The following is a 56,452-nucleotide window of genomic DNA, read 5'->3' on the forward strand; positions in this document are numbered from 1 at the left end:
GCCGCGAGGCCAGCCCGAACCTCTATGAGGTTCCGGCCGAAGCCTTCATGGCCGACCACGCGCTGAGCGAAGAGGTCTTCGGGCCGCTTGGCCTCGTGGTGCGGGTGGCCAGTGCCGAGGACATGCCCGCGCTGGCCGCGCAGTTCGAGGGCCAGCTGACCGCAACCCTGCACATGGACGCGGGCGACGCCCCCCTCGCCCGTCGCCTGCTGCCGGTGCTGGAGCGCAAGGCCGGCCGTGTGCTCGCCAACGGCTTCCCCACCGGGGTGGAGGTCTGCGACGCCATGGTCCACGGCGGACCCTACCCCGCATCCACCAACTTCGGCGCAACCTCCGTCGGAACCATGTCCATCCGACGCTTCCTGCGACCCGTCAGCTATCAGAATATCCCGGAAAACATCCTGCCGGCGGACATCGCATGATGACAGACAATTGCCGCGCTGACCCGTGTCAGCGTATCTAGGATAGCAAGCAAAGAGGGGCGCATGGCAATCACATCCAGCACCGAGGCAGCCGCGCCGCAGGGCCAGACACTTGTGGTTCAGGTGCGCGACGCAATCCGCGCCCAGATCGTCGCCGGGCAATTCAAGCCCGGCGATCGCTTGCCGTCAGAGGCGCGGCTGACCCAGGACTTCGGCGTCAGCCGGACGGTGGTGCGCGAGGCCATAGCCGCCCTACGATCGGATGGGCTGGTCGAGCCGCGTCAGGGGGCCGGGGTCTTCGTGCTGACCCCGCCGAGTGAGGAGGCATTGCCGTTCCGCAACCTCGATCTTGCGCGCGTCTCGTCGCTGATCGAAATGCTGGAGCTGCGCACGGCGGTCGAAGGCGATGCGGCGGGACTTGCTGCGCTGCGCCGCTCACCCGCGCAAGAAGAAAAGATCATCGAGGCTTTTGAGCGGTTCTGTGATCTGGCGCGTCGCGGCGAGCCGACCTCAGAGGCCGATTTCGCCTTTCACACGGTGATTGCCGAGGCAACCAACAACCCTCGATTCAGCGAGTTTCTGCGGATGATCGGCCAGTCGCTGATCCCGCGCCGCGCCGTCAGCGACGAAGGCGATCCACGGATCACCCCTGAATACTCCGCGCGTCTGATCGCCGAACATGAGGCCGTGGTGATTGCAATCCAGAACGGCGACGAGGCTGGCGCGCGCGAGGCAATGCGCGCGCATCTGAAAAACAGCCAGGCCCGTTACCGCCAGTTCCTGCGCGAACAGCGGCGCTGAGCGTTCAGAGACCGCGCGCCGTCATCGCGGCACGCAGACGGTCGAGCGCAGCCGGGTCCCATCCTTCGGGCGAGAGCAGGGCGAGCCAGCCCTCAAGATAGTCCTCGCCTGCATAGACATGGCCATGGCCCATCGGCGCGGTCGTTGCAGTCATTAGATCGAACCCGACCTGCAGGAAGCTGACGACAGGTATCCATCGAAGTTCCTTGATCACATCGGGGCCGCGCGGCGCCTTCATCCAGTCGGGCTCTCGCCACAGGATCGAGGGGGAAAAGAAGGTGATCGCGTCCGAGGCATATTGCAGGTAGACAATCCGCATCGGCCCCCAGGGCTTTCCGGCATCAGGCATGTCTGTCTGATTGAGAAAGCGCACCACAGAACCGTCACGGAACCGCGGCAGCCATTCCGGCGTGCCATCCACACGGCCCGCAGTGATCTGGCGCCAACTGCGGCTTCCAAAGGGCGGGCCGACCCAATAGGCCCCGTGGTAAGGCGCCGAGATCAGGTCATAGAAATCTGCCGAGAGATCGGAGTTGAGCGACCCGAGGCTGAGCCCGAACAGATAGAGCCGCGGCCGGGTTTCGGCAGGCAGGTCGCGCCAGTAGCCATGAATCGCCGCGAATGTTGCCCGTGCAGTTTCCGCGCCATATTCCGGCACTGCGATCAGCGACAGCCAGCTTGGAAGATACGAGTATTGCACCGAGATCGTCGCAACATCGCCACGCGTCAGCACCTCAAGCGGCATCATCGATGACGGATCGATCCATCCCGTGCCTGTGGGCGTTGCTATGACCAGGGTCGAACGATCAAACGCGCCGACACGAATCGCCTCCTGCAGGGCCAGCTGGGCGCGGTCTTCCGCCTCCTCGGCCGATCCAAGGCCGACGTAGACGCGCAGCGGCTCCATCGCCTGTACTCCGGCAATCTCGGCGATACCGGCGGCGTTCAGTGGATCTGCAACACGCGACCGCCCCTGAGCACCAATTCCTTCCCAGGCAACCATCGAACCGGGTCCGCCGGTCTTCATCGGATCGGTCGGGGCTGCATCCTGAACCGGCATCGCCTGATCAAGCCGCAGATAGCTGGCATCAAAGGCCACGAAAGCGCGTTTGATGATCACGTCGTTGCCGATGAAGTTAAAAAGCAGAACCGCCAGAAGGATGCCCAGCACAAGGGCCAGCCGTTCCGGCATGATTGGCGACAGGCGTCGCGCGATCACCAGCGCAGCCTTGCGGAAGGCCCGGCCAATGGCAATCAAGAGGCTCGCCACCACGATCGAGACCGAAGCGATGGTGAACGGGCGCACGGATTCCACAGGGGGCAACCCCATCGCCGTGTGCAGCGCGTTCTGCCAGTCGGTCGCCTTGCCGAGTGTCAGGACAATCGCGATCACAGCAGCCAGAAACACGCCCCGGAACAGCCAGCGCCGCGCGTCCTCGGACGCCACGGGAAGATGCAGGATCTGCCAGATCATCGACAGCAGCACACCAACCCCATAGCCGATGGCGAAGCTGAACCCCGCAAGCGCCCCCTGAACCAGGCCGGCCCTTGGCACAAGGCTTGGTGTCAGCGCCCCGATGAAGCAGAGCGCGCCCAGCAAAAGCCCCGTCGTCGAGACGAGCGTAAAGGGCGAAATGGCAAATCGGGTCAGATTGAAGACTTTGTTCATCATGTCGCGACCCTGCCAAAGCGCCGGGGCGCTGTCCATATCGGAATAGCCCCCCTTAGCGCTGCACCCGTCGCAAAGCGCGCGTATGCCCCACAAAGCGGTCATGCAGGTCAGAGACCTGTGTCATGCGCGCCTCGACCCCCGCGCCCAGCTCGTGGAACACTGCGTTCACCAGAAGGCAGGACAGGCTGGCAAAGGCAGAGGTCGCATCCCAGAACTGGCCGAGGTCCACCTGAACGGCAAAGGCCTCGGTCGCCACCCCCGGCGCCCAATCGCACCAAGGATCTGTGATCATCGTCACGGGAACCGCTGCTGCCTGCGCAGCCTCGGCCAGGTGCCGAGTGATGCGGGAATAGCGCCGCGAGTCATAGAGAACGAGGCAGGCCTGATCGGGTCCGGCCAGCAAGGGATCGGCAAAGGCACCATCTGCCAGATCGACCAGTTGCACGCCGGGGCGCAGATACTGCAGCATGTCGGCCAGATACCGGGCATGGCCGCGTTCCGTCTGGAAACCAGCGACAAAAACCCGTGGGCAATGTGCGATCCGATGGGCGGCGCGGGCAAATTCGGGCGTCGCGGCAAGCTGGTGGTTGGCCGCGATGGCCGCAAGCTCATTCTGCAGGGCGTCCGAAGGCGGTCCGTTCGGCGTGACATCTCGATCCGCAAAATCGCGCAACTGCTGGCCGATCCGCCATGCGCGGTCCCCCATTTCGCCCCGAAGGGCTGCCTTCAGCCCCTTGAAGTGGGGGTATCCAATCGCGCGGCAATATCGACCGACCGTGGCCTCGGACACGCCGATGCGGCGGGCGACCGACGCTGCAGTCTCAAACGGAAGGGCCTCAAGATGATTCAGGAAATGCGCGGCGACAGCCGCCTCGGCGGGGGTCGCGCCGACAAGGCTGTCGTTCAGGCGTTGCCGCAGGTCGCCTGGGTGCTGCCTCTGGCTGGGCATATGCCTGCTCCGTGTCAGTTTATGATAGTTTTCTGTCAAAATTGACAGGCCTGCAAGTTTTATTGTAGCGCTATGTCAAACGGAGCACCCCATGACACGAAGCCCCCTGCGCATCGACAGTGCCGAGCTGCGGCTGGTCCGCCTGCCGCTTGTCACGCCCTTCACGATCTCGACGGGCACCATGTACGACAAGGTCTTTCCCCTTCTGACGCTGCGCAGCGATGGGATCGAGGGCTATGCCGAAGGCGTCATGGACCCGCTGCCCGACTATCTGGGCGAGACCACCGCCGCCGCCATGACGCTTTTGACCGAGACGCTGCTTCCGGGCGTCGTCGGGCGCAGCTTTGCCAATCCGCAGGCGCTGCAAGCCGAGCTGTCGCGCTGGCGTGGGCATCGCATGACACTGGCCACGCTGGAGATGGCTTTCTGGGATCTCTGGTCCAAGTCGCTGGACCTGCCGCTGATGAGCGTTCTGGGCGGCGATGCAGCAGCGGTAGAGGTTGGCGTCTCGCTTGGCATCGCCCCGGTCGAAGAAACACTGAAACGGGTTGATGCGCATCTGGCGCTTGGCTATCGGCGCATCAAGCTGAAGGTGAAGCCGGGCCATGACATTGGGCTGCTGCGCGAGGTCCGCGCGGCGTTCCCCGAGGCCCATCTGACGGTCGATGCCAACTGCTGCTACACCCTTGCCGATACTGATCTGTTGCGGCGGATGGACGATTTCGCGCTCGACTACATCGAGCAGCCGCTGGCCTGGGATGATATTCACGACCACGCGACGCTACAGGGGCGCATCCGCACGCCGCTTTGCCTCGATGAAAGCATCCAGACCCCGGCCGATGCCCGCAAGGCCCTGCAAAGCGACGCCTGCCGGGTCATGAACATCAAGGTTGGCCGATCGGGCGGATTTGCGGAATCGCTGCGCATCCACGATCTCTGCGCGGCGTTCGACGTGCCGGTCTGGTGCGGCGGCATGCTGGAATCAGGCATCGGGCGGGCGCACAACATCCATCTTTCCACCCTGCCAAATTTTCGCAAGCCGGGGGATGTGTCCTCGGCCAGCCGCTATTTCCACCGCGACATCATCGAACAGAAACTGGAAACCGACGGCGGCATGATGCCGGTGCCGCAGCATGGCGCAGGCATCGGCGTGACGCTGGACCGCGGCTTCCTCGATAGTGTCACTATCGACCGGCGCGAGGTGCGGGCATGACCATTGCGATCCGCGATCTGCAAGGAATGGACGAGTTTCGCGCGGCGGAGCAATTGCAGATCGATGTCTGGGGCGCCGATGAAATGCCCGATCCGGCCGATCTGATGATGGTGATCCAGCATGAGGGCGGGCTGATCGCCGGAGCGTTCGAGGGTGACCGACTGCTGGGCTATGTCTTCGCCTTTCCAACGCGTGACAACGGCGTGCAGCATTCGCACCGTCTGGCCGTCCGGACCGAGGCGCGAGGCATGCAACTTGGCACAAAGTTGAAGTGGTATCAGCACGATTGGTGCGCCGCGCGCGGCATCCGCCATGTGCGCTGGACCTACGACCCTGCGCGGCGGGCCAACGCAACGCTGAATATCGCAAAGCTGGGTGCCGAGGCTTCGACCTACCTGACCGACTATTACGGCGCACTTCCCGGTATCAATGCCGGCACGGCAACCGACCGGGTGATGGCTGATTGGTGGATCGGGTCGGATCGGGTTCGGGCCGCGCGCGAAGGGCGCACCAGCCTGACGCAGGATCAACTCGCCTCGGCCCACCGCGTGGCGATCCCAGAGGATTTCGAGCGTCTTTTGCAGATCGACCCGCCTGCGGCACAATCGGCCCGCATGGCGATGCGCACGGCCCTGACATCCGCCTTTGACCAAGGGCTGTTCATCGCGGGAATGGATCGGGCGACAGGCGACTATCTGCTTCTGCCGCGCTGATCACCACCGCTTCAGCGCGGCCTCGTCCTCATCCTTGGCGGCAACCCATGCGCTGCCGTCGGCGGCGAGCTCCTTCTTCCAGAACGGCGCGCGGGATTTCAGATAGTCCATCAGGAATTCGGCCGCCGCGAAGGCATCACCCCTGTGCGGCGCGGCGGTCGCCACCATCATGATCTGGTCCTGCGGACCCAGCCGTCCGTAGCGATGGATGACCAGCGCATCCTCGAGTGACCAGCGCGTCACCGCCTCATCGACCATGGCGGCAATCGCGCGCTCGGTCATGCCGGGGTAGTGCTCGATCTCCATCGCCTGCAAGGCACCGCCATTGTCGCGCACAAGCCCCGTGAAGGTGACCATGGCGCCCGCGCGGCGCAACCCGGCGGCAAAGGCTGTGGATTCGGCGCCCAGATCAAACGGCTCTGCCTGAACCCGCACGGCCATGTCAGCCTCCGGTCATCGGCGGAAAGAAGGCAACCTCGCGCACCCCGGCCAAGGGCGCCGAGAATTCGGCAAGGTCCTGATCCAGGGCTACGCGCAGGCTTTTCAGATCGGCAAATGCCAGGGCATACCGCTCTTCCCGTGCGGAAAGCTCGGCCACCAGATCGGCGACGGTTACTGCAGTCGTCTCTACCCGCTCACGGCCAAGGCCAATGCGCTCACGCACCCAGGCAAAATAGAGGACATCCAGCACCATCAGCGATCTTTCAGATAGGGCAACGATTTGCGGAAGTATTCCCAGCCGGTGATCAACGTCAGGATCGCGGCGAACCAGATCATCACCAGCCCGATATTGGTGGCAAAGGTTGCACAATCGCGCTTGCCACAGGTGCGGATCGGATCGGCGATCCCTGCGGCAACGGCATCGGCATATTGCTCGGGCGTCATGCCGCGCATGTAGATGCCTTCGACGTACTCAAGGCCGGTGCCAAGGAACAGAACTGCGATTGCCACCATCTGCGCAGTGGTTTTCCATTTTGCCAGACGCGTCACCTTCAACTCCCCGGCAGAGGCACCAAGGAACTCGCGCAGGCCCGAGACAAAGACCTCGCGGAAGAAGATGGCGGTCGCGGGCAGGATCAGCCAAGGGTTCATCCCGGAATACCCGGTGATCACCATAATGGCGATCAGCACCATGGCCTTGTCGGCAATGGGATCGAGCATGGCGCCGAACTTTGACTCCTGCTTCCACAACCGCGCGAGGTAGCCGTCGAACCAGTCGGTGATCGCGGCACCGACAAACAGCGACAGCGCGAACCAGTCAGCCCAGGGGCGCGAAAAGTAGAGAAACATCACCGCGACACCGGGGGCGGCAAGCAGGCGGATGACGGTCAGGATGTTCGGGATGTTCCAAGTCATTGCGAAGTCGTAGCGGATGCATCGCCCGGTGGGAAGGGGTCAGCGGGGAATGCGCGCAATCCAACGCTTCCCTACCCAGGCGACGGGAATGCCGCCCTCAAATCCGGGCGGCGGTGGATGCGCAAGACCCTGTGGCGCAGACGCGGTGCAGCGTCGCGGTCAAGCCGCCGCCGGGCGGCGGATCTGTGGCGCGGCGTCAAGAACCAACTGCCGCAATCCCGCACCGCCGGCATCGATCATTTCGAACAACTGGCGGCGCATGCGCGGTTCCCAGAAGTCGTTGATATGGCCTGCAAGCCCGGCAACACCTTCATCATGCGGCTTCGATTCCATGAAGCGGGCAATCTGGTTGGCCATGGTGATCAGCTTGTCATGCGACATGGGCGGCGTCCTCAGGCGTGATACGGTGGGGGTGGCTGAAGATCTCGAACCCGTCGGGGCGGGCAAGGGCAACAAGTGTCAGGCCTGCGGCCTGGGCCAGATCGACCGCAGCAGTCGTCGGCGCAGACACAGCAATCAGGATCGGGAAGCCTGCGGCGCAGGCCTTCTGAACCATATCGATGGAGGTGCGGCAGGTCAGGATCACCGCGCCATCGCGCTCAGGCGCCACGGCGCCGATCAGCTTGTCGAGCGCATTGTGCCGCCCCACATCCTCCCGCGCGAGGCGGATGCCTTCGGGCGTCCAGAAGGCGGCGCAGTGCGCGGCGCGGGTTTCGTCATGCAGCGGCTGGTGCCGTTCCAGCTCGGCCATTGCCGCCATGATCTGCGCGGCGGTCATCGAGAGGTTTGATGGCGGCACAGGGTGGGGGTGGCGCATCGCTTCTTCAAGACTTTCCAGCCCGCACAGCCCGCAGCCGACCGGACCCGCCATGCTGCGCCGACGCCGGCTCTGTCGTTCTGCGGCGGCGGGCGTCAGCCAGATCTGCAGATCGATCCCCTGCGGCGTCTCGACCGGCTCGATCCGCTCGATCTCGTCAAGGGATGCAATGCCCTCGGTCAAGGTGAAACCGCGCGCGAAATCGATCAGATCGGCAGGTGTCGCCATCATCACAGCATGGGTCGATCCGTTGTAGGACAGCGCAACCGCAACCTCCGAGGGCAGCACCCGGCTGCCCTCGCGCAGTGCGCCAGCCTTGAAGGCAAGGCGCGAGGTGGCGCGCGCGGCCTGCATCACTCGGCCGCCGCAATCCGGCGTGACTGTGCAGCCTGTGCCTCGTAGGCCTCTTGCCAGTCGGACGGACCGTTCGAAGGGCTGATCTGCACCGCCGTAACCTTGTACTCCGGGCAGTTGGTCGCCCAGTCCGAGAAATCGGTCGTCACCACATTGGCCTGCGTCGATGGGTGGTGGAAGGTCGTATAGACCACACCGGGCGAGACGCGGTCGGTGATCGTCACGCGCAGCGTCGTCTCACCGGCACGAGACGCCAGCCGCACCCAGTCACCGTCCCGAATGCCGCGCGTCTCGGCATCATGTGGATGAACTTCGAGGATGTCCTCGGGGTGCCAGACGACGTTCTGGGTGCGCCGTGTCTGCGCGCCCACGTTGTACTGGCTGAGGATGCGGCCCGTCGTCAGCAACAAGGGGAAGCGCGGGCCGGTCTTTTCGTCGGTCGCCACATATTCGGTGCGGATGAACTTGCCGCGCCCGCGGACGAAGCCGTCAATGTGCATCATGGGCGTGCCCTCGGGCGCTTTTTCGTTGCAGGGCCACTGGATCGAGCCCAATTCCTCCAGCCGATCATAGCTGACCCCGGCAAAGCTGGGGGTCGTCAGGGCGATCTCGTCCATGATCTGGCTGGGGTGGGTGTAGGTCCAGCCCGCACCTCCCATTTCCTTCAGCATGGCATTGGCGAACATCTGGGTCACTTCCCAGTCCTCGAACCCCTGCTTCGGCGCCATGACCTTCCGCACCATGTTGATGCGGCGCTCGGCATTGGTGAAGGTGCCGTTCTTTTCCAGGAAGGAGGAGCCGGGGAAGAAGACATGGGCATAGTTCGCGGTTTCGTTCAGGAAGAGGTCGTGAACGATCACGCACTCCATCGCCGCAAGTCCGGCGGCCACGTGTTTGGTGTCGGGGTCGGATTGCAGAATGTCTTCGCCCTGACAGTAGAGGCCCTTGAAGCTGCCTTCGACCGCCGCGTCCAGCATGTTGGGAATGCGCAGACCCGGCTCGGGGTCAATCTTCACACCCCATGCCTGTTCATAGATGGCCCGCACGCCCGCGTCCTTCACATGCCGATAGCCGGGCAGCTCATGCGGGAACGAGCCCATGTCGCACGACCCCTGCACATTGTTCTGACCGCGCAGCGGGTTCACGCCCACGCCGGGCCGGCCGATGTTGCCGGTCAGCATGGCAAGGTTGGCGATTCCGATCACGGTGGTTGAGCCTTGGGAATGTTCGGTTACGCCGAGACCATAGTAGATCGCGGCATTGCCGCCGGTGGCATAGAGCCGGGCGGCGCCACGGACTTCGGCGGCAGGAACGCCGGTCAGAAGCTCGATCGCCTCGGGGCTGTGGCGCGGGTCTGCAACGAATTCCATGTAGTCCTGAAACTCGTCCCAGTCGCAGCGGCTGCGGATGAACTCTTCGTTGTAGAGCTTCTCGGTGACGATCACATGGGCCAGTGCCGTGACAATCGCCACGTTTGTGCCGGGCTTCAGCGCAAGGTGATGCGCCGCCTTGTAATGCGCGCCTTCGACCATCTCGGTCCGGCGCGGGTCAACCACGATCAGCTTGGCACCTTGGCGCAGGCGCTTTTTCAGCCGGCTTGCAAAGACCGGATGGCCAGAGACCGGGTTCGCCCCGATCACCAGTGCCACGTCGCAATCCTCAACCGAGTCGAAGTCTTGCGTGCCCGCGCTGGTACCGAAGGTCTGGCCCAGTCCGTAGCCGGTGGGCGAATGGCAGACACGCGCGCAGGTGTCGGTGTTGTTGTTCATGAACACCGCCCGCGTCAGCTTTTGCACGAGGTAGGTTTCCTCGTTCGTGCAACGGCTGGAGGTGATGACACCAATCGACTGCCGCCCGTATTTGTCTTGCACCGCCTTCATGCGGCGGGCCGCAAATTCCATCGCCTCGGCCCAGCTGACCTCTTGCCACGGATCGTTGATGGACTCGCGGATCATCGGCTTCAGGATCCGGTCGCGGTGGCTGGCATATCCATAGGCGAAACGGCCTTTGACACAGCTGTGCCCGCGATTGGCCTTGCCGTGCTTGTAGGGGGTCATCCGCACCAGCTCGTCCCCGCGCATCTCGGCCTTGAACTGGCACCCCACGCCGCAATAGGCACAGGTCGTGACGATCGACTTGTCGGGGGTGCCGATATCGATCACGGACTTCTCGATCAGCGTGGCGGTCGGGCAGGCCTGCACGCAGGCCCCGCAGGACACGCAATCCGAGGTAAGGAAGGTGTCATTGGCGCCACCGGCCTTGACCCTGCTGTCCCAGCCCCTGCCCTCGATCGTCAGTGCGAAGGTGCCCTGCACTTCCTCGCAGGCCCGGACGCAGCGGTTGCAGACAATGCACTTTGACGGATCGTAGCTGAAATAGGGGTTGGAATCGTCCTTGGGCAGCCATTGCGGATTGGCCTCTCCGCTGGTGTTCTTGGCTTGGAAATGCGTCTCCACCGCCTCATAGCGCACATCGCGCAGACCGACGGCGCCCGCCATGTCCTGCAACTCGCAATCGCCGTTGGCCGCGCAGGTCAGGCAATCCAGCGGGTGGTCGCTGATGTAGAGCTCCATCACGCCGCGACGCAGCTGCTTCAGCCTGCCGGTCTGGGTATGCACCTTGATCCCGGCCGCAACCGGCGTCGTGCAGGATGCGGGCGTGCCATTGCGGCCCTCGATCTCCACCAGACACAGGCGGCATGACCCGAACGCATCCAGGCTGTCGGTCGCGCAGAGCTTTGGCACATTGATGCCGATCTGGGCGGCGGCGCGCATGATGCTGGTGCCTTCGGGCACTGTGACATCAAACCCGTCGATGTTCAAAGTGACCATCTGTTTCGATTTGGATGCAGGCGTGCCGTAATCCGCGTCGGGAAGGATAAAGTCTTTCATTCCGCTGCCTCCTTCTGGGTGGCGGTGAAATCATCAGGGAAATGGGTCAGCGCGGACATCACCGGATAGGGGGTGAACCCGCCTAACGCACAGAGCGATCCGGCCTTCATCGTCTCGCAGAGGTCCGTCAGCAGCGGAATGGCCGCTGCATCGCCCCGGGCGATCCGATCAATGGTTTCAACGCCCCGCACCGCCCCGATGCGGCAAGGCGTGCATTTGCCGCAGGATTCGATGGCGCAGAACTCCATCGCGAACCGCGCCAGACGCAGCATGTCGGCACTGTCGTCAAAGACCACGAGCCCGGCATGGCCGATCAGGGCGTTCTGGCCCGCATATTCCTCGTATCCGAACGGTGTATCGAATTGATGCGGCGCAAGATAGGCGCCGAGTGGCCCGCCGACCTGCACCGCCTTGACCGGTCGGCCAGATGCCGTGCCGCCGCCGATCTCTTGCACGATCTCACGCAGCGTAAGGCCAAAGGCGATCTCGTAAAGCCCGCCGTGCTTCACGTTCCCCGCGATCTGCAGCGGGATCGTTCCGCGAGAACGACCTAGGCCAAAGCCCGCATAGAACTCGGGGCCTCGCTCAAGGATCACTGGCACGGTGGCCAGCGAGATCACGTTGTTGACCACCGTGGGGCAGCCCATGAAGCCTTCCAGCGCGGGCAGCGGCGGCTTGGCGCGCACCACGCCGCGTTTGCCCTCAAGGCTATTGAGCAGCGCGGTCTCCTCGCCGCAGACATAGGCACCGGCGCCCACGCGCAACTCCAACTCGAACCTCCGGCCCGATCCGAGGACGGATGCGCCCAGCACCCCTTCTGCCCGCGCAATGCGGATTGCCTCGGCAAGGACCACGTTGGCGTCGGGATATTCGGAGCGCGAATAGATGAAGCCCTGCGTTGCCCCAACCGCGAGGCCGGCAATCACCATTCCCTCGATGAGGGTGAAGGGGTCGCCCTCCATAAGCATCCGGTCGGCAAAGGTGCCACTGTCGCCCTCATCGGCGTTGGCCACGATGTATTTCCGCGTACCCGGTGCCTGACGGACGGTGTCCCACTTGATGCCGGTCGGAAAGCCTGCCCCACCCCGCCCGCGCAGGCCTGACGTCTTCACCATCTCGACGATGGCCTGCCCAGAGAGGCCCACCGCCCGCTCAAGCCCCTTGAGCCCGCCATGCGCGCGGTAGTCTGCAAGGCTCAGCGGATCGATCACACCGACGCGGGCAAAGGTCAGCCGGGTCTGCGACTTGAGCCACGGCAGCTCTTCGGTCAGCCCAAGCGCCTTGGGACCACCGTCGAAAACCTGCGCCACGTCTGCGGGCGTCATCGGGCCAAAGGCCATGCGGCCCTCCGACCCCTCGACCTCAACCAGCGGCTCAAGCCAGACCATCCCGCGCGAGCCATTGCGGATCACGGTCAGATCAATACCGCGACGTGTGGCTTCAGCCTCCAGGGCGACAACAACATCCTCGGCGCCAAGCGCCTTTGCCGCAGCATCACGGGGAACCCAGACCTTCATCAGCGTACCTCTGCGATCAGGGCATCAACCCGCGCCTCATCGACGCGTCCAACCACACGGCCGTCCACCATCGCGGCGGGCGCACAGGCGCAAAGACCAAGGCAGAACACCGGCTCCAACGTGACGCGGCCATCGGGCGTGGTTTCGTGCCAGTCGACACCCAGACTTGCCTGCGCATGGGCGGCAACCCGGTCGGCGCCCATCGACTGGCAGGCCTCGGCGCGGCAGAGTTTGAGCACATGCTTGCCCGCCGGTGCAGCGCGAAAATCATGGTAGAAGGTCATCACCCCATGCACCTCGGCCCGCGTCATGCAGAGCGCCTCGGCGATCTGGGGAAGTGCGGCCTGCGGCACATGGCCGAACGCGGCCTGCACCTCATGGAGGATCGGCAAAAGCGGCCCTTCCATCCCCTGATGCGCGGTGACGATCTCGGCGACCCGCGCCGAAATGGCGGCTTCATCCAGCATGGCTGACCCTCCAGTAAATCTGGCCGTTGGCTGCTGCCGGTTCTACGTGGTTTGATAGACGTATCAATGCCAATATACCGTCAAACGATAGAAAAATCCTATCAAACCTCTGCGACGCGACGGGCAGTATCAAAGAGGGCAGCAATCAGCGGCGTTGGCGGCTCGCGCTGCGCGGCGATCAGACCCACCAGATGCTCGGCCTCGGGCTGGACGATGGGAATCGCGCAAAGCTGTCCCCCGCGGGCAAAAAGGTCAGCCAGCTTCTTGGGCAGGACAGAGGCCCATTCGCCCCCCATCACATGCGTCAGAAGCGCGATGGTGGAGTTAGATTCGACCATCGGCATCGCAGCCACCCCCGCCTGCGCAAGGTGCTGGTTCACGATACGGCGGTTCTGCATATCGGCGGTCAGAAGGCACAGCCTGAGCCCGGCCAGATCGCCCCATGTGACCTGATCTCGCCCCGCAAGGGCCGAGCCGGTGGTGCAGAGCAGCCGGTAAAATTCGGAGTAAAGCGGCACCTTGGCCATGCGGCCCAGCGGTTCGTTGTCCAGATAGGTGATCCCCGCATCCAGATCGAGCCGCTCGATCCCCGTCAGGATCTCGGCCGAGGTGCGTGACAGGATGGTGACGCGCACATTCGGGTGGCGCCGGGTGAAGGGTGTGGTCAGATCGGCCACCATCGGCAGCGCAGTAGGGATCACCCCGATGCGAAGATTGCCCGCCAGTCCCTTGTGGCTGGCGCGCATCTCATCGCGCAGGGCACGCGCATCACCGACGATCCGGCGCGCGCGGTCAAGCACGCGCTGACCTTCGGGCGTCAGTCCCTGAAAGCGCGATCCGCGCCAGACAAGCTGCACGCCCAACTCGCCCTCAAGCTGCTTGATGGCCGAGGAGAGTGTGGGCTGCGTCACGCCGCAGACCTCGGCCGCCCGGCCAAAGTGCCCCTCATTTGCAAGGGCGATGAACATTTCCAGCTTGTCGATCATGGGTCGATCCTTGCCCAAGCGCGCATCCCGCGCCAGAGCAAAGACGCGCGCAGAAAACAAACCTTGTCGGGTCGGGGCCGCGCCTCTACATCCTTTCGCATGAACCTGCGCATCCCATTCCTGAACAAGCCACCCGTCGTGCCGGTCATCCGGCTGCAGGGGGCAATCACCACCGGCGGCCGACTTGGCAGCGGGTTGAACGACGCAACACTTGCCCCGATCATCGACAAGGCGTTCCGCATGAAGCCGGCTGCGGTCGCTCTGGCGATCAACTCGCCCGGCGGATCGCCGGTGCAATCCAGCCTGATCGCTGCCCGCATCCGGCGGCTGGCTGCGGAAAAGGGTGTGCATGTCCATGCCTTTGTCGAGGATGTCGCGGCCTCGGGCGGCTACTGGCTGGCCTGCGCCGCCGATGACATCTGGGTGGATGACAGCTCCATCCTCGGGTCGATTGGCGTGATTTTCGCAAGCTTCGGCTTCCCCGAGTTCCTTGCCCGTCACGGGATCGAACGCCGGGTCATCACCGCAGGCAAGTCGAAATCGCTGGCCGATCCTTTCCAGCCCGCCAAGCCCGAAGACGAGGCCCGGCTGCGCGCCCTGCAAGAGCCGATCCATCAGGCCTTTATCGCGCATGTCAAAGCGCGGCGCGGCGCGCGGCTTGACCAGTCGGCCGATCTTTTCAATGCCGATGTCTGGGTCGGGCAGCAGGCCGTGGATCTGGGCCTTGCCGATGGCGTGGCGCATATGGTGCCCAAGCTGAAATCGCTTTACGGCGACAAGACGCGCTTTGTGCCGATGGGCCAGAAGCGCGGACTGATCGCCCGTCTGACGGGCCGCGCGATGGCTAGCGCTGTGGCCGAGGTCGAGGACCGCGCGGCATTTGCGCGCTTCGGGCTCTAGCCCATGGTCAAGATCATCACGCTCTTCCTGCTCGTCATGGCGGTCATGGCAATCTTCTTCCGCAATCGCATCCCCCACAACCTGTCGCGGAATCAGAAATGCAGGTCGTGCGGACGGCCCAGGATTGGCAAAGGTCCCTGCCCTTGCGGTGCTGACGGAAAGGGCAAAGCATGAACGGCAATCGCGCCCTTGTGACCGGCGCCGGCGCGCGCCTTGGGCAGGCCATGGCGGTCTATCTGGCCGAGCGGGGGTATGATGTTGCGGTGCATTACGCAACCTCGGCCGAAGGTGCTGCAGACACCGTCGCACAGATCGCAGCAAAGGGCCGCCGGGGCGTGGCCCTGCAGGCCGATCTGCTGGTCGAGGCCGAGACGCAGACCCTTGTCGATCGCGCGGCTAAGGCGCTTGGCGGGCCGCTGTCGGTGCTGGTGAACAGCGCCTCGATCTTTGAATATGACACGATCCAGTCGGCGACGCGCGAGAGCTGGGACCGGCATATGGAAAGCAACCTGCGTGCACCATTCGTGCTGACCCAAGCCTTCGCCCGACAGGCTCCACCCCTTGATCATGATACGGCAGGCGAGCCCATCGCGACCGGGCTTGTCGTCAACCTGATCGACCAGCGCGTCCACAAGCTTACGCCCGAGTTCATGACCTATACGCTGGCCAAGATGGGGTTGTGGGCGCTTACGCGCACGTCGGCACAGGCGCTGGCGCCGCGCATCCGGGTGAACGCCATCGGCCCGGGCCCCACGCTGCAGGGTGCAAGACAAACCGTCGATCACTTCGCCCGACAGCGCGCAGCAACGATACTGGAGCGCGGAGCCAATCCGCAGGATATTACCGCCGCCCTTGGGTATTTCCTGGGTGCGCCGGCTGTGACAGGGCAAATCCTGTGCATCGACGGCGGCCAGCATCTGGGCTGGAAAACCCCCGATGTGCTGGGCGTTGAGTGACCCCGCGGAAGCCGCCCGCGGCGAGTTGTCCACTTGCCACGGAAACGTTACGAAACCGTTGGAAAAAGTGATACATATCAAGGATTTGCTGAAAGATATAAATTTATCCCTTCATTTTCAGCACCTTATCAATCAGCACAAAAATTAGGCAATCCTTGGAAATGGCCCGAAAACAAGGGAATTTCAGTGATGCCGGGATTCTGTCCGCAAGGTTATCCACAGAAACTGGGGACAGCTTGGCCCTTGCCCTCGGCCCCGGTTCATTGCAGCCAGTAAGGGGGAATCGCTGCATCCCCAAGGGAGACTGACGTGCAGGACGAAACGCACCCCGCCCCGTCGAAATTCGGGCATGAGGTCATTCAGGACTACCTGAAAACGCTGGACGGCTCGCCCGGCGTCTATCGCATGCTGAATGCCGCGAACGAGGTGCTTTACGTCGGCAAGGCGCGCAACTTGCGCGCGCGGGTGTCGAACTACGCCCGACCCTCGGGGCATTCGGGGCGCATCGCGCGGATGATCGGGGAAACGGCCTCGATGATGTTCCTGACCACGCGGACCGAGACCGAGGCGCTGCTTCTTGAGCAGAACCTGATCAAGCAGTTGAAGCCGCGCTACAACGTGCTCTTGCGCGACGACAAGAGCTTTCCCAATATCCTGATCCCTACCGATCACCCCTTTCCGATGATCCGCAAGCATCGCGGCAAACGCTCGGACAACGGGCGCTACTTCGGCCCGTTTGCCAGTGCGGGCGCAGTCAACCGCACGCTGAACCAGTTGCAGCGGGTCTTTCTGCTGCGCACCTGTTCGGACAGCATGTTCTCGGCCCGCAGTCGCCCTTGCCTGCTCTATCAGATCAAGCGCTGCTCGGCTCCCTGCGTGGGCCGCATCTCGGAAGACGACTATGCTTCACTTGTCGATGATGCCAGCAGGTTTCTCGAGGGCAAGTCGACCAGCGTGCAGGCGGATCTGGCCCGCGCCATGGCGCAGGCCGCAGAAGCGATGGAATACGAGCGCGCCGCGGCCTTGCGCGACCGGATCAAGGCGCTGACGGCCGTGCAGTCGACCCAAGGCATCAATCCGCGCGGCGTGGCCGAGGCCGATATCGTGGCCCTGCATCTCGAAGGCGGGCAAGCCTGCGTGCAGGTGTTCTTCATCCGCGCCAACCAAAGCTGGGGCAACCGCGACTTCTACCCGAAAACGGGTGCGGGCGCGGATGAGGCCGAGATCCTTGAGGCCTTCCTGAGCCAGTTCTACGATGACAAGGAACCTCCGCGCCTGATCCTGCTGAGCCACCCGGTTGAAAACGAGGATCTGGTGACCCAGCTTCTGTCCGACCGTGCGGGCCGCAAGGTCGAGCTTGCCGTGCCGCAGCGGGGCGAAAAGGCAGAGCTGGTCGAGAACGCTGCCCGCAATGCCCGCGAAAGCCTTGCGCGGCGGATGGCGGAAAGCACAACGCAGAACCGGCTGCTGCAGGGTCTGGCCGATGCCTTTGATCTGGAGGCGCCGCCACGGCGGATCGAGGTTTACGACAACAGCCACATTCAGGGTGCCCATGCCGTCGGCGGTATGATCGTCGCGGGGGCAGAGGGGTTCCTCAAGTCGCAGTACCGCAAGTTCAATATCAAGGGCGAAGCTGGAAGCCAGGGCGACGACTTCGGCATGATGAAAGAGGTGCTGACCCGCCGTTTTGAACGCCTGCTGAAGGAAGATCCCGAACGCAAGTCAGAGGCCTGGCCCGACCTTCTGCTGATCGACGGTGGCGCGGGGCAGGTCTCGGCTGTCGCCGAGATCATGGCAGAGCTTGGCGTGGACGACATTCCCTTTATCGGCGTTGCCAAGGGTATCGACCGCGATCATGGCAAGGAAGAGTTCCACCGCCCCGGCGAGATGCCCTTCGCCCTGCGGATGAATGACCCTGTGCTCTACTTCGTGCAGCGCCTGCGCGACGAGGCGCACCGCTGGGCCATCGGCGCGCACCGCGCGAAGCGTGCCAAGACCACCACCGCCACGCCACTGGACGAGGTGCCGGGGGTGGGTGCGGCACGCAAACGCGCGCTGCTGGCCCATTTCGGCAGCGCAAAAGCCGTGGCCCGCGCGGGCGTCGAAGATCTGATGGCGGTCAGCGGTATATCCGAGGCGCTGGCCCAGCAGATCCATGACTTCTTTCACGAAAAAGGCTAGGCACGTCAGCCCTGTGTGGTCTGGCGTTCCAGCGTGCGCGTCCGAAGCAGGGTAAAGAGCGCGGCCCCCACCACCAGCGCCGCGCCGATCACCACATTCGCCGCGATCGTCTCGCCAAAGAGCGTCACGCCAAGGATCGCAATGAATACCAGTTGCAGAAGCGCAAAGGGTTGCACGTCGCTCGCCTCGGCGATCTCATAGGCCTTGATCATCATGAAATGTGCAATCGCAGCCGAGAAGCACAGCGTCAGCATCCAGCCCCAGTCGACGGCACTCATCGGCTCCCAGAACCACAGGCCGACAGGAGTGATCGCGATGGCCGAGACGACGCCGGTCCAGAGGAAACTGGTCATCGCCGCATCGCCCTGTGCAACATAGCGCGTCAGCAACCCGTAAAGCGCGAACATGAACGCAGACAGAAGCGGGACAAGCGCCCAGGGGCTGAAGACCGCGACGCCCGGCTGAAGGATGATCAGCACACCAAGAAAGCCCACACCGATCGCGGTCCACCGCCGCCAGCCGACGTGCTCGCCCAGAACAGGGCCGGACAGGGCCGCGACAATCAGCGGATAGCTGACAAAGATCGCATGCGTGGCAATCAGGCCCAGCTTGATGAATGCCAGCACCATGATGCAGATCTCCACCACCAGCAAAAGCCCGCGCGCGGTCTGGACCCAGGGCATGCGTGACCGCATGACGGCACCGACACCCCCACGGCGCGATGCCAGCGCTACGGCGAAGATGGCAAAGAACCAGAACCGGATCATCACCACCATCCAGACATTGTAATTCGCCGCCAGATGGCGCGACATGCCGTCCTGCAAGGCAAAAACCAGTGCCGTCGCCGACATCAGCAGGATGCCTCGCGAGGTGTTCTGTTGGACGCGCGGCACCATCAGGGCCCCCTTGGCTGGATCAGGGCATCCAGCCTGCGCTCATGTGTCGCTTGCGGCCGTGTCCCCGCAGCCGCTCTACCGCAAAGCCTGCAGCACTTAAAGCCCGCCGCACCCCACCAGCGGCACTATATGTCGCAAAGCTGCCATGCGCTGCGGTATGGGCTCCCACCTCGGCCATCAGGTCATCTGACCAAAGTTCGGGATTGCGTGCCGGTGAAAACCCGTCGAGAAACCAGGCATCTGCGCGCCCAGTCCATCCGGGCAAGGTCTCGCGCGCATCGCCCAGGATAATCTCGGCCTCGATCCCCGGCAGGGTCAGGACGGTCTGTCCTGCGGCCCACTGATCAAGGAACGGTCCCGCCACGTCACGCGCCTCGGGGAAATGGTCCAGCGCATGGGCAATATCCTCGGCCCGCATCGGAAAGGCCTCGAAACTGGTGAACCGGATCACACCGGAGGCGCCCATCTGGCCCCACAGAATCTGCAATGCGAGCAGGTTCAGGCCGGTGCCAAAACCCAGCTCTGCCACATGAAACCCGTCGCGCAAGCGCTCAGTCAGCCGGTTTCCTGCGAGGAAAACATGTCGCGTTTCGCTCAACCCGTCATTCAGCGAGAAATAGGGATCGTCGAAACGGGTCGAGACGGGTATCACCCCGTCACGCCACTCAAGTTGGGCAGGATCATGCGGCATGGGTCGTCCTCTGGCCTCGGCCCGAGCTGTCGGCCCCAGCTATCGGAAGGAACACAGGGATGGCAAGCGTCGATGTTACGGTGCGCGGCGGCGGCATCTTCGGGCTGAGCTGCGCATGGGAACTGGCACGGCGCGGCGCGCGGGTCCGCCTGATCGAGCGGGAACGTATCGGCGCAGGCTCCTCGGGCGGGCTGGTCGGCGCGCTCAGCCCCCATATCCCCGAGCAATGGAACCCCAAGAAGCAGTTCCAGCTTGAAAGCCTGTTGATGGCCGGGCAGTTCTGGGCCGGAATTGCCGAGGCCTCGGGCCAGAACCCCGGCTATGCGCGGGTCGGTCGCCTGCAGACGCTGGCCGATGACACGGCCGTCGCACGCGCACGGGCGCGCGCTCAGGGGGCGGCGGCGTTATGGAAAGGTCAGGCACTCTGGCAGGTCGTTCCCGCAACGGGGGCCACATGGGAACCTCTCAGCCTCACCGGGCTTTTGCTGCACGATACACTTTCAGCCCGCCTGCATCCACGCATGGCTGCCCAAGCGCTCGTCGCCGCACTGCAATCGATAGGGGCGGAGGTCGTGATCGGCGATGCCGAAGATCGGGGTATGGTGCTGCACGCAACCGGCGTTCAGGGTCTGGCCGAGCTCTCTGCCGCGCTTGGCACCCATGTCGGCGGCGGGATCAAGGGGCAGGCCCTGGCGCTGCGCTATGCCGCGCCCCTTGGCGCCCCGCAGATCTATGCGGAAGGGCTGCATATCGTGCCGCATGAGGATGGCACTGTTGCTATCGGCTCGACTTCTGAACGCGAGGCCCTTCATCCGACAGGCACGGATCATCAGCTTGATGCGCTGCATGCCAGGGCGGTGGCGGCGCTTCCCTGCCTGACTGGCGCCCCGGTTGCGGAACGCTGGGCCGGGCTCAGGCCGCGCGCGAAGTCATTGGCGCCGATGCTGGGCGCCTGGCCCGGACGCCCCGGCCATTTTGTGGCGAACGGGGGCTTCAAGATCGGTTTCGGCATGGCACCCAAAGTGGCCGAGACCATGGCCCGGCTGCTACTGGACAACGTGGATGAGATCCCGCCGGGCTTCAGGGTCGAAGACAGCCTCTGACACAAACGGCGGGCCGATCTGACCCGCCGCGCTTCCCGCTTCCTCTTGGCCCAAATACCCAATTCCGACGCTTACAACCCGTAAAGCGCTGCGAACTTCTCGTCGAGGTAATCCAGAAGCGGCGCCTCGGTCGGTTCAAAGCCGCAGGCCTGTGCAATCACGGCACGCGGCTCATAAAGCCCGCCGTGTCGCTGCACCTTCTCGCGCAACCAGCCGGTCGCGGCCGAGGTGTCGCCGCGCGCCAGTTGCGCATCCAGCTCCGGCACCTGCGCGCGCAGGGCCTGATGCAAGCACCCCGCATAGACATTGCCCAGCGTGTAGGTCGGGAAATAGCCAAACAGCCCGCAAGACCAATGCACATCCTGCAAAAGCCCGTTGGCGGGGCTGTCCACGGCCACGCCGAAATCGGCGTGGAACCGATCGTTCCACGCGGCCTCCAGATCGGCGACCGCCAGATCGCCCCGGATCAACGCCCGCTCCAGATCGAAGCGCATCATGATGTGCAGGTTATAATGCACCTCATCCGCCTCGGTCCGGATGAAGCCGGGCTGCACCCGGTTCACGATACGCGCAAACTCGTCCGGCCCGGTCACGCCGAAATCGCCGAACCGGTCAAGCATCTGGCGATACATCCAGCCGGTAAAGGCCGGGCTGCGACCAAGCTGGTTCTCGTAGATCCTGCTCTGGCTCTCGTGAACGCCCATGGACACGCCCTGCCCCACGGGCGTTAGCAGATAGTCCTGATCGATGCCCAGCTCATAGCAGGCATGCCCCACCTCATGGATGGTGGAATAGAAGCAGTTGAAGGGATCGGTTTCGACCACCCGCGTGGTGATCCGCACATCATTGCCCGATCCCGAACTGAACGGATGCACGGCCAGATCCAGTCGTCCGCGCGTGAAGTCATAGCCAAAGGCTGTCGCCAGATCGCGGGCAAAGCGCAACTGCGCCGGTTCGCCGAAGTGATGCGCCAATCGCGACGGGGCCGCCGCCGCCAGCACCGCCTCGCGCAGGCGTACCAGTCGTGGGCGCATCCGGTCGAACATGGCGCCGATGGTTTCCGCTGTGGCGCCGGGTTCGTAATCGTCCATCAGCGAATCGTAAAGGTCACCGCCCTGCGCCAGCGCTGCGGCCTCCTCCCGCTTCAGGGCGATCACCTCGGCCAGTGTGGGCAGGAAATCGGCAACCTTTTCAGCCGCCCGCGCCTCGGCCCAGACGCCCTGGGCGGTCGAGGTCAGCCGCGCCAGCGCCTGTGCCAGCGAGGCCGGAACCTTGGTCGCACGCGCATGCGCCCGACGGATCAGCCGAAGCTGTGCCGCCGCAGCCTCATCGGCAGGTTCTGCCGCCGCAAGCCAGTCGGCGATTCGCGGATCGGTGCGGCGGGCATGCAGCACGCCTTCGATCGCGGCCATTTCCTCGCCACGCTGCTCGGCCGCGCCGCGGGGCATCACGGTCTCCTGATCCCAGCCCAGCCGGCCCGAGATCTGTGCCAGCGCCTCGGTCTCGCGCTGGAAGGCCATCAACTCATCATAGGCACTCATCAGAGGGTTCCTTCGCGAATGGAGCCTGCAACCGGATACTGGCTCAGATACCGGGCGCGCAGGATCAGCACCCACAAGAGAATCGCGCCGATCTGATGGGTGATCGCCACATGCAGATGTGCCGCCGTCAGCGCCGTGGCGATGCCCAGCACCACCTGTGCCAGCAGCATGATCATCACGGCGTGAAAGGCCATCCGGGTTGACCCATGCACCGATTTGCGCCCGCGATTCCAGACCACGACGCCAAAGATCAAAAGCAGATAGCCCACCATCCGGTGCATGAACTGCACAAGGCCGGGGTTCTCAAAGAAGGCATGCCACAGGGGCAGGCTACCGCCCTGCCCGTCCGGTACATAGAAGGCATCCGCCGGGAAGAACTGCCCGTTCATGTCGGGCCATGTCGGAAAGCCGCGCCCGGCATCGATCCCTGCGACCAGCGCCCCCAAAAGGATCTGCAGGAAGGCAAGGTGCAAAAGGCCCGTCGAAAGACCGAAAAGCCGCCCTTCGCGCGACCTGCGCGCCTGCAGCAACTCTCCCTCACTGCGGCCCAGCAGCAGCACATACCAGCCCGTTAGCCCAAGGATCACGAAGGCAAGCCCAAGGTGCAGCGCCAGCCGGTAAGAGGCCACGTCGACCATCGTCCCTTTCAGTCCTGATGACACCATCCACCAGCCGATTGCGCCCTGAACCCCGCCCAGCGCGCCCAGTCCCAGCAATCGTCCGGTCCAGCCGGTCGGTATCTTTCGGGCAGCCAGAAAGCCCAGGAAGCCCGCGGCCCAGACCAGCCCGATCACGCGGCCAAGTTGCCGGTGCCCCCATTCCCACCAGAAGATCGACTTGAAGGCCTCAAGCGTCATGCCGGCGTTCTGGATCTGGTATTCCGGGCTCGCCTGATACTTCGCGAACTCCTCAGCCCAGTCGGCATCGTTCATCGGGGGCAGCGCGCCGTGAATGGGCTTCCATTCGGTGATTGAAAGGCCACTATCGGTCAGTCGCGTCAGGCCACCGACAACGATCATCGCCGACACCAGAAGGAAGATCAGCATCAACCACAGCCGTATCCCCTGCCGCGCGCCGCCATGGCCACGATCGACCAACCCCGGCTGCGGGGCGGGCGTCCGCGCCTGATCGCCGACGTCCTCAAAGATGCTGCGTTTTTGCGCCATGTCGGGCCCTCCGTTGCCGGGCGGAGACTAGGCCCTGGGCACGGCAGGTTCAAGCGGGCCCGCCACCGGATCGATGGCGCGAAAAGGGTCAGTCCGGGTCCTGCGTCCTGAGCTTGTAGGCGATCTGACGCAGCATGCCGTGAAAGGTGCGCACCTCTGCCGTGGTCAGAGGCAGGCGCGACCACATGTTGCGCAACGAGACCTTCATCCCCGGCGCCTTTGCGGGCGGGAAGAAGAAGCCCGCAGCCTCCAGCCGTTCCTCAAAATGCTTGGCCAGCGCCTCGATCTCATGGGCTTGGGCAAATTCGGTGCGGGCAAAGTTCATGACCTCGGGCGCAACCTCGGCCTTCTGGCGCGCCCATTCATATCCCATCAGCAGCACGCATTGGCCAAGGTTCAGCGAGGGAAACTCGGGGTTCACCGGCACGGTAACGATGGCATTGGCCAGCACCACATCCTCGTTCTCAAGCCCGGCGCGTTCCGGGCCAAAGAGGATGCCGACGCGCTTTCCTTCGGCGCTCAATGCGCGGGCGTGGTCCATCGCGCGCTCGGGCGTCATCACCGGCTTTGTCAGCTCGCGCCCCCGCGCGGTGGTGGCAAAGACATAGTCGCAATCGGCAATGGCAGAGGGCACGTCGGCAAAGAGTCCTGCCCCATCGAGCACACGCCCCGCACCGCTGGCCATGGCAACTGCCTTGGGGTTGGGCCAGCCGTCCCGCGGCCCCACCACGCGCATCCGCGTCAGGCCGAAATTCAGCATCGCCCGCGCCGCTGCGCCGATGTTCTCACCCATCTGGGGTCGCACAAGGATGATGGCTGGTTCGATCATGGCGCCTCTCGATGCTCTGCGGCGGCCTGTTACGCGCATGGGCCCGGCAAAACAAGCGCCACAGACGCATGGCCGCCAAGAAGTACCGTCAGCGGCCACGCAGCATCGATGCCGCGCGCGGCATTCCCAAACGAGGAAAAACCCGCTAAACGGCGCGAAACCGTTCAGGGAAGTTCCATGTCCGACGCCGACCGCCCGCAGATCTACCTTGTCACGCCGCCCGAGTTCGATCTCGACGTGTTTCCCGGCCAACTGGCAGCTGTCCTCGACCAGACCGAGGTGGCCTGCGTGCGCCTTGCGCTTGCGGCGCGCGATGAGGATCGGGTCGCGCGGGCAGCGGACGCGCTGCGCGAGGTCGCGCATGCACGCGACGTGGCCCTTGTGATCGAGCGGCATGTGCTGCTGGTTGAACGCCTTGGCCTTGATGGCGTGCATCTGACGGACGGGGCGCGCAACGTGCGCAAACTGCGCAAGGATCTGGGTGACGATGCGATCATCGGCGCCTTCTGCGGCACGACCCGGCATGAAGGGATGGCCGCCGCCGAGGCGGGCGCCGATTACGTGGCCTTCGGGCCTGTGGGTGAAACCCCCTTGGGCGATGGCTCTCGCGCCGAGCTGGAACTGTTTCAGTGGTGGTCCGAGATGATCGAGGTCCCGGTGGTTGCCGAAGGCGCCCTGACGCCTGACCTGATCGCGCAGCTTGGCCCGGTGACCGACTTCTTCGGCATCGGCGAAGAGATCTGGCGCGACGCCAACCCGGCGGCGGCACTTCGGTCGCTCCTGGCACCGCTGGGCTGATCTGCACAAATTTCACGCAAGTGACGTAGCGCCGCCCAATCGGGTGGCGCTTTTTCGTGACTTGGCCGCCAAAGGCAGCAGGATGGCCAGACAGTCTCGTGCCTGCCGGTCAGCGCGCTAGGCTGGGGAAGATCAACGTCGAACGGGGGCACGAATGGCGATCCTGGCCAGCATTCATCACCTGACACATTACCGCTATGATCGCCCGGTGACGCTTGGCCCGCAGATCATCCGCCTGCGCCCCGCGCCGCAGTCACGCACCAAGGTGATCTCGCACAGCCTCAAGGTCTCGCCCGGCGGCCATTTCGTGAACCACCAGCAGGACCCATATGGCAACTGGCTGGCGCGCTTTGTCTTCCCCGAACCGGTGACCGAATTCCGGATCGAGGTCGATCTGGTCGCCGACATGACGGTGTACAACCCGTTCGACTTTTTCGTCGAGGACAGCGCGGAATACTGGCCCTTTGAATATCCAAGAGATCTGGCTGACGATCTGGTGATCTACCGAACGCCAGAGGAAACCGGGCCGTTTCTGGCCCAGTTCCTGTCCACCTTGCCGCGCGACAAGACACGCACCATCGACTTCCTTGTGGCGCTGAATGCCCGCGTCAACGGCATGGTCAATTACACGATCCGGATGGAGCCGGGCGTGCAGACACCCGAGCAGACGCTGGACATAAAGTCAGGATCGTGCCGCGATTCCAGCTGGCTTCTGGTGCAGGTCCTGCGGCATCTGGGCTTCGCGGCACGTTTCGTCTCGGGCTACCTGATCCAGCTGACGCCCGATGTGAAATCGCTCGATGGTCCCTCCGGGACCGATCGCGACTTTACTGACCTGCATGCATGGGTCGAGGTCTATCTTCCCGGTGCGGGATGGATCGGGCTTGATCCGACGAGCGGCCTTTTGACGGGTGAAAGTCATATCCCGCTGGCCGCAACCCCGCACTACCGCAATGCGGCACCGATCTCGGGCGGGTTCGCGGCGGCGGGCACGCCGAAGGTCGATTTCGAGTTCGACATGCAGGTGCGCCGCGTGGCTGAACATCCGCGCATCACCAAGCCGTTCAGCGATGCCGCATGGGAGAATCTGAATGCCCTTGGCCGAAAGGTCGATGAGGTTCTGGCCGAGGGCGATATCCGGCTGACGATGGGGGGCGAGCCCACCTTCGTCTCGATCGACGATTTCGAATCCGCCGAATGGAATACCGCCGCCGTCGGCCCCATGAAGCGCGACCGGGCCGACGAGCTGATCCGCCGCCTGCGGAACCGTTTCGCCCCCGGTGGGTTCCTGCACTATGGGCAGGGCAAATGGTATCCGGGCGAGACACTGCCGCGCTGGACCTTCTCGCTCTACTGGCGGCGCGATGGTCTGCCGGTCTGGCAGAACGCTGACCTCGTCGCACGCGAGGCGCAGGATTACAGCGTGGGCGCGGCCGAGGCCGGACGGTTCATGGAAAGCTTTGCCGAAAAGCTGGGAATCGCCCCCGAACATGCGCAGCCAGCATTTGAAGATCCCGCCGAGTGGATCCTGAAAGAGGCCAACCTGCCGCCGAATGTCTCGCCCGAGAACTCGCGCCTGAAAGATGCTGAAGAACGCTCCCGGTTTGCCCGTGTCTTCTCGCGCGGGCTGACAGAACCCTCTGGCTTCGTCCTGCCGATCCAGCGCTGGCAATCGAAGGCGAGCGGGCCGCGCTGGCGGTCCGAGATATGGAAGCCGCGCCGCGGGCATCTCTTCCTTGTGCCGGGCGACAGCCCGGTGGGCTTCCGCCTGCCCTTGGCGGCGCTGCCGTGGATACCGCCGGCCCAGTACCCCTATACCTATCCGGCCGACACCTCGATCCCGCTGGCCCCGCTGCCAAACTTCCACTCTCGCGTCGCCCCGCACCGTCTGGCCGAGGTGCAGGCAGAGTTCGACCGGCTGGCGCAGGAAGCCGCCGAAATCGCCGAGATGACCCCCAAGACCTCGGGCGATCACGTGCAGTCTGGCAAGACCCGCGCCGATGTGCCGGGACGCCAGAGGCAGGTCGCACAAGGCGGCGTGGACCCCGCGAATGGCACCGTGCGCACCGCCATCGCGATGGAGCCCCGCGACGGGCGGCTTTGCCTGTTCATGCCGCCCTGCGAGACGCTGGAGGATTACCTTGAACTGTTGGCCACGGCCGAGGCGACAGCCGCAGACCTTGGCCTGCCCATCCATATCGAGGGCTATGCCCCGCCGCATGATCCCCGCCTGAACGTGATCCGTGTCGCCCCGGACCCCGGCGTGATCGAGGTGAACATTCATCCGGCCCATAGCTGGGAAGATTGCGTCGCAACCACCGAGGCAATCTACGAGGAAGCGCGGCTCTGCCGTCTGGGTGCCGACAAGTTCATGATTGACGGGCGCCACACCGGCACCGGCGGCGGCAACCACGTTGTGGTGGGTGGCGCCACAATGGACGACAGCCCTTTCTTGCGCCGGCCGGACCTGCTGAAATCGCTGATCCTGATCTGGCAGCGCCATCCCTCGCTTTCCTATCTGTTCTCGGGCCTGTTCATCGGGCCGACCTCTCAGGCGCCGCGGATCGACGAGGCGCGCCACGACAGCCTTTACGAGTTGGAGATTGCGCTGAGCCAGATCGGAGACCCTGTCTCGGGCGGGCCTCTGCCGCCGCCGTGGCTGGTGGACAGGCTGCTCAGGAACATCCTGATCGATGTGACGGGCAACACCCACCGTGCCGAAATCTGCATCGACAAGCTCTATTCCCCCGACGGGCCGACGGGCCGGTTGGGGCTGGTCGAGTTCCGCGGCTTCGAGATGCCGCCGCACCCGCGCATGAACCTTGCCCAGCAATTGCTGATCCGGGCCATCATCGCGCGGTGCTGGAAGTCACCCGTCAAGGGCAAGCCCGTAAGGTGGGGCACCGTGCTGCATGACCGTTTCATGCTGCCCCATTTCATCTGGTCCGACTTCCTGTCGCTGCTCGATGACCTTGCCCTGCACGGCTTCAAGCTCGATCCCGTCTGGTACGAGGCGCAGGCCGAGTTCCGCTTTCCGTTCTGCGGGCAGGTTACGGTCGAGGGTGTCCATCTGGAACTGCGGCAGGCGCTGGAGCCCTGGCACGTTCTGGGCGAGACCGGCGCCATTGGCGGCACGGTGCGCTATACCGACAGCTCGGTCGAGCGCCTTCAGGTCAGGATGACGTCGCTTTCGCAGGATCGCTACCGCATCATGTGCAATCGTCGACCGGTGCCGATGGCGCGCACCGAAACCAGCGGTGAAAGCGTGGGCGGCGTGCGTTTCAAGGCCTGGCAACCTGCGGCCGCGCTGCATCCGGTCTTGCCGGTCAATGCGCCACTGACCTTCGACATCTATGACGACTGGACCGGTCGCGCCATTGGCGGATGCGTCTATCACGTCGCCCATCCGGGCGGGCGGAACTATGATACCTTCCCCATCAACGGCAACGAGGCCGAGGCGCGGCGTCTTGCCCGGTTTGAAGCGCATGGCCATGCCCCCGGTGCCTATGTACCGGCGACCGAAGTTCCGAACGCGGAATTTCCGCTGACACTCGACCTGAGGCGCGGGGCATGGATATAACGGTGCGATGAACCGCACCGTAGCCAGCCCCGTCCCGCCTGCGATCCTCGCCGGTTACGCCCCCCAACCCGGCGTGGCGGATGAGCTTTTTGACGCGAACGGCGCCATGCGCCCGGTCTGGGCACCATTCATCGCGCAGTTGGCGGGGCTTTCGCCAGAAGACATCGCCGCCCGCTTTGCGCGAGGCGAGCAATACCTGCGGGACGCGGGCGTCTATTTCCGGCTCTACTCCGGGGGGCCAGCGCAGGAGCGCGAATGGCCGCTCAGCCATGTGCCGGTCCTGATCGCGGATGCGGAATGGGACGCGATCTGCGCGGGCCTGACGCAGCGGGCCGAGCTTCTGGAGCGGGTCATGGCCGACCTCTACGGCCCCGGCCATCTGGTGCGCGACGGGCACCTGCCAGCCGAACTTGTGGCGCAAAACCCGCAATGGCTTCGCCCTCTGGTGGGGGTCGTGCCGCGATCGGGCCACTGGCTGCACCATCTGGCCTTCGAGATCGGGCGATCACCGGACGGGTCATTCTTCGTTCTGGGTGACCGGGCGCAGGCCCCGTCGGGGTCGGGCTTCGCGCTGGAAAACCGCATGGCCACGACGCGCATCTTCTCGGACCCGTTTCCCCGCGCCAATGTCCGGCGGCTGGCAGGCTTCTTCCGCGCCTTCCGCGAGGCGATGGAGGATCAGGCCGGGCCGGGGCGGCGCATGGCGATCCTGACGCCGGGGCCGAACAACGACACCTACTATGAGCACACCTACATTGCCCGCTACCTCGGCTTGACGCTGCTGGAAGGTGAGGACCTGATCCTGCGCGACGGGCAGGCCATGGTGCGCACCGTTCGCGGCCTTGAACCGCTCGGCCTGTTGTGGCGGCGCATCGACAGCGACTTTGCCGACCCGCTGGAGCTGAACGAGAATTCACATATCGGCACCCCCGGTCTTCTGGAGGCCCTGCGGCAAGGCACGTTGGGCCTTGTGAACGCGCTTGGTTCGGGTGTGGTCGAGACACGGGCCATGCTGGCCTTCCTGCCGCGCATCTGTGAATCCCTTCTGGGCGAAACCTTGCAACTGCCTAATATTGCCACCTGGTGGTGCGGCCAGCCGACCGAGCGTGCTTTTGTTCAGGCCAATGCCGAACGGATGCTGATCAGCCCGGCGATGGACCACGCCCTGCCCTTCTCGGTCGGTGCCGGCACCGCGCTTGGGACACTGCCCGACCGGCTGGCCCGCGATGGCGCCCGGCTGGTGGGGCAAGAGGCCGTGACTCTCTCGACCACACCGGCATGGAGCGAAGGGCGACTGGTGCCGCGCCCGATGACGATCCGGGTCTTCGCCGCCCGCACGCGCGATGGCTGGACTTTCATGCCCGGCGGCTATGCCCGTATCGGCAAATCCGACGATGCCATGGCGCTTGCGATGCAGGCCGGTGGTTCGGTTGCCGATGTCTGGGTCGTGGCGCCGCGTCCGGTCGCACCCGACAGTCTGGTAACACCCGGCACGTTTGAACGCAGCCCTCCGGGCATCCTGCCCTCGCGCGCTGCCGACAACCTCTACTGGCTTGGCCGCTATGTCGAACGCACAGAGGGCGCGATCCGCATGTTGCGCGCATGGCACCTGCGCCTGGCCGAGACCGGAGACGCCGACGAGCCGCACATGGCCCATCTGGCAACGCACCTTGCCAGCCTCGATCTGACCCCGGACCTGCCGATCCCGCCAGCGCTCGCCGGCATGATCGGCGCGGCGAGGTTTGCAGCCTCCAAGGTCCGCGACCGCTTTTCACCGGATGGCTGGGGCGCGCTGAACGATCTGGCGCGCACCGCCGAGAAACTGGCGGCCAAGGTGACGCATGGTGACGACGCGGCGCAGGCGCTGTCGATCCTGTTGCGCAAGATCTCGGGCTTTTCGGGGCTGGTACATGAAAACATGTATCACTTCGCCGGTTGGCGGTTTCTGTCTCTTGGCCGGGCACAGGAACGCGCCGACAACATGCTGATGCTGCTTGAGACCTTTGCCGATCCCGAAGCGGCAGCCGGGGCGCTGCAGATCGCGATCGAGGTCGGCGACAGCGTGATGACGCACCAGCGCCGCTACCGTTTCGGCCCCTCGCGCGATACGACGATGGACCTGCTGCTGCTCGATGCGCACAATCCGCGCGCGGTGCTTTATCAGATCGACCAGATGCGCCACCACGTCTCGCGCCTGCCGCCGACTGAGCCGGGCGGGCGGATGTCGGCGCTGGAGCGCGCCCTTCTGACGCTCGACACCGACCTGCGGGTCGCGGCACCGGCCGATATGGACAGCGTGGCGCTTGCCGGGCTGCGCAACCGTCTGGCAGGGGTGTCTGACCTCTTGTCCGCAAGCTATCTGAGGTGACCCGATGCGCTACGACATCCGCCTCAGCATTGAATACACCTATCAGGCCGCCTCGGACCATGTGCGCAACATCCTGCGCCTGCAGCCGGTCTCAGGGCCGCGCCAGCGCGTGACAGCCAGCCTTCTGACGATCGAACCGCTTCCGGATGAACGACGTGACGGGGTCGATTTCTTTGGAAATCCAACGACGTCTGTCGCCTGGCATCGCCCGATTGACCAGATCACCTTTCAGCTGCGCGCCTCGGCCGAGCGTCTGGCGCAGGGCGAAGAGGTGGACCTTTCACCTGCCCTGTCGGATCTTGTTGACGATCTGGCATTGCAGACCGACCTGTGGCCTGGCTCGCCGCAGCATTTTCTGGGCGCCTCGCCCCGCATCGGCCATGACGCGGCCATCACCGCATTCACGCAAGCCGCCATCGCCGGTGCCGCAACCACACGCGGCGCGGTCGAGGCGCTTGGCCGGGCGATCCACGCGGAGATGACCTATGACGCCGATGCCACGGATGTGATGACCCCGCCCGAGGTCGCCTTTGCTGAACGTCACGGCGTGTGTCAGGACTTCGCGCAGATCATGATCGGCGGCCTGCGCGCGCTTGGTATTCCGGCAAGTTACGTCTCGGGATTCCTGCGGACACTTCCGCCGCCCGGCCAGCCCCGGCTTGAAGGTGTGGACGCGATGCATGCCTGGGTGGGCGCCTGGTGCGGCGCGGCACATGGCTGGGTTGAATACGACCCGACCAACGCCCAATGGGCGGGCGAGGATTACATCACGGTTGCCGTGGGGCGCGACTATTCCGATGCGGCGCCGGTGCGTGGTGCCATCCGCACCGCCGGCGGTCAGGACAGCAGCCAGGCGGTGGACGTGATCCCGCTGGATTGAGAAAGGGGGCCCGAAGGCCCCCTTTCACGACGTCAGTGGACGCGCACTTCTTGCGGCTTGGCGCGGCCCGAGGCGATTACGCGGTCGCCCAGGATCAGCCCGTCAGGCCCGGCCGTCACCTTGACCGCCGCGCCGTCCAGCACATCGCCAGCAAGGATCAGCTCGGCCAGCGGATCCTGCAAGTTGCGTTGGATCACGCGCTTCAGCGGACGGGCGCCAAAGACCGGATCATAGCCTTCGTCAGCCAGCCAAGCCTTCGCATCGGCATCCAGATCCAGCACGATCTTGCGGCCGGCCAGACGTTTTTCCAGACGCTTCAGCTGGATCTCGACGATGCCGCCCATATCCGCCCGATTCAGCCGGTCGAAGATGACCTGCTCGTCCAGGCGGTTCAGGAACTCGGGCCGGAAATGCGCACGCACCGCCTCGGTCACCTCCCGCCGCGCCTCGCTCGGATCGGCACCTTCCGGCAGTTCGCTCAACGCCCGCGCCCCAAGATTCGAGGTCAGGATGATCAGCGTCTGCTTGAAGTCCACGGTGCGGCCCTGACCATCGGTCAGAATACCGTCATCGAGCACCTGCAGCAGCACGTTGAACACATCGGGATGCGCCTTTTCCACCTCGTCAAAGAGCACGACCTGATAGGGCCGGCGGCGCACCGCTTCGGTCAGAACACCACCCTCGTCATAGCCGACATAGCCCGGAGGCGCCCCGATCAGACGCGCGACAGAATGCTTCTCCATGAACTCGCTCATGTCGATGCGCACCATCGCCGTCTCGTCGTCGAACAGGTACTCGGCCAGCGCCTTGGTCAACTCGGTCTTGCCGACGCCGGTCGGGCCCAGGAACAGGAAGCTGCCCAGCGGGCGGTTCTCGTCATTCAGGCCCGCACGGGCACGCCGCACCGCCTTGGACACCGCCTCGACCGCCTGCCGTTGACCGACCACGCGCTTGCCAAGCTCGTCTTCCATCCGCAGCAGTTTTTCCTTTTCCCCCTCCAGCATCTTGGTGGTGGGAATGCCGGTCCAGCGTTCGACAACCTCGGCGATCTGCTCGGGCCACACGGCCTCGGCCACAAGGGCGTCACCCTGCTTGGTCTCAGCTTCCGCAAGCTGTTTTTCCAGCGCCGGGATGCGGCCATATTGCAGCTCGCCCGCCTTGGCAAAGTCACCCTCGCGCTTGGCCTGCTCCAGCTCTGCCCGCGCGCGATCCAGCTGTTCCTTGACGTCGCGCGCCAGTTCCAGAACATCACGTTCAGCCTGCCATTTGGCGGTCATTTCGGCCGACCGCTGCTGAAGATCCGCAAGTTCCTTTTCCAGCTTTTCAAGCCGGTCCTTGGAGGCGGCATCATCCTCTTTCTTCAGCGCCTCGGCCTCAATCTGGGCCTGAAGGATCTGACGGTCCAGCGCGTCAAGCTCTTCGGGCTTGCTGTCCACCTCCATCCGCAGGCGGCTGGCGGCCTCATCGACCAGGTCGATGGCCTTGTCGGGCAGGAAGCGGTCGGTGATGTAGCGGTGCGAGAGCGTCGCCGCCGCCACAAGGGCCGAGTCGCTGATCCGCACACCGTGGTGCAGTTCATACTTCTCCTTGATCCCGCGCAGGATGCTGATGGTGTCTTCCACCGTCGGCTCATTCACGAAAACAGGCTGGAAGCGGCGGGCAAGGGCTGCGTCCTTTTCCACATACTTGCGGTATTCGTCGAGCGTGGTGGCACCGACACAATGCAGCTCTCCCCGCGCAAGCGCAGGCTTGATCAGGTTCGCAGCATCCATCGCACCTTCAGACTTGCCCGCGCCAACCAGCGTGTGCATCTCGTCGATGAACAGGATGATCTCGCCTGCGGCGTTCTCGATCTCTTTCAGAATGGCCTTCAGGCGTTCCTCAAACTCACCGCGATACTTGGCGCCAGCGATCAGCGAACCCATGTCGAGCGCCATCAGCTTCTTGTTGCGCAAGCTTTCCGGCACATCGCCGTTGACGATGCGCAGGGCGAGGCCCTCGGCAATCGCGGTCTTGCCCACGCCGGGCTCGCCGATCAGCACCGGGTTGTTCTTGGTGCGGCGCGACAGCACCTGCATTGCGCGGCGGATCTCTTCGTCGCGGCCGATGATCGGGTCGATCCGGCCCTCTGCCGCAGCCTCTGTCAGGTCGCGGGCGTATTTCTTCAGCGCTTCCATCGTGTCTTCGGACGAAGCACTGTCAGCCGTGCGGCCCTTGCGGATGTCATTGATCGCGGCATTCAGCCCCTGGGCGGTCACCGCACCCGCCGTCAGCGCATCACGCGCACGGGTATTGACCAGTGCCAGCGCCGTCAGCAGCCGTTCGACCGGCACAAAACTGTCGCCTGCCTTCTTGGCAACGGTCTCGGCCTCATCCAGCACGCGCACCAGCGAGGGGTCGATATAGGTCTGCCCATCCCCGCCCGAAACCTTGGGAAGTTTCGCAATCGATGCGTTGATGGCCTCATTCACCCGCTCGGGGCTGCCGCCAGCACGGCGGATCAGGTTCGAGGCAAGCCCCTGCTCATCGTCCATCAGCGCTTTCAGCAGATGGTCGGGAAGCACCCTCTGGTGGCTTTCCCGCATTGCAATCGTCTGCGCGGCTTGCAGGAAACCACGCGACCGTTCCGTGAATTTCTCCAAATTCATCGGCGAGTTCTCCTTTTCTCAGCACCGCCTGCGACTGCCCTGAAAGGCACAGCCGCTTCGGCCTTGCGTTTCACATGGGATTATCCTGACAGACCCGCAAGCCCCGCGCTTTGATCCGGCGCAGGTTTTTTGTCGCAGCCCACCGGCGACAAAACGCCGAGCAAGCTCGCGCTACGGTTTAGCGGCCAGAACTCGCCCATTCTCATGCGTGCGCTGCGCGGGTTCCGGCCTGCCCGATACGATGTCGGCCACCAGCGCTTGCCCCCGACGCCAAGGCAGCGAATGCTGGCGCGACAGAAACCCCGACGGGCATCCCTGCCCGGACAAGAGGCCCGATGCAGCACCTGTTCCAGCCCATCATCCACAAGGCACGTCTACAGGCATTGGCAGTCAACGTGGGCCGCGCAGGGCTGACCCTGAACGATGCTGCCGAGTTACAGCAGAACGATCGCGGCGTTGGTGTACATGTCCTGCTGCAGCGACCGTTCCTTGGTGTGATCCCGCGCCGCAAACGGGTCTATCTGGGCCAGCTTGGCCCTGCGGCCTGCGCGCTGGTGCAGCCCCATCTTGACCGGGGCGGACCGCTGCGCGTGCGTATTGTCGGGCTGACACCAGAGCATCTGGCCGGCCCCGACGGACCCGAGGTTCATGTCTCGGTCTGGGGGGTGCTTGATAACGTGATCCCCGCCGCCCCGCCGCTTACACAGCCGGGGCATAACGCGTGAAGGCAAAGGCGTGTCCATCCGGCGCCCAGCAGGGCACGTTGATGCTGCCCTGACCGCCGAAGATCCGGGCCGCCACGCGTCGGTCTGCACCGGTCGGCGACATCAGGCAAAGTTGCACCTCCAGATCGCGCGGATGCTCCAATGTGTCTGGCGGGTAAGAGAGGTAAAGCACATGGCCGCCGCAGGGCGAGGGGTGAGGGAACCAGTTCACCCGGTCGTCGCGGAACACGGGCGCCGCATCGCTGCCATCGGTCCGCATCCGCCAGATCTGTGCATGGCCCGTGGCGTCCGAGTTGAACCAGATGAAGCTCCCGCAGGCCGAATAGTCAGGCCCATCGTGATGTGCCGCGCCGGGAGTCAGGATACGTTCTTCTCCGGTTTCCGTATCCATCTCGGCGATCCGCACGACACGGTCACCGCGGGCGGCAGCATAGGCGATGCGGCTTCCATGGGCTGCATGCCACCAGCTTGGCCGCAAGGGCACGATCTGCTGCGCCCCTGCGGGCTCAAGTACATAGATCCCCGCACCCTGCCCGTTATGGGCCGAAAACACGATCCGGCCGTCCGGCAGAAAGCCGTGGTCGTTGTTGCACCGCAAACCCTCGGGCGTGGGGATCGGGGTCAGTCCGTCCGCATCCGCCCGCCAGAGCCGCCCCTCGCCATTCACCAGAAACCAGCCCTCGGGATGCCAGTTCGGCGCCTCAATCAGCATGGGCGTGCGCAGGATCACCTGACAGGCGCCGGTCGCGAGGTCATGGACCTCTAGCGAAGAGCGCCAGGTCATCCCTTGTCCTTGGGGGTCAGCAATCGGGCAGGGCGCAAGGCTTCGGCTGCCTTGAACAGGCTGAAGGTCTGGTTGACGTAGTTCACCACACCGCCGATCTGATCAAGATACTTCTGCAGTTCGGGGCTGCGCTCGGCCTCAACCAGTTGTACCGGGCGGTCGGGGCCCTCGCCCTCAAACTGCACATAGAAGAGCGGCTCGCCGCGTTTCAGGATGATGTCGCGCTCAGGCTCGTGCCACTCAAACGCCCACATCATCGGACGGGGCCAGACATTGATCGGGAAGCGCCCGCCGAAGATCGTTCCCGGCAGCGGGTCGCGACGGTAATGCATGAAGGCTGAAAGCTGCGTCGCATAGACCATCTCGTCGGCGATGAAACAGTAGGGCAGCGAAAGCTGCAGCGTCGGGCGATCGGGGAAGCGCCATTCCGCCTCGTTCACCAGCGACAGCACCTCGTTCATCTTGCCCGGCCGTATGGTCGCACCGGCGCCCGCGCGGTTCAAGAGAACCGGCTTGCCCTTGTCATCGCGGCCAAAGCCGAGGTGCAGGTCGAACGGACATTTCACTGCGAAGTAGCGGCTTTCCAGCTGAATCACTGCCGGGCATCGGCTGGCCGATTTGGCGTGCGTGCGGTTGGTCTGACGGACACTGACCCGTTCGGGCGGGTCATAGAGGACAGCGCCCTTGTCGGTTGTCAGGAACCAACCCACCATGACCGGACCGGACCTTGGCCCTTCGTCCGGACGGTCGAAGCTGATGTTGACCTGCATATTCCACCCCGTTTCAACGCGCTTGCCGGATCGTCTTGCGCGCGTCCGGCAAAGTCAATGTCACTGGGCGGCTCAGCCGCGCTTGACAGCGCCTCGGTGTTTTGCGCAAACCGCGCCGAAGCAGCGCGGAGCCAGACCATGACCGACGACCGACTGATCGTAGCCCTCGACGTACCCAATGTGGTGCAGGGGCTGGCCCTTGCCGACCGGATCGGCGAGGCGGCAGAGTTCTACAAGATCGGCCTCGGGATGCTGACGGGTGGCGGCTTTGCCCTGGCGAACGAACTGAAACACGAACGTGGAAAGCGCGTGTTTCTGGACATGAAGCTCTTTGACATCGGAGCCACGATTGAGGCTGCAGTGCGCGGCATCGCGCAGCACGACCTCGACTTTCTGACGGTTCATGGTGATCCGCAGGTGGTCAGGGCCGCCGCCGAGGGCAAGGGCGGGACCGGGCTCAGGATCCTTGCCGTGACGGTGCTGACCTCGCTCGACCGGGCGGATCTCGATGCGAACCTGATCGTGCCGGGCGATATTCACGACATCACGCTGGAGCGCGCCGCCCGTGCGCTGGAGGCTGGCGCCGATGGCGTGATCGCAAGCCCGCAAGAGGCCGCGATGATCCGCGCCCTGCCGCAGGCCGCGGGCAAGCTGATCGTGACGCCCGGGGTGCGCCCTGCAGGGGCGACGCTGGGCGATCAGAAGCGCGTGGCGACGCCGGCGCGTGCCATTGCCGACGGGGCCGATCACATCGTCGTCGGCCGCCCGGTCTGGACAGCCGCAGATCCGGCAGCCGCGGCCCGCGCAATTATCGCAGAGCTTCCCGCACGCGGCTGATTTGCGGCTGCGTCGTTCGGGGCGGGAATGAACAAGGCGCGGTCAGTCGTTGATGTCGCGTTTCCAGCGCTTCACCTCGCCCCGTTGATAGGGCAGCAGTGCGCGCAGACCCAGCCATGCCGCGAGCGAGATCACTGCCCAGATGGCAAGCTGCGCCGCAAGTGCTGGCGCAAAGCCCAGCCAAAGCGCACCGCCCACCAGAACGGCGCCGATCGCAAAGCCGAGAAAGATATAGCCCGGCAACATCAGCTCGAGCATGCCGATCACCAGGCCGCCGACGATCCAGAGCCACCAGGGCATCAGAGTTTCCCTCGCAGCATGGCAAAGGCATTGGCAAAGGCGTCGGCGGCCTGCGCGGGCAGGATGATGGTCTGCGAGCCCCCGCCCTTGGCAACCTCGGAAATCGCTTCAACCTGCTTCAGCGCCACCTGATACTGGGCGGCCTCAAGCCCGTTCTGCTTGATTGCCTCGGCGATGACACCGGTTGCAAAGGCTTCGGCCTCGGCAAGGATGCGACGCGCCTTGGCCTCTTGCTCGGCGGCATAAAGCTCGGCATCGGCGTTCAGCTCGACCGCGCGCTTGCGCCCTTCGGCCTCGGTCACCTGGGCGCGGCGGGCGCGTTCGGCATTCAACTGCTGCAGCATGGCCGCGCGGGTGGCATCGTCGAGATTCACATCGAGAACCTCGGCCCGCGTCACCTCGATGCCCCAGTCGTCAACCATGGCCGCCACCTGTTCGCGGACCTTGGCGATCAGGTCGGCGCGGTTCGACTGCACGCTGTCGAGCTCCATCTTGCCGATTTCGCTGCGCACGATGCCGGCGACGGTGGTCGCGATGGCGCCGTCCACATCCCGGATGCGGTAGACGGTCTTTTCCGGCTCGATCACCCTATAGAAGACCGAGGTCTCGACCTTGACCAGCACGTTGTCGGCGGTGATCGCATCCTGCGTGGCATTGGGCAACTGGCGTTCCAGCACCGAGACCTTGTGCGCGACACTGTCAAAGAATGGCACGATCAGGTTGATGCCCGGACCCAGCACCTTTTCCAGCTTTCCGAAGCGTTCGATCACATACTTCTGGCTTTGCGGCACGATCTTGACCGCCTTCATCACCACCAGCAGCACAAGCGCCGCCAGAACCAGCAACACCGCATTGCCGCCAAGCAAGGCTTCGGGTTCCATGATGCAAATCTCCTGTCTGCAATTCCGCCCCACAATGGCGTTCTCAATCCGCCCATACAATAGGCAGGTGATTCCCGCCGAAATTGGCGCCCCGCCGACGATTACTTGCGCGTTATCCGATCAGTCCGGATGAATCTTCGTACATATCATGATTTCATCGAAGATTATTCACTTCGAGCGCAGTCGTAGGCCGAAGATCGCCAAGAAATCCCGCATCGAAAAGGTATCATTATCTTAATCCCTACAGACAGCGGAGCGGCACATGAAAATCGTCATCCTTGGCGCAGGCGTGATCGGCGTGACCTCGGCCTGGTATCTCAGCCGTCAAGGCCATGAGGTGACGGTGATCGACCGCCAGGCGGCGCCCGCGCTGGAAACCTCGTTCGCCAATGCCGGTGAGGTGAGCCCGGGCTACTCTGCCCCCTGGGCTGCCCCGGGCATCCCGCTCAAGGCGATGAAATGGATGTTCCAGAAGCATGCCCCGCTGATCATCCAGCCGCGGCCCGACGTTGCGAAACTGTCGTGGATGGCGAAGATGCTGATGAACTGCACCGCCGAGGCCTATCACGTGAACAAGTCGCGCATGGTGCGGCTGGCCGAATACTCGCGGGACTGTCTGGGTGAGTTGCGCGCCGAGACGGGCATCACCTACGACGAACGCACGCAGGGCACGCTGCAACTGTTCCGCACGCAAAAGCAGGTTGATGGCGCGGCGAAGGACATCGAAGTTCTTCGCCAGGACGGCGTGCCGTTCGAGGTGCTGGACCGCGCAGGCTGCATTGCCGCCGAGCCGGGCCTTGCGGCTTCGGCCGACAAGATCATGGGCGGTCTGCGCCTGCCGGGCGACGAGACCGGCGACTGCTTCAAGTTCACCAACCGCCTGGCAGACATGGCCGTAGCGGCGGGCGTGACGTTCCGTTGGGGCGTGTCGATCAACCGCATCCATACCGAGGCCGGCCGCGTGGCCTTTGTCGAAACCTCGGAAGGCCCGGTCCATGCCGACGCCTTCGTGCTCGCGATGGGATCCTATTCGCCGATGCTGGCAGGCCCCCTGGGCATCAAGCTGCCGGTCTATCCGCTCAAGGGTTATTCGATCACCGTGCCGATCGTCGATGAGACGCGCGCACCGGTTTCGACCGTGATGGACGAGACCTACAAGATCGCGATCACCCGACTGGGAGACCGTATCCGCGTTGGCGGCCTGGCCGAAATCGCGGGCTTCGACCTCTCGCTCAACCCGAAGCGGCAGGCGACGCTGACCCATTCGGTCGAGGATCTGTTCGGCGGGGCCGGGGATCAGTCGAAAGCCGCCTTCTGGACTGGACTGCGTCCGATGACGCCGGACGGAACGCCGATCGTGGGCCGCTCGCCGATCTCGAATCTGTTCCTCAACACCGGGCACGGCACGCTGGGCTGGACCATGAGCTGCGGCTCGGGCCGGATGCTGGCTGACCTGATCTCGGGCCGGGTGCCAGAGATCGAGCACGCCGATCTGGGCTATGCACGCTACGAGCCCAAGCGCGGCGCAACGCCGGTGCTGCGTCCGATCCCGGCCGAGTAAGGCCGCGCATTTTGCCCCTGAACACGGCATTGGCGCGTGGTATGGTCAAGCCATGCCCGCGCTTTGCCGTTCCTGCCTGACACTTTACGACGGTGGCCCCCGCTGCCCGGCTTGCCGCAGCCCACGGGTTGTGGCGCATGACGAACTGGCGGATCTGTCGATCGCGCATATGGATTGCGACGCCTTCTACGCCTCGGTCGAAAAGCGCGACAACCCTGATCTGCGCGACAAGCCTGTCATCGTGGGCGGCGGCACTCGGGGCGTGGTTTCAACCTGCTGCTACATCGCTCGCATTTCGGGTGTGCGCTCGGCCATGCCGATGTTTCAGGCGCTGAAGCTTTGTCCGGATGCGGTGGTGGTGAAGCCCCGGATGCAGGTCTATGCCGAGGTCTCGCGCCAGATCCGCGCCCTGATGGAAGAGCTGACCCCCGCGATTGAACCGCTGTCGCTGGATGAGGCGTTTCTCGACCTGACCGGCACGGCGCGCCTGCATGGGGCGCCGCCTGCGGTGATGCTGGCGCGGCTGGTCCGGCGGATGGAGGAGGAGCTGGGCATCTCGGGCTCCATCGGGCTCTCACACAACAAGTTCCTTGCAAAGATCGCCTCTGATCTCGACAAGCCGCGCGGCTTTTCGGTGATCGGGCGCGCCGAGACCGAGGCCTTTCTGGCCCCGAAGCCCGTTCGCATCATCTGGGGCGTCGGCCTTGCGACGCAGACCGCGCTGGAAAAGGCGGGCATCCGCACGATATCCGACCTGCTCCGCTGGGATCAGGCGGATCTGGTCGCGCGCTTCGGGCAGATGGGCGGGCGGCTCTGGCATCTGGCGCGTGGGCAGGATCGGCGCCGCGTCACGCGGGACGAAAAGCTGAAGTCGATCTCGAAAGAGACCACGTTCTTTGAGGATACCGCAGACCCAGACCTTCTGGATGGCCATCTCTGGCGGCTGGCCGTGCAAGTGGCCGATCGCGCCAAGGCCAAGGGGCTGGCGGGCCGCGGCATCACGCTCAAGCTCAAGCGCGCGGATTTTACGCTGATATCGCGGCGCCATGCGCTGACAGACCCGACGCAGATTGCCGACCGGATTTACCGCGAGGCGCGTGCCATGCTCGATCTGGTCCCGACGGGGGCCGCCTATCGGCTGATCGGTGTGGGAATCACCGATCTCTGCCCGGCGACCGAAGCCGACGGTCCGGCCGACCTCTTTGACCCTACCGCCGCGAACCGCGCCCGCGCCGAACGCGCGACAGACGCGATTCGCGCGCGATTCGGACGCGACGCGATCATCAAGGGCCGGGCGCTGCGCTGATCACTCGGCCGCAAGCGCGGTGTTGGGGCGAAAGCCTGCGACCACCGTGGCGACAACCCCATCCACCAGCTTGCGGAAAGCGTCGAAATCCGCGCTGCGCAGAACCTGCGCCTCATCAAGATAGAGCGAGCGGTCAATCTCGACCTGCACGACATGCTGTCGGCGTGATGGGCGTCCATAGGCCTGCGCGATATAGGCCCCGGCAAAGGGCGAGTTGCGCGCGACCCTTAGACCGGCGGATCGGAACGCCTGTTCCAGCCTGTCTACAACCTCGCGTCCGGCCGCAGCGCCGTAGCGATCGCCCAGCACCACCTCGGGGCGGGCAAAGCCGGGGCGAACCTGCCCTTCCAGCGCCTCGCGCGGCATGGAATGACAGTCGATCAGCACCGACTGGCCAAAGCGGCGCGTTGCCTCGTCTGTCAACGCATGAAGAGCGGCGTGATAGGGGTGCCAGTACCGCGCGATGCGCAGGTCCGCCTCAGACCGCGGGATCTTGCCGTGATAGATCGGTCGCCCCTGCGCAACGACGCGGGGAATCACCCCAAGGCCTGACGAGATGCGCGGATTGTGCGGCGCGCGCTGTACACCCTCGATCAGCGCGGGGTCGAACTCGTCAGCGGCACGGTTCAGATCGACATAGGCCCGCGGCACCCGCGCCAGCAAGAGCGGCGCCCCATGGGCAGGTGCGGCCGCAAACAACTCGTCCACATAGGCATCTTCCGATGACCGGATCACCCGCGCATCAAGGACCGAACGCGCCAGGAAGTGCTCTGGATAGTCCCGCCCGCTGTGGGGCGAGGAAAACACCAAAGGCACCGCAAGCCGTTGCGGACGGATCAACTCATAGGCTTCGGTCACGGTGCGAAGGGTCATGACAAAAGGTATAGCGCGGATTTTTTCCGTGCCAAAACCCTCTTGAACACCCTGACGACTCTCTTTATAGACCCCTCCACCGACGCGGGCAGCCGCGCCCGTTCTTGTTGAACAAGGGCTTGCAGCTGACCAGATTGGGGTGTGGGCGGTTAGCTCAGCGGTAGAGCACTACGTTGACATCGTAGTGGCCACTGGTTCGATCCCAGTACCGCCCACCATTTTCACCGCTTTCGCAAGAAGGCACGAGTTTCAAGGCGCACGCGCGCCGCGATAAGGAGAGATGGCCATGAAGGTCAAGAACTCGCTGCGCTCGCTGAAGACGCGTCACCGCGACTGTCAGGTTGTGCGCCGTAAAGGCCGGGTCTATGTGATCAACAAGACCCAGAAGCGCTACAAGGCCCGTCAGGGCTGATTGGCGCCACGCCAGTTATTCAAAAGGCCGCCGCGGGAAACCCGGCGGCCTTTTGCTTTGGCACCCAATGCAAGCGCCGTTCCAACCGAGCCGGGCACCGCCTATCCTGCGTGAAAGCCACGCGAATCGCCTTGGGGGAACTATGCGCCTGTACCACTCGCCAACCTCACCCTATGTCCGCAAGGTGATGGTCACCCTGCACGAAACCGGGCTTTTGCCGCAGGTCGAGCTGATTCCGGTGCAGGGCACGCCCGTCGATCCCGGCACCATGCCGGTCGATCACAACCCGCTGGGCAAGATCCCCGCTCTGGAAATCGACGAAGGCACAGCGATCTACGACAGCAGGGTAATCTGCCGCTGGCTGGATGATCGCTCTGACGCCGGGCTCTACCCGGCAGGACCCGCGCTCTGGCAGACCCTGACGCTTGAGGCGACCGCCGACGGCATCCTCGATGCGGCGCTGCTGATGGTCTACGAATGGCGCGTCCGCCCCGAGGACCGTCGCCATTCACCGTGGGTCGAGGGCCAATGGGGCAAGATCGCGCGGGCGCTTGATGCGCTGGAAAGCCGCTGGATGGCGCATCTGACCGGTCCGCTCAACATCGGGCAGATCGCCGTGGGCTGCGCCCTGGGCTATCTCGACTTCCGCCATTCCGACCGCCAATGGCGGGCCGACCGTCCGCATCTGGCCGCCTGGGAAGCCGACTTCTCGGACCGCCCGGCGATGCAGGCCACGCGCCCGCCGCAGGCCTGACCCTTGGGCATGCAGGCGGATCACCGCACGACTGCGCGCGACGACAGCCGTCCCGGTCGAATGTAACGGGCCTGTGATGTGACGTATCGATCCCGAATGATGCGAAAATGCCGCATCATTCACCCCCCTGCGCGCCTTTGACCGCTGGACGTAAGGGGGTTGCTTGGCTAAAACCCGCCCATCAAGGCTGCGGGTGACCGCCGCCCGGATTTTGCATGGGTCGCATGAGGCGGCCCTTGAGAGGGAGAAGATCTCGTGTCCCACGCAGAAGATCACGCAGGCACCCGCAGGGATTTCCTGTATTACGCCACGGCAGGCGCCGGGGCTGTGGCCACCGGCGCCGCCGTCTGGCCGTTGGTCAACCAGATGAATGCCTCCGCCGACGTGCGCGCCCTTGCCTCGATCTATGTCGATGTCTCGGCCGTGGAAGTGGGCACGCAGCTGACGGTCAAATGGCGCGGCAAGCCGGTGTTCATCCGCCGTCGCACCGCCGAAGAGATCGAGGCCGCCCGCGCGGTCGCGCTGACCGACCTGATTGACCAGAACAGCGAAAACGCCAACCGTCCCGGCACGGATGCCTCGGACACCAACCGCACGCTGGACGAAGCGGGCGAGTGGCTGGTGATGCTGGGCGTTTGCACCCACCTCGGCTGCGTGCCCCTAGGCAACGGCTCGGGCGAGTTCGGCGGCTGGTTCTGCCCCTGCCACGGCTCGCACTACGACACGTCGGGGCGCATCCGCAAAGGGCCCGCGCCGCGTAACCTCGATGTGCCGCTTGCACAATTCACCGACGAAACCACCATCCTTCTGGGCTGAGGAGAGACCACATGGCCGGTATTCCGCACGACCATTACGAGCCCAAGTCCGGGTTTGAGCAGTGGCTGCACAAGCGTCTTCCCATCGTTGGGCTTGTCTATGACACCCTGATGATCCCGACGCCCAAGAACCTCAACTGGATGTGGATCTGGGGCATCGTCCTGGTGTTCTGCCTTGCGCTGCAGATCGTCACCGGGATCGTGCTCGTGATGCACTACACCCCGCATGTCGACATGGCCTTCGCCAGCGTCGAGCATATCATGCGTGACGTGAACGGGGGCTGGGCGCTGCGCTACCTGCACGCCAACGGCGCCTCGCTCTTCTTCGTTGCCGTCTATCTGCACATCTTCCGTGGTCTCTACTACGGATCGTACAAAGCACCGCGCGAAGTGACCTGGATCATCGGCATGCTGATCTACCTGGCGATGATGGGCACCGCCTTCATGGGCTACGTGCTTCCTTGGGGTCAGATGTCGTTCTGGGGCGCAACCGTGATCACCGGCCTCTTCGGCGCGATCCCGGGTGTCGGACCCGACATTCAGGCCTGGCTTCTGGGCGGACCGGCGGTCGATAACGCCACGCTGAACCGCTTCTTCTCGCTGCACTACCTGCTGCCCTTCGTGATCGCGGCGCTGGTTGCGGTGCACATCTGGGCCTTCCACTCGACCGGCAACAACAACCCGACCGGGGTTGAAGTGCGTCGCACCTCGAAGGCTGAAGCCGAGAAAGACACCCTGCCCTTCTGGCCCTACTTCGTGATCAAGGACCTGTTCGCGTTGGTCGTGGTGCTGGTGGTGTTCTTCGCCATCGTGGGCTTCATGCCGAACTACCTCGGCCACCCCGACAACTATATCGAGGCGAACCCGCTGGCGACGCCTGCGCATATCGTGCCGGAATGGTACTTCCTGCCGTTCTACGCCATTCTGCGGGCTTTCACCGCCGATGTCTGGGCCGTGCAGTTCGTGCAGTTCATCACCTTCGGCATCGTTGACGCCAAGTTCTTTGGCGTGCTGGCGATGTTCGGCGCGATCGCGGTCATGGCGCTGGCGCCCTGGCTCGACACCTCGTCGGTGCGTTCGGGCAAATACCGCCCGATGTTCAAGTGGTGGTTCTGGCTGCTCTGCGTGGACTTCATTGTGCTGATGTGGGTCGGCGCGCAATCAACCGATTTCCCGTTCGACTGGATCTCGCTGATCGCTGCAACCTACTGGTTCGCGTACTTCCTCGTCATCCTGCCTTTGCTGGGTGTGATCGAAAAGCCGCTGCCGCAGCCTTCGACCATCGAGGAAGACTTCAAGGCCCATTACCCCCATGCGGCCGAGTGAGCGAAAGGAAACGAACGAGATGCTTCGCAAAATCGCAATCAGCGCCATCTCTGCCCTGACCCTCACCACGGGGGCGGCGTTTGCCGCGGGCGGAGAGAGCCATGTCCACGACACCGCGTTTTCGTTCGAAGGGCCCTTCGGCACCTTTGACCGGAACCAGCTGCAGCGCGGCCTGCAGGTGTTCACCGAGGTCTGCTCGGCCTGCCACGGCATGAAATTCGTGCCGATCCGCACCCTGGCCGACGAAGGTGGGCCGATGCTGCCTGCCGATCAGGTGCGCGCCTATGCCGCGAGCCTTGACGAGGTGGAACTGCCCGGCGGCACGACCCGTCCGCGCGAATGGACCGACAAGTTCCCCACCCGCGCGGGTGAGGGCATGGGGCCGGACCTCAGCCTGATGGCCAAGGCCCGTGCAGGCTTCCATGGCCCCTACGGCACCGGCATCAGCCAGCTGATCAATGGCATCGGCGGGCCGGAATACATCGTCTCGATCCTGACCGGCTATACCGGCGAGACCAAGGAAGAGGCGGGCACCACCTTCTACGCGAACACCGCCTTCCCGGGCGGCTGGATCGCCATGCCCCCTCCGCTGTCGGACGATCAGGTGACCTATGCTGACGGCCACCCCGCATCGCTGCACCACATGGCTGAAGATGTCTCGGCCTTCCTGATGTGGACCGCTGAGCCGAAGATGATGGCGCGCAAGCAGATGGGCTTTGTCGCCGTGCTGTTCCTGATCGGTCTGGCAACGCTGCTCTACCTGACGAACAAGCGCCTGTGGGCCGGCGTCAAAGGCAAGAAAATGGCCTGATCCGAAAGGTCCGGCAAGAACAAAAAACCCCGCAGGCACCTGCGGGGTTTTTTCATTGGCCCAGATAAGCCGCCAGCGCGGGTGGCGGGTTGGCAAATATCTCGGCAGTCGGTTGCGGGGCGGCAGCGACGCCATCAGCCACCAGCACGGTCTGTTTGGCAAACTGACGGGCATCGGCCGGGTCATGTGTGACCAGAACGACAAGCGCCTCACCCGCCGTTTCCTCGACCAGCGCAAGCATCTCGGCCTTCAATGCGGGTCCGAGGGCGGCAAAGGGTTCGTCCAGCAGCAAAATGGGCCGCGCCCGAAGAAGCGCGCGCGCCAGGGCTGCCCGGCTTTGCTGACCACCCGACAGTTGCGCGGGGCGCCGACCGCCAAGGCCCGCAAGCCCGACTCGATCCAGCACACCGTTCACGCCCCCCCAATCAACGTGGCGCAAGCCGGGATCAAGACCAAGGCCAAGGTTCTGCGCCACAGTCAGATGGGGGAACAGATTCTGATCCTGAAACAGGATCGAGAGCGGACGCTCCCCCGGCGGCAGAGCGTCGATTCTCTGCCCTGCCCATGTCATCGCTCCGGCATTCAACGGCACAAAGCCGGCGATGGCATTCAGAAGTGTCGACTTTCCCGCGCCCGAAGGCCCGATTACCGCAACACGCCCGCCGGCAGGCAGGGCAAGGTCGGCACGCAGGGTGAAATCATCCTGCGTAATGCGAAAGCCCTCAAGCCTCAGTTCCGCCACGTCCCCACCTGTCACACATCCAGAACAGCCCAAAGGCCGCGATGACCAGCAGAAGGGCTGCCCCCGCGGCCTGCGTCATCCGATAGGCCCCCATCAGGCGCGAGATGACAAGGGGCAGCGTTGCCCCCTGCTCGGCCGCGAAAAGCGCGATCACGCCCAGATCCCCGACCGCCAGCGCGCCTGTCAGCCCAAGGGCAAAGCCCAGCGGACGGCGCAGGCGCGGCAGTACCAAGAGCCGCAGCGCCGGCCAACCGGAAAGGCCAAGTGAGGCCGCGAGGCGCCCGTAATCGGTCACCAGCACCTGCGCCTGCGGGGCAAGGATGCGATAGGCAAAGGGTAGCGCCATGATCGCCGTCACCAGCACCGTGACCGGCAGGGCGACGGTGGCGGGCGAGACGAATGGAAAGACCAGAAGGAAAAGCCCCGTGCCCAGCACCAGTTGCGACCCCGCCATGGGCAGCATCGCGATGGGCCCCACCCAGCCCAGCCCCTGTGCACGGGCAAGTGCCAGCGCCAGCGCAGCGCCCACGGCCAGCGGCGCAGCCAGCACCGCAACCAGAAGCGAAGCGGCCAGCGCGGGCCAGACCGAGACGGGAAGCGCCAGCAGCCCCGGAGCGCCCCTCAGGGCAACCGCCAGCAGCGGCCCGGCCAGAAAGAGCGTCGCGAGTGCGATCACGCCTGCATCACTTATCCGCCGCCAGCCATCTGGCGCTGGCAGGTCCGCCGACCTGTCCAGACCCGCGCCGAACCCGGCTGGCAGTGCAAAGAAGCTCGCCACCGCAACGGCCAGCCCACAGGTGCCCACCTGCATCAGGGCCAGCAGCGCCGCGCGGGTCAGGTCAAATTCAAAGCGTACCGCCTGATAGATCGCAAGCTCTACCGTCGTTGCCGCAGGCCCGCCGCCAAGAATAAGCACCACGGCGAAGCTGGTCAGACATATCGCAAAGACCGCCAGCGCCGTACCCGGCAAAACATCGCGCAGCATGGGAACCTCGATGTGTTGCCAGACGTGGCGCGGACCAAACCCAAGGCTTTGCGCCAGCCGCAGCCGCTCGGCCGGGACGGCTTGCCAGCCCTGCAGGATCATGCGGGTTGCCAGCGGCATGTTCAGAAACACATGCGCCAGCACCACGCCGCCCAGACCAAAAATCGAGACTTCGGGCAGGCCCAGCCCCCGCAAGGCCGTGTTCACAACGCCCGCACGACCGAAAACCGCAAGCAGTCCAAGAACGGCCACGATGACCGGCAGAAGAAACGGCGCACCAAGCGCCGTGACCAGAAGCCCGCGACCGGGAAACCGCCGCCGGGCCAGCGCGCGCGCAAGTGGCACCGCACATGCCACCGATGCCAATGACGACAGCGCCGCCTGAACAACGGTAAAGCGCAGCGCTGCCAGATCGGCAGAAGAGAGCATCCCCTCTCCCGCCTGCATCATCACCACCGCCACGGGGCCCAGCGTCAGCGCCGCCAGCCCCGCCGCGATCAGCGCGCCAGCGCGGCGCGCCACTCGTCCAGCGCCGTGGCGCGCACCGCCTCGGCCTCATCGGCGGTCATCAACAGCGACTTTTCGGGTTTGGCCAGTGTCTCGAACCCCTTGGGCAGGCCGGATGCAGGCACCTTGGCCGGATACATCCAGTTCGTTGTGGGCAGCACCTCTTGCGCCGCATCCGACAACATGAAGGCAAGGAACCTGTCCGCAAGATCGGGCTGATCTGAGGACGCAAGCTTACCCATTACCTCAACCTGCAGATAGTTGCCTTCGGTGAAAACTGCGGCGGCCTTGCTGTCATCCTCTTCGGCGATCAGGTGATAGGCGGGCGAGGTCGTATAGCTCAGCACCAAATCGGCCTCGCCTTCGAGGAACATGCCATAGGCCTCGGACCAGCCGGGGGTCACGGTCACGATATTGTCGGCAAGGCCTTCCCAGATCGCTGGCGCATCGGCCCCATAGGCGGCCTTGATCCACATCAGAAGGCCCAGTCCGGGCGTGGAGGAGCGCGGGTCCTGAATGACGATCTTCAGATCCGATGCCGCCAGCGCCTTGAAATCCCCAGGTGCGGTCAGGTCCTTGTTGTGGACAAAGGCGAACCAGCCCCAGTCATAGGGCAGGAACTCGGCATCCTCGAACGTGACGGGCAGGTCGACCGCGGGGGTCTGGCCATGGGCCGCGAACAGCCCAGTCTTGCGGGCGGCGGCCGTCAGGTTGGTGTCGAGGCCAAGGACCACGTCCGCCGCGGTCTTCGCGCCTTCCAACTGCAGACGCGCCAGCAGGGCCGCGCCATCGCCAGCGGCCGTGAAGCGCAGATCGCAGCCACATTCGGCCTCGAACGCTTTCTCGATCGCGGGGCCGGGGCCCCATTCGGCGATAAAACTGTCGTAGGTCAGCACATCAAGCACCGGGGTTTCCGCCTGCGCAGCCTGCGCAAAGGCCAGAAATCCCGCTGCAAAACAAAGCACCTTCATCTCTCGCTTCCTTTCACAAACGGGCGGAGATGGAGCGGCGCGTTTTGCCGGAACCTTCCCTCCGCCGGTCCTAACCGGTTCAGGTTCAACGGGTCCGCATCACGCGTCTCAGCCCTTAGGCACCCCGAGGTGGCAGCGAACATAGACCATGTACCAGCCTGCGCAATCCCCTTTGCGGCCTTTTCCCGCTGACGCTTTTCCCGTAAACGGGCGGAACAAAGGAGGCGTTCCATGAGCTTCAATACCTTCGGACACCTGTTTCGCGTCACCACCTGGGGTGAAAGCCACGGGCCAGCACTCGGCGCGACCGTGGACGGCTGCCCGCCCGGCGTGCAGATCGAGGCCGAAGCGCTGCAACATTGGCTGGACCGCCGCAAGCCGGGGCAGAACAAGTTTACCACGCAGCGGCAGGAACCCGATCAGGTCAAGATCCTCTCCGGCGTGTTCGAGGGGCGCGCAACCGGCACCCCGATTCAGCTGATGATCGAGAACACCGACCAGCGGTCCAAGGACTATGGCGATATCGCCAAATCCTTCCGCCCCGGCCATGCCGATATCACCTACCATCAGAAATACGGGCTGCGCGACTATCGCGGCGGCGGCCGCTCTTCGGCACGCGAAACGGCGGCGCGGGTTGCGGCTGGTGGTGTTGCGCGGGCGGCCCTCACCGATCTTGCGCCGGGGCTCAGGATCACCGGCTACATGGTGCAGATCGGGCCGCACAGGATCGACCGCAGCCGCTTTGATGCAGAACAGATCGAACAGAACCCCTTCTGGTGCCCCGACCCCGTGGCCGCGACCCAATGGGCGGCCTATCTGGATGACCTGCGGCTAAACCACAATTCGGTGGGCGCGGTGATCGAGGTAACGGCCTCGGGCGTGCCTGCAGGTCTTGGCGCACCGATCTATGGCAAACTCGACAGCGATCTCGCCTCGGCCATGATGTCGATCAACGCGGTGAAGGCCGTCGAGATCGGCGAGGGCATGGCTGCCGCCGAGCTGACCGGGGTCGAAAATGCCGACGAGATCCGCATGGGTGCGAACGGACCCGAGTATCTGTCGAACCACGCAGGCGGCATTCTGGGCGGAATTTCCACGGGTCAGGATGTGGTCGTGCGCTTTGCGGTGAAGCCCACCTCATCGATCCTGACACCCCGCCGCACCGTCAATCAGGACGGGGCCGAGATCGAGCTGATCACCAAGGGCCGCCATGATCCCTGTGTGGGCATCCGCGCGGTCCCCGTTGCCGAGGCGATGATGGCCTGCGTGCTGCTGGACCACCTGCTGCTCGATCGCGGTCAGACCGGCGGCATCCGCGGCAAGATCGGCTGACCCGGCAAGAAAAAGGCCGCCCTTTCGGGGCGGCCACATCCGCATCCGGATCTGCGTCCACGCCTCAGGCGTTGACGGTGTCTTTCAGCGCCTTGGCGATGGTGAACTTCACCTGCTTGTCAGCCGGCTTGGTCACGGTTTCGCCAGTGGCCGGGTTGCGGACCTGACGCTCGGGACGGGCGCGGCAGACGACCTTGCCGAGGCCCGGCAGGGTCACGGCGCCACCGGCGGCGACTTCGCGCGCAACAACAGCGGCGATGGCGTCAAGGGCAGCATTGGCAACCTTCTTGTCGGCTCCCATGGAATCGGCCAGAGCGGCAACGAGCTGCGTCTTGGTCATCGGTTTGGACATTGTTCCATCCTTGTCTTTTGGCCCCGCGCAGGGGGTCTAGAGCTTGGCCCGCCTCTGGCGGACCGGTGCCCATCGCTACACAGGTTTTCGCGGCAAAGTGCAAGCCCGTATTGCCCTGCGCACCCTTGCGACGCAGGGTTTTCGGCGGATTTACAGGAATGCCGTCTCCTCAAAGCTACGCAACTTGCGGCTGTGAATACGCTCGATCGGCATTTCGCGGATCAACTCCATCGCGTGGATTCCGATCTGCAGATGCCGGGCGACCTGCGTGCGGTAAAAGTCGCTGGCCATGCCGGGCAGCTTCAATTCGCCATGGAGCGGCTTGTCCGAGACGCAGAGAAGCGTGCCGTATGGCACCCGGAAGCGGAACCCGTTCGCGGCAATGGTCGCGCTTTCCATATCCAGCGCAATGGCGCGCGACTGCGACAGGCGCTGCACCGGGCCGGATTGGTCGCGCAACTCCCAGTTGCGGTTGTCGATGGTGGCCACCGTGCCGGTGCGCATCACGCGCTTCAACTCATAACCCTGCAACTGGGTGACCCGTTCCACCGCGCGTTCCAGCGCGATCTGGATCTCGGCCAGCGCCGGTATCGGCACCCAGACCGGCAGATCATCGTCCAGCACATGGTCCTCACGCAGATAGGCATGGGCCAGACAGAAATCGCCCAGCGACTGCGAGGCGCGAAGGCCAGCACAATGCCCGACCATCAGCCAGGCGTGCGGGCGCAACACGGCGATATGGTCGGTCGCGGTCTTGGCGTTCGACGGGCCTACCCCGATATTGACCAGCGTGATTCCCTGCCCGTCGGGGCGTTTGAGGTGATAGGTCGGCATTTGCGGCATCTTGGTCAGATGCGGCAAATCCCCATCCAGTGTGGTGATTTCGTAGTTCCCCGGTGCCACGAACGAGGTGTAGCCCGAAGACGGGTCGGCCAGGGCCTGCCGCCCGTAGGCCTCGAACTCATCGACGTAGAACTGATAGTTGGTGAAGAGGACATGGTTCTGGAAATGCCCGGGCTCGGTCGCGGTGTAGTGGGACAGGCGCGCCAGCGAATAGTCCACCCGCTGCGCGGTGAATGGTGCCAGCGGGCGCGAGCCATCGGGATACTCCACCAGCGTACCATTGACGATGTCGTCATTCGTCGTTGAAAGATCCGGCACGTCGAACACGTCGCGCAGCGGAAAGTCCAGCACGCCCTCTTGCGGGATGACGACGCCAGACCGTCCCGCGACGGCAAAGTGGATCGGGATCGGGGTTTCTGACAGGCCGATCTCGACCGGGACACCGTGATTCTGGATCAGAAGCCCGATCTGTTGGGTTAGATAGTTCCGGAACAGCGCCGGACGGGTGATCGTGGTGCTGTAGGTGCCCGGTTGGGCCACATGCCCGAACGACAGGCGAGAGTCGGTCTTGGCAAAGCTTGTCGTCGTCAGCCGGATCGCCGGATACCATGCCCGCACCCGAGAGGTCGGGCGCTCGCCCGCCATGACCGCATTGAACTGCGCAGTCAGGAATGAGACCGCCTCTTCATAGAGCGCCTCAAGCTGGGCAACGGCGGCAGCGGGGTTGGTGAACTCTTGCCAGCCGGCGTCCGGCGGGGCGATGTAGGTCTGGGAAATCTGTATCACGTCTCTTGTTCCATCCTGTTCAATTCTTGTGCACCCGGCCGGGCGCGGAAATCAAGCGTGGCTTTCCCGGCCCTACCCCCTCGCGATGAAAGATGGGTGACGTGACGACCGCAGGGTCTTGCGCGCAAGGGGCCAAAGTCACAGAGTGCCGGCATGACCAAGGTTCTTCTCGCAATGGGGCTGGGCTATTCGGCCGCCGCCCTTTCCCGCAGGTTGCTGGCGCAGGGCTGGCGTGTCGTCGGCACTACGCGTTCCCCGGAAAAGGCGGCGCGCCTTCAGGCGCAGGGGATCGAGCCGCTGATGTGGCCCGGCACACCACTGGACGGTGCATTGGCCGAGGCGACGCATATCCTGCTGTCGATTGCGCCGGATGCGGCGGGCGATCCGGTGATCGCGGCCGAGGCGGATGCCCTGCGCGCGGCAAGGCCCGAATGGGTGGGCTATCTCTCCACCACCGGGGTCTATGGTGACCATGACGGTGGCTGGGTGGACGAGACGACGCCGCTGACACCCGGCACCGCGCGCGGACGCCAGCGCGTTCTGGCCGAGGCTCAATGGCAGGCCCTGGCCGCTGAGCGGGGCTGGCCGCTGCATATCTTCCGGCTGGCCGGCATCTATGGACCCGGTCGCGGGCCGTTCCGCAAGGTCAAGGACGGCACTGCGCAACGCATCGTGAAACCCGGACAGTTCTTCTCGCGCATTCATGTCGAGGATATCGGTCAGGTGCTCGACGCCTCTATCCGTCGCCCCGATCCAGGCGCGATTTACAATATCTGCGACGATGACCCATCACCGCCGCAGGATGTGCTGGCCCATGCCGCAGAGTTGCTTGGCCTGCCCATCCCGCCCGAGGTGGATATCGACAAGGCCGACATGACGCCCATGGCGCGCAGTTTCTATGCGGAAAGCAAGCGCGTGCGGAACGATCGCATGAAACGCGACCTTGGGATCGAGCTTCTCTATCCCACCTATCGCGACGGGCTGGCCGCCCTGCTGGCCGAAGGCTAGCAACGCGCGCGGCACTTGCGGCAAGGGACGTTGCACCTTACCTGTGTCGGCAGACGTCGCCACAGGAGCACGCATGACCGCCGAAGCTGCGCTTCCCGTTCCGCCCTCCCGGCGTCAGCAGAGCTTTTCCGAACTGCTCCAACAGATCGCTGACGAGCATCAGGGCGACCGCGTCGGGATTGGCGATCTTCTACACGCCATGCAGGGGCGGGCCATCGCGGCGCTTCTGTTCATATTCGCCTTCCCGAACATCCTGCCGACCCCACCCGGACTGGCCGCCATTCTTGGCCTGCCGTCGATATATCTTTCGTTCCAGTTGATGCTGGGCACGAAGCCCTGGCTTCCGCGCTTCATCGCCGACCGGTCGATGACCATCGAGGCCTTCCGCAACATCGTGCGCCGTGCGACCCCTGTGCTGAGCCGGGCCGAGGGCCTGCTGCGCGAGCGTTGGGCGCCGCTGACCTCACCCCTGGCGCAGCGTCTGTTGGGGCTTTTGTGCCTGACCCTGTCCATCGCGCTGTCACTGCCCATTCCGCTTGGCAACCTGATGCCGTCGGCGGCGATTTGCGTGATCGCGCTGGCGCTTCTTGAGCGTGACGGGCTGTGGGTCCTGCTGGGGCTGGCGACCAGCGTTGCGGCCTTTGCCTGGGTAGGCGGCATGGCCTATGCCTTGCTCAAATCAGCAATCTTCGTGGTGATGAACGCCTTCTGACGCCTTGACCCTTGGGTCAGGCCCCAGGGATCACGCCCTGAGGCCGACCACGGCGATGCCGAGCGTCTCAAGCACCTTTGCCTCGATCTGCGGCGCGTTCATTCCGGCCACGGCATACATCGCCTCTGGGCTGGCCTGATCGATGAACGTATCGGGCAGCACCATCGAGCGGAACTTGAGCCCACGGTCAAACACGCCCGCATCGGCCAGAAGCTGCGCGACATGGCTGCCAAAGCCGCCGACCGCGCCCTCCTCGATACAGATCAGCGCCTCGTGATGGCGGGCAAGCTGCAGGATCAGATCCTGATCGAGCGGCTTGGCAAAGCGGGCATCCGCAACCGTGCAGGCAACGCCGCGCGCCGACAGCCCTTCGGCGGCGCGCATGACTTCGGCCAGACGCGTGCCAAAGGACAAAAGCGCGACGCGCCCACCCTCGCGCATCACCCGGCCCCGACCGATCTCAAGCGGCTCGCCCCGCTCTGGCATGTCAACGCCGACACCATCGCCGCGCGGATAGCGGAAGGCAGATGGGCCTTCGTCATAGGCGGCGGCAGTGGCCACCATATGCACAAGCTCCGCCTCATCGGCGGCGGCCATCACCACCATGCCGGGCAGGTTCGCCATGAACGCCACGTCAAAGCTGCCTGCATGGGTCGCGCCATCCGCGCCGACCAGCCCCGCCCGGTCGATGGCAAAGCGCACAGGCAGACGCTGGATCGCAACATCATGGACGACCTGATCATAGCCCCGCTGCAGGAAGGTCGAATAGATCGCGCAGAAGGGTTTCAGCCCGCCCGCGGCAAGCCCCGCCGAAAAGGTAACGGCATGCTGCTCGGCAATGCCTACATCAAAACAACGACGCGGAAAGCGTTCGGCAAAGAGGTTAAGCCCCGTGCCGTCGGGCATCGCGGCGGTCACGGCCACGATCTTGTCATCCCGCGCGGCCTCGGCAATCAGGCTTTGCGCGAAAACCTTGGTGTAGCTTGGCGCGTTCGACTTGGCCTTCTGCTGCACACCGGTCAGGACGTCGAATTTTGCCGTCGCATGGCCCTTGTCCAGCGCGGCCTCGGCCGGGGCATAGCCCTTGCCCTTTTTCGTCATCACATGGATCAGCATCGGCCCCTGCGCGCGCGCCTTGACCGTGCGCAAGAGCGGCAGAAGCTGGTCCAGATCGTGCCCGTCCACCGGACCCACATAGGAAAAGCCCAGCTCCTCGAACAGGGTGCCGCCGACGGTCATGCCCTTGAGCATTTCCTTCGCGCGCCGCGCGCCCTCCTGAAAGGGGTGGGGCAGCAGGCTGACCGCGCCCTTGGCCGCAGCCTTCAGTTCCTGAAACGGTGCCCCCGCATAGAGGCGCGACAGAT

At 64.5% G+C, this 56,452-nt stretch carries 51 protein-coding genes, 1 tRNA gene, 1 pseudogene and 1 riboswitch (1 of these 54 cut by a window edge); of the genes and pseudogenes, 25 read left to right on the plus strand and 28 right to left on the minus strand.

What is annotated here, in order from left to right:
- Both FQU74_RS11705 and FQU74_RS11710 read left to right on the plus strand, forming a co-directional pair.
- Positions 1 to 422: pseudogene (locus FQU74_RS11705) on the plus strand (aldehyde dehydrogenase (NADP(+))); the annotation flags it as partial.
- Between the two features lie 63 nt (positions 423 to 485).
- Entirely contained in the window at positions 486 to 1,223 is a 738-nt protein-coding gene (locus FQU74_RS11710; protein WP_146286665.1) for a FadR/GntR family transcriptional regulator, read from the plus strand.
- 4 nt (positions 1,224 to 1,227) lie between these two features.
- Here FQU74_RS11710 and FQU74_RS11715 read toward each other — a convergent pair whose 3' ends face one another.
- Together FQU74_RS11715 and FQU74_RS11720 are read right to left on the minus strand one after the other, a co-directional pair.
- Positions 1,228 to 2,895, minus strand: coding sequence for an alpha/beta hydrolase (locus FQU74_RS11715; protein ID WP_206665023.1), 1,668 nt, complete (start codon positions 2,893 to 2,895; stop codon positions 1,228 to 1,230).
- Between the two features lie 52 nt (positions 2,896 to 2,947).
- Complete coding sequence (locus FQU74_RS11720) at positions 2,948 to 3,844, minus strand: MurR/RpiR family transcriptional regulator (protein WP_146286666.1); 897 nt, start codon at positions 3,842 to 3,844, stop codon at positions 2,948 to 2,950.
- Between the two features lie 91 nt (positions 3,845 to 3,935).
- Between FQU74_RS11720 and menC the strand changes: the two genes are divergently transcribed.
- Positions 3,936 to 5,057: an o-succinylbenzoate synthase gene (gene menC / locus FQU74_RS11725; protein ID WP_146286667.1), complete on the plus strand. Its 1,122-nt coding sequence runs from the start codon at positions 3,936 to 3,938 to the stop codon at positions 5,055 to 5,057.
- Positions 5,054 to 5,770 carry a GNAT family N-acetyltransferase gene (locus FQU74_RS11730; protein ID WP_146286668.1) on the plus strand — a complete coding sequence of 239 codons (717 nt, stop codon included), beginning with the start codon at positions 5,054 to 5,056 and terminating at the stop codon, positions 5,768 to 5,770. The genes menC and FQU74_RS11730 overlap by 4 nt, the downstream gene beginning before the upstream one ends.
- Here FQU74_RS11730 and FQU74_RS11735 read toward each other — a convergent pair whose 3' ends face one another.
- From FQU74_RS11735 to FQU74_RS11775, 9 genes are all read right to left on the minus strand, one after another.
- Positions 5,771 to 6,211 carry a molybdenum cofactor biosynthesis protein MoaE gene (locus FQU74_RS11735; RefSeq protein ID WP_146286669.1) on the minus strand — a complete coding sequence of 147 codons (441 nt, stop codon included), beginning with the start codon at positions 6,209 to 6,211 and terminating at the stop codon, positions 5,771 to 5,773.
- A gap of 1 nt (position 6,212) precedes the next feature.
- Positions 6,213 to 6,458 (minus strand): molybdopterin converting factor subunit 1, encoded by a 246-nt coding sequence (gene moaD, locus FQU74_RS11740; RefSeq protein ID WP_146286908.1) that lies wholly within the window; start codon positions 6,456 to 6,458, stop codon positions 6,213 to 6,215.
- A gap of 5 nt (positions 6,459 to 6,463) precedes the next feature.
- On the minus strand, positions 6,464 to 7,126 hold the full coding sequence (gene pgsA / locus FQU74_RS11745) for a CDP-diacylglycerol--glycerol-3-phosphate 3-phosphatidyltransferase (protein WP_146286670.1): 663 nt from the start codon (positions 7,124 to 7,126) through the stop codon (positions 6,464 to 6,466).
- 159 nt (positions 7,127 to 7,285) lie between these two features.
- Positions 7,286 to 7,507, minus strand: coding sequence for a formate dehydrogenase subunit delta (locus tag FQU74_RS11750; protein WP_146286671.1), 222 nt, complete (start codon positions 7,505 to 7,507; stop codon positions 7,286 to 7,288).
- Positions 7,497 to 8,300 carry a formate dehydrogenase accessory sulfurtransferase FdhD gene (fdhD, locus tag FQU74_RS11755; RefSeq protein WP_373289019.1) on the minus strand — a complete coding sequence of 268 codons (804 nt, stop codon included), beginning with the start codon at positions 8,298 to 8,300 and terminating at the stop codon, positions 7,497 to 7,499. Before fdhD ends, FQU74_RS11750 begins: the two co-directional genes overlap by 11 nt.
- Positions 8,297 to 11,188: a formate dehydrogenase subunit alpha gene (gene fdhF, locus FQU74_RS11760; protein ID WP_146286673.1), complete on the minus strand. Its 2,892-nt coding sequence runs from the start codon at positions 11,186 to 11,188 to the stop codon at positions 8,297 to 8,299. Before fdhF ends, fdhD begins: the two co-directional genes overlap by 4 nt.
- On the minus strand, positions 11,185 to 12,705 hold the full coding sequence (locus FQU74_RS11765) for a formate dehydrogenase beta subunit (RefSeq protein WP_146286674.1): 1,521 nt from the start codon (positions 12,703 to 12,705) through the stop codon (positions 11,185 to 11,187). The genes fdhF and FQU74_RS11765 overlap by 4 nt, the downstream gene beginning before the upstream one ends.
- Positions 12,705 to 13,172, minus strand: a complete 468-nt coding sequence (locus FQU74_RS11770) for a formate dehydrogenase subunit gamma (protein ID WP_146286675.1) — start codon at positions 13,170 to 13,172, stop codon at positions 12,705 to 12,707. The genes FQU74_RS11765 and FQU74_RS11770 overlap by 1 nt, the downstream gene beginning before the upstream one ends.
- A 101-nt stretch (positions 13,173 to 13,273) precedes the next feature.
- The gene (locus FQU74_RS11775; RefSeq protein ID WP_146286676.1) at positions 13,274 to 14,158 is read right to left on the minus strand and encodes a LysR family transcriptional regulator; all 885 of its coding nucleotides are present in this window, start codon (positions 14,156 to 14,158) and stop codon (positions 13,274 to 13,276) included.
- Positions 14,159 to 14,257: 99 nt separating this feature from the next.
- On the opposite strand from FQU74_RS11775, the gene FQU74_RS11780 reads away from it, so the two are divergent.
- The 3 genes from FQU74_RS11780 to uvrC all read left to right on the plus strand — a co-directional run bounded on the left by FQU74_RS11780 (position 14,258) and on the right by uvrC (position 18,195).
- Positions 14,258 to 15,058 carry a S49 family peptidase gene (locus FQU74_RS11780; protein WP_146286677.1) on the plus strand — a complete coding sequence of 267 codons (801 nt, stop codon included), beginning with the start codon at positions 14,258 to 14,260 and terminating at the stop codon, positions 15,056 to 15,058.
- A gap of 170 nt (positions 15,059 to 15,228) precedes the next feature.
- Positions 15,229 to 16,014, plus strand: a complete 786-nt coding sequence (locus tag FQU74_RS11785) for an SDR family oxidoreductase (RefSeq protein ID WP_146286678.1) — start codon at positions 15,229 to 15,231, stop codon at positions 16,012 to 16,014.
- Between the two features lie 309 nt (positions 16,015 to 16,323).
- Positions 16,324 to 18,195, plus strand: coding sequence for an excinuclease ABC subunit UvrC (gene uvrC / locus FQU74_RS11790; RefSeq protein ID WP_146286679.1), 1,872 nt, complete (start codon positions 16,324 to 16,326; stop codon positions 18,193 to 18,195).
- Positions 18,196 to 18,200: 5 nt separating this feature from the next.
- Here uvrC and FQU74_RS11795 read toward each other — a convergent pair whose 3' ends face one another.
- Together FQU74_RS11795 and mnmC2 are read right to left on the minus strand one after the other, a co-directional pair.
- Positions 18,201 to 19,091 (minus strand): DMT family transporter, encoded by an 891-nt coding sequence (locus tag FQU74_RS11795; RefSeq protein ID WP_146286680.1) that lies wholly within the window; start codon positions 19,089 to 19,091, stop codon positions 18,201 to 18,203.
- Positions 19,092 to 19,110: 19 nt separating this feature from the next.
- A complete protein-coding gene (gene mnmC2, locus FQU74_RS11800; RefSeq protein ID WP_146286681.1) occupies positions 19,111 to 19,782 on the minus strand; it encodes a tRNA (5-methylaminomethyl-2-thiouridine)(34)-methyltransferase MnmC2 in 672 nt (223 codons plus the stop codon).
- A 59-nt stretch (positions 19,783 to 19,841) separates the two neighbouring features.
- On the opposite strand from mnmC2, the gene FQU74_RS11805 reads away from it, so the two are divergent.
- Positions 19,842 to 20,885, plus strand: a complete 1,044-nt coding sequence (locus FQU74_RS11805; protein ID WP_146286682.1) for an NAD(P)/FAD-dependent oxidoreductase — start codon at positions 19,842 to 19,844, stop codon at positions 20,883 to 20,885.
- A 71-nt stretch (positions 20,886 to 20,956) separates the two neighbouring features.
- On the opposite strand, the gene FQU74_RS11810 is transcribed toward FQU74_RS11805, so the two are convergent.
- The 3 genes from FQU74_RS11810 to FQU74_RS11820 all read right to left on the minus strand — a co-directional run bounded on the left by FQU74_RS11810 (position 20,957) and on the right by FQU74_RS11820 (position 24,421).
- Entirely contained in the window at positions 20,957 to 22,426 is a 1,470-nt protein-coding gene (locus tag FQU74_RS11810; protein ID WP_146286683.1) for a carboxypeptidase M32, read from the minus strand.
- Positions 22,426 to 23,592: a heme A synthase gene (gene ctaA, locus FQU74_RS11815; RefSeq protein WP_146286684.1), complete on the minus strand. Its 1,167-nt coding sequence runs from the start codon at positions 23,590 to 23,592 to the stop codon at positions 22,426 to 22,428. Before ctaA ends, FQU74_RS11810 begins: the two co-directional genes overlap by 1 nt.
- An 88-nt stretch (positions 23,593 to 23,680) precedes the next feature.
- On the minus strand, positions 23,681 to 24,421 hold the full coding sequence (locus FQU74_RS11820) for an RNA methyltransferase (RefSeq protein WP_146286685.1): 741 nt from the start codon (positions 24,419 to 24,421) through the stop codon (positions 23,681 to 23,683).
- 177 nt (positions 24,422 to 24,598) lie between these two features.
- Between FQU74_RS11820 and FQU74_RS11825 the strand changes: the two genes are divergently transcribed.
- The 4 genes from FQU74_RS11825 to FQU74_RS11840 all read left to right on the plus strand — a co-directional run bounded on the left by FQU74_RS11825 (position 24,599) and on the right by FQU74_RS11840 (position 32,047).
- Entirely contained in the window at positions 24,599 to 25,219 is a 621-nt protein-coding gene (locus FQU74_RS11825; protein WP_146286686.1) for a thiamine phosphate synthase, read from the plus strand.
- A 154-nt stretch (positions 25,220 to 25,373) separates the two neighbouring features.
- A complete protein-coding gene (locus FQU74_RS11830) occupies positions 25,374 to 28,799 on the plus strand; it encodes a transglutaminase family protein (RefSeq protein ID WP_146286687.1) in 3,426 nt (1,141 codons plus the stop codon).
- Positions 28,800 to 28,806: 7 nt separating this feature from the next.
- Positions 28,807 to 31,167, plus strand: coding sequence for a circularly permuted type 2 ATP-grasp protein (locus FQU74_RS11835; protein ID WP_146286688.1), 2,361 nt, complete (start codon positions 28,807 to 28,809; stop codon positions 31,165 to 31,167).
- Positions 31,168 to 31,171: 4 nt separating this feature from the next.
- Positions 31,172 to 32,047 (plus strand): transglutaminase family protein, encoded by an 876-nt coding sequence (locus FQU74_RS11840; RefSeq protein WP_146286689.1) that lies wholly within the window; start codon positions 31,172 to 31,174, stop codon positions 32,045 to 32,047.
- 32 nt (positions 32,048 to 32,079) lie between these two features.
- Here the strand turns inward: FQU74_RS11840 and clpB are convergent, their stop codons facing one another.
- A complete protein-coding gene (clpB, locus tag FQU74_RS11845) occupies positions 32,080 to 34,695 on the minus strand; it encodes an ATP-dependent chaperone ClpB (protein WP_146286690.1) in 2,616 nt (871 codons plus the stop codon).
- A 335-nt stretch (positions 34,696 to 35,030) separates the two neighbouring features.
- On the opposite strand from clpB, the gene FQU74_RS11850 reads away from it, so the two are divergent.
- Positions 35,031 to 35,420, plus strand: a complete 390-nt coding sequence (locus FQU74_RS11850; RefSeq protein WP_146286691.1) for a hypothetical protein — start codon at positions 35,031 to 35,033, stop codon at positions 35,418 to 35,420.
- Here FQU74_RS11850 and FQU74_RS11855 read toward each other — a convergent pair.
- Entirely contained in the window at positions 35,395 to 36,204 is an 810-nt protein-coding gene (locus FQU74_RS11855) for a TolB family protein (protein WP_146286692.1), read from the minus strand. The two genes, FQU74_RS11850 and FQU74_RS11855, sit on opposite strands and share 26 nt — an antisense overlap.
- Positions 36,201 to 36,974, minus strand: a complete 774-nt coding sequence (locus tag FQU74_RS11860) for a hypothetical protein (RefSeq protein WP_146286693.1) — start codon at positions 36,972 to 36,974, stop codon at positions 36,201 to 36,203. The genes FQU74_RS11855 and FQU74_RS11860 overlap by 4 nt, the downstream gene beginning before the upstream one ends.
- A gap of 138 nt (positions 36,975 to 37,112) precedes the next feature.
- Here FQU74_RS11860 and pyrF point away from each other — a divergent pair, with 138 nt between their 5' ends.
- Entirely contained in the window at positions 37,113 to 37,811 is a 699-nt protein-coding gene (gene pyrF, locus FQU74_RS11865) for an orotidine-5'-phosphate decarboxylase (RefSeq protein WP_146286694.1), read from the plus strand.
- Between the two features lie 42 nt (positions 37,812 to 37,853).
- Here the strand turns inward: pyrF and FQU74_RS11870 are convergent, their stop codons facing one another.
- Together FQU74_RS11870 and FQU74_RS11875 are read right to left on the minus strand one after the other, a co-directional pair.
- Entirely contained in the window at positions 37,854 to 38,111 is a 258-nt protein-coding gene (locus FQU74_RS11870) for an NfeD family protein (RefSeq protein ID WP_146286695.1), read from the minus strand.
- Complete coding sequence (locus FQU74_RS11875; RefSeq protein ID WP_146286696.1) at positions 38,111 to 38,992, minus strand: SPFH domain-containing protein; 882 nt, start codon at positions 38,990 to 38,992, stop codon at positions 38,111 to 38,113. Before FQU74_RS11875 ends, FQU74_RS11870 begins: the two co-directional genes overlap by 1 nt.
- 262 nt (positions 38,993 to 39,254) lie before the next feature.
- On the opposite strand from FQU74_RS11875, the gene FQU74_RS11880 reads away from it, so the two are divergent.
- Positions 39,255 to 40,553 carry a D-amino acid dehydrogenase gene (locus FQU74_RS11880; protein WP_146286697.1) on the plus strand — a complete coding sequence of 433 codons (1,299 nt, stop codon included), beginning with the start codon at positions 39,255 to 39,257 and terminating at the stop codon, positions 40,551 to 40,553.
- Positions 40,554 to 40,605: 52 nt separating this feature from the next.
- Positions 40,606 to 41,859: a DNA polymerase IV gene (locus FQU74_RS11885; protein ID WP_146286698.1), complete on the plus strand. Its 1,254-nt coding sequence runs from the start codon at positions 40,606 to 40,608 to the stop codon at positions 41,857 to 41,859.
- Here the strand turns inward: FQU74_RS11885 and FQU74_RS11890 are convergent, their stop codons facing one another.
- Entirely contained in the window at positions 41,860 to 42,732 is an 873-nt protein-coding gene (locus tag FQU74_RS11890) for an N-formylglutamate amidohydrolase (protein WP_146286699.1), read from the minus strand.
- Between the two features lie 143 nt (positions 42,733 to 42,875).
- Between FQU74_RS11890 and FQU74_RS11895 the strand changes: the two genes are divergently transcribed.
- The 6 genes from FQU74_RS11895 (at position 42,876) to FQU74_RS11920 (ending at position 46,850) form a co-directional block, all read left to right on the plus strand.
- Positions 42,876 to 42,950, plus strand: a tRNA-Val gene (locus tag FQU74_RS11895).
- Between the two features lie 68 nt (positions 42,951 to 43,018).
- Positions 43,019 to 43,144, plus strand: a complete 126-nt coding sequence (gene ykgO / locus FQU74_RS11900; protein WP_054302743.1) for a type B 50S ribosomal protein L36 — start codon at positions 43,019 to 43,021, stop codon at positions 43,142 to 43,144.
- A gap of 142 nt (positions 43,145 to 43,286) precedes the next feature.
- Positions 43,287 to 43,898 (plus strand): glutathione S-transferase, encoded by a 612-nt coding sequence (locus FQU74_RS11905; RefSeq protein ID WP_146286700.1) that lies wholly within the window; start codon positions 43,287 to 43,289, stop codon positions 43,896 to 43,898.
- 255 nt (positions 43,899 to 44,153) lie between these two features.
- Positions 44,154 to 44,714 (plus strand): ubiquinol-cytochrome c reductase iron-sulfur subunit, encoded by a 561-nt coding sequence (gene petA, locus FQU74_RS11910; RefSeq protein ID WP_146286701.1) that lies wholly within the window; start codon positions 44,154 to 44,156, stop codon positions 44,712 to 44,714.
- Between the two features lie 11 nt (positions 44,715 to 44,725).
- Positions 44,726 to 46,039, plus strand: a complete 1,314-nt coding sequence (gene petB / locus FQU74_RS11915; RefSeq protein WP_146286702.1) for a cytochrome b — start codon at positions 44,726 to 44,728, stop codon at positions 46,037 to 46,039.
- Positions 46,040 to 46,058: 19 nt separating this feature from the next.
- Positions 46,059 to 46,850 carry a cytochrome c1 gene (locus FQU74_RS11920; RefSeq protein ID WP_146286703.1) on the plus strand — a complete coding sequence of 264 codons (792 nt, stop codon included), beginning with the start codon at positions 46,059 to 46,061 and terminating at the stop codon, positions 46,848 to 46,850.
- A gap of 52 nt (positions 46,851 to 46,902) precedes the next feature.
- On the opposite strand, the gene FQU74_RS11925 is transcribed toward FQU74_RS11920, so the two are convergent.
- Genes FQU74_RS11925 through thiB form a run of 3 tightly spaced genes read right to left on the minus strand, consistent with a single transcriptional unit; the run spans position 46,903 to position 50,055 of the window.
- On the minus strand, positions 46,903 to 47,583 hold the full coding sequence (locus tag FQU74_RS11925; RefSeq protein ID WP_146286909.1) for a thiamine ABC transporter ATP-binding protein: 681 nt from the start codon (positions 47,581 to 47,583) through the stop codon (positions 46,903 to 46,905).
- The gene (locus tag FQU74_RS11930) at positions 47,573 to 49,099 is read right to left on the minus strand and encodes an ABC transporter permease family protein (RefSeq protein ID WP_146286704.1); all 1,527 of its coding nucleotides are present in this window, start codon (positions 49,097 to 49,099) and stop codon (positions 47,573 to 47,575) included. The genes FQU74_RS11925 and FQU74_RS11930 overlap by 11 nt, the downstream gene beginning before the upstream one ends.
- On the minus strand, positions 49,075 to 50,055 hold the full coding sequence (gene thiB, locus FQU74_RS11935; protein WP_146286705.1) for a thiamine ABC transporter substrate binding subunit: 981 nt from the start codon (positions 50,053 to 50,055) through the stop codon (positions 49,075 to 49,077). Before thiB ends, FQU74_RS11930 begins: the two co-directional genes overlap by 25 nt.
- Before the next feature lie 39 nt (positions 50,056 to 50,094).
- Positions 50,095 to 50,192: riboswitch (TPP riboswitch) on the minus strand.
- Positions 50,193 to 50,286: 94 nt separating this feature from the next.
- On the opposite strand from thiB, the gene aroC reads away from it, so the two are divergent.
- Positions 50,287 to 51,387, plus strand: a complete 1,101-nt coding sequence (aroC, locus tag FQU74_RS11940) for a chorismate synthase (RefSeq protein WP_146286706.1) — start codon at positions 50,287 to 50,289, stop codon at positions 51,385 to 51,387.
- A 64-nt stretch (positions 51,388 to 51,451) separates the two neighbouring features.
- Here aroC and FQU74_RS11945 read toward each other — a convergent pair whose 3' ends face one another.
- Positions 51,452 to 51,739: an HU family DNA-binding protein gene (locus FQU74_RS11945; protein ID WP_146286707.1), complete on the minus strand. Its 288-nt coding sequence runs from the start codon at positions 51,737 to 51,739 to the stop codon at positions 51,452 to 51,454.
- A gap of 150 nt (positions 51,740 to 51,889) precedes the next feature.
- Complete coding sequence (locus FQU74_RS11950; RefSeq protein ID WP_373289024.1) at positions 51,890 to 53,365, minus strand: AMP nucleosidase; 1,476 nt, start codon at positions 53,363 to 53,365, stop codon at positions 51,890 to 51,892.
- A 156-nt stretch (positions 53,366 to 53,521) separates the two neighbouring features.
- On the opposite strand from FQU74_RS11950, the gene FQU74_RS11955 reads away from it, so the two are divergent.
- Positions 53,522 to 54,376, plus strand: a complete 855-nt coding sequence (locus FQU74_RS11955) for an SDR family oxidoreductase (protein WP_146286709.1) — start codon at positions 53,522 to 53,524, stop codon at positions 54,374 to 54,376.
- A gap of 73 nt (positions 54,377 to 54,449) precedes the next feature.
- Positions 54,450 to 55,088: an exopolysaccharide biosynthesis protein gene (locus FQU74_RS11960; RefSeq protein WP_146286710.1), complete on the plus strand. Its 639-nt coding sequence runs from the start codon at positions 54,450 to 54,452 to the stop codon at positions 55,086 to 55,088.
- 30 nt (positions 55,089 to 55,118) lie between these two features.
- On the opposite strand, the gene dxs is transcribed toward FQU74_RS11960, so the two are convergent.
- A protein-coding gene (dxs, locus tag FQU74_RS11965; RefSeq protein WP_146286711.1) for a 1-deoxy-D-xylulose-5-phosphate synthase crosses the window boundary here: on the minus strand, positions 55,119 to 56,452 show its 3' portion. Its footprint extends 595 nt past the window's final position; the window shows 1,334 of its 1,929 coding nt (coding positions 596-1,929); its start codon lies beyond the right edge, outside the window; its stop codon occupies positions 55,119 to 55,121.

Origin of the sequence: Gemmobacter aquaticus (assembly GCF_007859075.1) — a bacterium.
In the GTDB taxonomy this organism is placed as follows: domain Bacteria; phylum Pseudomonadota; class Alphaproteobacteria; order Rhodobacterales; family Rhodobacteraceae; genus Gemmobacter; species Gemmobacter aquaticus.

Coding starts and splice junctions, on each gene's coding strand:
- FQU74_RS11785 (WP_146286678.1), top strand. CDS start 15,229: ATGAACGGCAATCGCGCCCTTGTGACCGGCGCCGGCGCGCGCCTTGGG.
- FQU74_RS11840 (WP_146286689.1), top strand. CDS start 31,172: ATGCGCTACGACATCCGCCTCAGCATTGAATACACCTATCAGGCCGCC.
- FQU74_RS11805 (WP_146286682.1), top strand. CDS start 19,842: ATGGCAAGCGTCGATGTTACGGTGCGCGGCGGCGGCATCTTCGGGCTG.
- FQU74_RS11885 (WP_146286698.1), top strand. CDS start 40,606: ATGCCCGCGCTTTGCCGTTCCTGCCTGACACTTTACGACGGTGGCCCC.
- FQU74_RS11850 (WP_146286691.1), top strand. CDS start 35,031: ATGCAGCACCTGTTCCAGCCCATCATCCACAAGGCACGTCTACAGGCA.
- aroC (WP_146286706.1), top strand. CDS start 50,287: ATGAGCTTCAATACCTTCGGACACCTGTTTCGCGTCACCACCTGGGGT.
- FQU74_RS11920 (WP_146286703.1), top strand. CDS start 46,059: ATGCTTCGCAAAATCGCAATCAGCGCCATCTCTGCCCTGACCCTCACC.
- fdhF (WP_146286673.1), bottom strand. CDS start 11,188: ATGAAAGACTTTATCCTTCCCGACGCGGATTACGGCACGCCTGCATCC.
- FQU74_RS11825 (WP_146286686.1), top strand. CDS start 24,599: ATGTCCGACGCCGACCGCCCGCAGATCTACCTTGTCACGCCGCCCGAG.
- mnmC2 (WP_146286681.1), bottom strand. CDS start 19,782: ATGCCGCATGATCCTGCCCAACTTGAGTGGCGTGACGGGGTGATACCC.
- FQU74_RS11810 (WP_146286683.1), bottom strand. CDS start 22,426: ATGAGTGCCTATGATGAGTTGATGGCCTTCCAGCGCGAGACCGAGGCG.
- ykgO (WP_054302743.1), top strand. CDS start 43,019: ATGAAGGTCAAGAACTCGCTGCGCTCGCTGAAGACGCGTCACCGCGAC.
- FQU74_RS11735 (WP_146286669.1), bottom strand. CDS start 6,211: ATGGCCGTGCGGGTTCAGGCAGAGCCGTTTGATCTGGGCGCCGAATCC.
- FQU74_RS11860 (WP_146286693.1), bottom strand. CDS start 36,974: ATGCAGGTCAACATCAGCTTCGACCGTCCGGACGAAGGGCCAAGGTCC.
- petB (WP_146286702.1), top strand. CDS start 44,726: ATGGCCGGTATTCCGCACGACCATTACGAGCCCAAGTCCGGGTTTGAG.
- ctaA (WP_146286684.1), bottom strand. CDS start 23,592: ATGGCGCAAAAACGCAGCATCTTTGAGGACGTCGGCGATCAGGCGCGG.
- thiB (WP_146286705.1), bottom strand. CDS start 50,055: ATGAAGGTGCTTTGTTTTGCAGCGGGATTTCTGGCCTTTGCGCAGGCT.
- FQU74_RS11835 (WP_146286688.1), top strand. CDS start 28,807: ATGAACCGCACCGTAGCCAGCCCCGTCCCGCCTGCGATCCTCGCCGGT.
- pyrF (WP_146286694.1), top strand. CDS start 37,113: ATGACCGACGACCGACTGATCGTAGCCCTCGACGTACCCAATGTGGTG.
- FQU74_RS11720 (WP_146286666.1), bottom strand. CDS start 3,844: ATGCCCAGCCAGAGGCAGCACCCAGGCGACCTGCGGCAACGCCTGAAC.
- FQU74_RS11905 (WP_146286700.1), top strand. CDS start 43,287: ATGCGCCTGTACCACTCGCCAACCTCACCCTATGTCCGCAAGGTGATG.
- clpB (WP_146286690.1), bottom strand. CDS start 34,695: ATGAATTTGGAGAAATTCACGGAACGGTCGCGTGGTTTCCTGCAAGCC.
- FQU74_RS11955 (WP_146286709.1), top strand. CDS start 53,522: ATGACCAAGGTTCTTCTCGCAATGGGGCTGGGCTATTCGGCCGCCGCC.
- FQU74_RS11855 (WP_146286692.1), bottom strand. CDS start 36,204: ATGACCTGGCGCTCTTCGCTAGAGGTCCATGACCTCGCGACCGGCGCC.
- FQU74_RS11750 (WP_146286671.1), bottom strand. CDS start 7,507: ATGTCGCATGACAAGCTGATCACCATGGCCAACCAGATTGCCCGCTTC.
- FQU74_RS11730 (WP_146286668.1), top strand. CDS start 5,054: ATGACCATTGCGATCCGCGATCTGCAAGGAATGGACGAGTTTCGCGCG.
- menC (WP_146286667.1), top strand. CDS start 3,936: ATGACACGAAGCCCCCTGCGCATCGACAGTGCCGAGCTGCGGCTGGTC.
- FQU74_RS11775 (WP_146286676.1), bottom strand. CDS start 14,158: ATGATCGACAAGCTGGAAATGTTCATCGCCCTTGCAAATGAGGGGCAC.
- FQU74_RS11770 (WP_146286675.1), bottom strand. CDS start 13,172: ATGCTGGATGAAGCCGCCATTTCGGCGCGGGTCGCCGAGATCGTCACC.
- FQU74_RS11875 (WP_146286696.1), bottom strand. CDS start 38,992: ATGGAACCCGAAGCCTTGCTTGGCGGCAATGCGGTGTTGCTGGTTCTG.
- FQU74_RS11820 (WP_146286685.1), bottom strand. CDS start 24,421: ATGATCGAACCAGCCATCATCCTTGTGCGACCCCAGATGGGTGAGAAC.
- FQU74_RS11710 (WP_146286665.1), top strand. CDS start 486: ATGGCAATCACATCCAGCACCGAGGCAGCCGCGCCGCAGGGCCAGACA.
- FQU74_RS11765 (WP_146286674.1), bottom strand. CDS start 12,705: ATGAAGGTCTGGGTTCCCCGTGATGCTGCGGCAAAGGCGCTTGGCGCC.
- FQU74_RS11830 (WP_146286687.1), top strand. CDS start 25,374: ATGGCGATCCTGGCCAGCATTCATCACCTGACACATTACCGCTATGAT.
- FQU74_RS11880 (WP_146286697.1), top strand. CDS start 39,255: ATGAAAATCGTCATCCTTGGCGCAGGCGTGATCGGCGTGACCTCGGCC.
- FQU74_RS11945 (WP_146286707.1), bottom strand. CDS start 51,739: ATGTCCAAACCGATGACCAAGACGCAGCTCGTTGCCGCTCTGGCCGAT.
- FQU74_RS11870 (WP_146286695.1), bottom strand. CDS start 38,111: ATGCCCTGGTGGCTCTGGATCGTCGGCGGCCTGGTGATCGGCATGCTC.
- FQU74_RS11715 (WP_206665023.1), bottom strand. CDS start 2,895: ATGATGAACAAAGTCTTCAATCTGACCCGATTTGCCATTTCGCCCTTT.
- FQU74_RS11795 (WP_146286680.1), bottom strand. CDS start 19,091: ATGGTGCCGCGCGTCCAACAGAACACCTCGCGAGGCATCCTGCTGATG.
- FQU74_RS11890 (WP_146286699.1), bottom strand. CDS start 42,732: ATGACCCTTCGCACCGTGACCGAAGCCTATGAGTTGATCCGTCCGCAA.
- FQU74_RS11780 (WP_146286677.1), top strand. CDS start 14,258: ATGAACCTGCGCATCCCATTCCTGAACAAGCCACCCGTCGTGCCGGTC.
- FQU74_RS11960 (WP_146286710.1), top strand. CDS start 54,450: ATGACCGCCGAAGCTGCGCTTCCCGTTCCGCCCTCCCGGCGTCAGCAG.
- pgsA (WP_146286670.1), bottom strand. CDS start 7,126: ATGACTTGGAACATCCCGAACATCCTGACCGTCATCCGCCTGCTTGCC.